At 72.9% G+C, this 55,978-nt stretch carries 57 protein-coding genes and 1 pseudogene (1 of these 58 cut by a window edge); 4 read left to right on the forward strand and 54 right to left on the reverse strand.

Annotated elements, in window-relative coordinates; translation table 11 throughout:
* Positions 1-86: 86 nt before the first annotated feature.
* From rlmN to rpsB, 11 genes are all read right to left on the reverse strand, one after another.
* The gene (gene rlmN / locus ABD671_RS20825; RefSeq protein WP_344735424.1) at positions 87-1,211 is read right to left on the reverse strand and encodes a dual-specificity RNA methyltransferase RlmN; all 1,125 of its coding nucleotides are present in this window, start codon (positions 1,209-1,211) and stop codon (positions 87-89) included.
* A gap of 65 nt (positions 1,212-1,276) precedes the next feature.
* Entirely contained in the window at positions 1,277-1,690 is a 414-nt protein-coding gene (locus ABD671_RS20830; protein WP_344735425.1) for a hypothetical protein, read from the reverse strand.
* 40 nt (positions 1,691-1,730) lie between these two features.
* Positions 1,731-2,267, reverse strand: coding sequence for a histidine phosphatase family protein (locus ABD671_RS20835; protein WP_344735426.1), 537 nt, complete (start codon positions 2,265-2,267; stop codon positions 1,731-1,733).
* Between the two features lie 6 nt (positions 2,268-2,273).
* The gene (locus tag ABD671_RS20840) at positions 2,274-3,158 is read right to left on the reverse strand and encodes a phosphatidate cytidylyltransferase (RefSeq protein ID WP_344735427.1); all 885 of its coding nucleotides are present in this window, start codon (positions 3,156-3,158) and stop codon (positions 2,274-2,276) included.
* Between the two features lie 22 nt (positions 3,159-3,180).
* Positions 3,181-3,735, reverse strand: a complete 555-nt coding sequence (gene frr, locus ABD671_RS20845) for a ribosome recycling factor (RefSeq protein ID WP_344735483.1) — start codon at positions 3,733-3,735, stop codon at positions 3,181-3,183.
* 52 nt (positions 3,736-3,787) lie between these two features.
* Positions 3,788-4,498, reverse strand: coding sequence for a UMP kinase (gene pyrH / locus ABD671_RS20850; protein ID WP_344735428.1), 711 nt, complete (start codon positions 4,496-4,498; stop codon positions 3,788-3,790).
* Between the two features lie 96 nt (positions 4,499-4,594).
* Entirely contained in the window at positions 4,595-4,894 is a 300-nt protein-coding gene (locus ABD671_RS20855) for a hypothetical protein (RefSeq protein ID WP_344735429.1), read from the reverse strand.
* A complete protein-coding gene (locus ABD671_RS20860; protein WP_344735430.1) occupies positions 4,891-6,144 on the reverse strand; it encodes a TFIIB-type zinc ribbon-containing protein in 1,254 nt (417 codons plus the stop codon). The genes ABD671_RS20855 and ABD671_RS20860 overlap by 4 nt, the downstream gene beginning before the upstream one ends.
* A 13-nt stretch (positions 6,145-6,157) precedes the next feature.
* Positions 6,158-7,414: an SPFH domain-containing protein gene (locus ABD671_RS20865; protein ID WP_344735431.1), complete on the reverse strand. Its 1,257-nt coding sequence runs from the start codon at positions 7,412-7,414 to the stop codon at positions 6,158-6,160.
* 231 nt (positions 7,415-7,645) lie between these two features.
* On the reverse strand, positions 7,646-8,455 hold the full coding sequence (gene tsf, locus ABD671_RS20870; protein ID WP_344735432.1) for a translation elongation factor Ts: 810 nt from the start codon (positions 8,453-8,455) through the stop codon (positions 7,646-7,648).
* A gap of 45 nt (positions 8,456-8,500) precedes the next feature.
* Entirely contained in the window at positions 8,501-9,382 is an 882-nt protein-coding gene (gene rpsB, locus ABD671_RS20875; RefSeq protein ID WP_344735433.1) for a 30S ribosomal protein S2, read from the reverse strand.
* A gap of 395 nt (positions 9,383-9,777) precedes the next feature.
* Between rpsB and ABD671_RS20880 the strand changes: the two genes are divergently transcribed.
* A complete protein-coding gene (locus tag ABD671_RS20880) occupies positions 9,778-10,425 on the forward strand; it encodes a M23 family metallopeptidase (RefSeq protein WP_344735434.1) in 648 nt (215 codons plus the stop codon).
* A gap of 16 nt (positions 10,426-10,441) precedes the next feature.
* Here ABD671_RS20880 and ABD671_RS20885 read toward each other — a convergent pair whose 3' ends face one another.
* The 14 genes and pseudogenes from ABD671_RS20885 to rpsP all read right to left on the reverse strand — a co-directional run bounded on the left by ABD671_RS20885 (position 10,442) and on the right by rpsP (position 22,342).
* Positions 10,442-11,389 carry a tyrosine recombinase XerC gene (locus tag ABD671_RS20885; protein ID WP_344735435.1) on the reverse strand — a complete coding sequence of 316 codons (948 nt, stop codon included), beginning with the start codon at positions 11,387-11,389 and terminating at the stop codon, positions 10,442-10,444.
* 51 nt (positions 11,390-11,440) lie between these two features.
* Positions 11,441-12,589, reverse strand: a complete 1,149-nt coding sequence (gene dprA / locus ABD671_RS20890) for a DNA-processing protein DprA (protein ID WP_344735436.1) — start codon at positions 12,587-12,589, stop codon at positions 11,441-11,443.
* Positions 12,586-14,220, reverse strand: coding sequence for a YifB family Mg chelatase-like AAA ATPase (locus tag ABD671_RS20895; RefSeq protein ID WP_344735437.1), 1,635 nt, complete (start codon positions 14,218-14,220; stop codon positions 12,586-12,588). The genes dprA and ABD671_RS20895 overlap by 4 nt, the downstream gene beginning before the upstream one ends.
* The gene (locus tag ABD671_RS20900) at positions 14,220-14,636 is read right to left on the reverse strand and encodes a YraN family protein (protein ID WP_344735438.1); all 417 of its coding nucleotides are present in this window, start codon (positions 14,634-14,636) and stop codon (positions 14,220-14,222) included. The genes ABD671_RS20895 and ABD671_RS20900 overlap by 1 nt, the downstream gene beginning before the upstream one ends.
* A 156-nt stretch (positions 14,637-14,792) precedes the next feature.
* Positions 14,793-16,538 carry a pilus assembly protein TadG-related protein gene (locus tag ABD671_RS20905; RefSeq protein WP_344735439.1) on the reverse strand — a complete coding sequence of 582 codons (1,746 nt, stop codon included), beginning with the start codon at positions 16,536-16,538 and terminating at the stop codon, positions 14,793-14,795.
* Positions 16,538-17,053, reverse strand: a complete 516-nt coding sequence (locus ABD671_RS20910; protein WP_344735440.1) for a TadE/TadG family type IV pilus assembly protein — start codon at positions 17,051-17,053, stop codon at positions 16,538-16,540. The genes ABD671_RS20905 and ABD671_RS20910 overlap by 1 nt, the downstream gene beginning before the upstream one ends.
* A gap of 100 nt (positions 17,054-17,153) precedes the next feature.
* On the reverse strand, positions 17,154-17,462 hold the full coding sequence (locus tag ABD671_RS20915; RefSeq protein ID WP_344735441.1) for a DUF2469 domain-containing protein: 309 nt from the start codon (positions 17,460-17,462) through the stop codon (positions 17,154-17,156).
* A complete protein-coding gene (locus tag ABD671_RS20920) occupies positions 17,459-18,163 on the reverse strand; it encodes a ribonuclease HII (protein WP_344735443.1) in 705 nt (234 codons plus the stop codon). The genes ABD671_RS20915 and ABD671_RS20920 overlap by 4 nt, the downstream gene beginning before the upstream one ends.
* Positions 18,160-19,068, reverse strand: a complete 909-nt coding sequence (gene lepB / locus ABD671_RS20925; protein ID WP_344735444.1) for a signal peptidase I — start codon at positions 19,066-19,068, stop codon at positions 18,160-18,162. Before lepB ends, ABD671_RS20920 begins: the two co-directional genes overlap by 4 nt.
* A gap of 44 nt (positions 19,069-19,112) precedes the next feature.
* Positions 19,113-19,463 (reverse strand): 50S ribosomal protein L19, encoded by a 351-nt coding sequence (gene rplS / locus ABD671_RS20930; RefSeq protein ID WP_344735445.1) that lies wholly within the window; start codon positions 19,461-19,463, stop codon positions 19,113-19,115.
* Positions 19,464-19,717: 254 nt separating this feature from the next.
* A complete protein-coding gene (trmD, locus tag ABD671_RS20935) occupies positions 19,718-20,890 on the reverse strand; it encodes a tRNA (guanosine(37)-N1)-methyltransferase TrmD (protein WP_344735446.1) in 1,173 nt (390 codons plus the stop codon).
* Positions 20,891-20,898: 8 nt separating this feature from the next.
* Positions 20,899-21,447, reverse strand: coding sequence for a ribosome maturation factor RimM (gene rimM, locus ABD671_RS20940; RefSeq protein WP_344735447.1), 549 nt, complete (start codon positions 21,445-21,447; stop codon positions 20,899-20,901).
* A gap of 96 nt (positions 21,448-21,543) precedes the next feature.
* Positions 21,544-21,821, reverse strand: a pseudogene (locus tag ABD671_RS20945) (RNA-binding protein); the annotation flags it as partial.
* Positions 21,822-21,826: 5 nt separating this feature from the next.
* Entirely contained in the window at positions 21,827-22,342 is a 516-nt protein-coding gene (gene rpsP / locus ABD671_RS20950) for a 30S ribosomal protein S16 (RefSeq protein WP_344735449.1), read from the reverse strand.
* Between the two features lie 235 nt (positions 22,343-22,577).
* Here rpsP and ABD671_RS20955 point away from each other — a divergent pair, with 235 nt between their 5' ends.
* Positions 22,578-23,432, forward strand: a complete 855-nt coding sequence (locus ABD671_RS20955) for an acyl-CoA thioesterase (protein ID WP_344735450.1) — start codon at positions 22,578-22,580, stop codon at positions 23,430-23,432.
* Between the two features lie 171 nt (positions 23,433-23,603).
* Here ABD671_RS20955 and ABD671_RS20960 read toward each other — a convergent pair whose 3' ends face one another.
* From ABD671_RS20960 to ABD671_RS20970, 3 genes are all read right to left on the reverse strand, one after another.
* Positions 23,604-24,614: an acyl-CoA dehydrogenase family protein gene (locus tag ABD671_RS20960; protein WP_344735451.1), complete on the reverse strand. Its 1,011-nt coding sequence runs from the start codon at positions 24,612-24,614 to the stop codon at positions 23,604-23,606.
* 32 nt (positions 24,615-24,646) lie between these two features.
* Complete coding sequence (locus ABD671_RS20965; RefSeq protein WP_344735452.1) at positions 24,647-25,861, reverse strand: acyl-CoA dehydrogenase family protein; 1,215 nt, start codon at positions 25,859-25,861, stop codon at positions 24,647-24,649.
* 89 nt (positions 25,862-25,950) lie between these two features.
* A complete protein-coding gene (locus ABD671_RS20970; protein WP_344735453.1) occupies positions 25,951-26,628 on the reverse strand; it encodes a TetR/AcrR family transcriptional regulator in 678 nt (225 codons plus the stop codon).
* Positions 26,629-26,838: 210 nt separating this feature from the next.
* On the opposite strand from ABD671_RS20970, the gene ABD671_RS20975 reads away from it, so the two are divergent.
* Positions 26,839-28,344 (forward strand): ABC transporter substrate-binding protein, encoded by a 1,506-nt coding sequence (locus ABD671_RS20975; protein WP_344735454.1) that lies wholly within the window; start codon positions 26,839-26,841, stop codon positions 28,342-28,344.
* A 58-nt stretch (positions 28,345-28,402) separates the two neighbouring features.
* Here the strand turns inward: ABD671_RS20975 and ABD671_RS20980 are convergent, their stop codons facing one another.
* The 25 genes from ABD671_RS20980 to ABD671_RS21100 form a co-directional block, all read right to left on the reverse strand.
* Complete coding sequence (locus tag ABD671_RS20980; protein ID WP_344735455.1) at positions 28,403-29,482, reverse strand: amidohydrolase family protein; 1,080 nt, start codon at positions 29,480-29,482, stop codon at positions 28,403-28,405.
* Positions 29,483-29,631: 149 nt separating this feature from the next.
* Positions 29,632-29,868 carry a PIN domain-containing protein gene (locus ABD671_RS20985; RefSeq protein WP_344735456.1) on the reverse strand — a complete coding sequence of 79 codons (237 nt, stop codon included), beginning with the start codon at positions 29,866-29,868 and terminating at the stop codon, positions 29,632-29,634.
* 9 nt (positions 29,869-29,877) lie between these two features.
* On the reverse strand, positions 29,878-30,015 hold the full coding sequence (locus tag ABD671_RS20990) for a hypothetical protein (protein ID WP_344735458.1): 138 nt from the start codon (positions 30,013-30,015) through the stop codon (positions 29,878-29,880).
* Between the two features lie 12 nt (positions 30,016-30,027).
* The gene (ffh, locus tag ABD671_RS20995; protein WP_344735459.1) at positions 30,028-31,593 is read right to left on the reverse strand and encodes a signal recognition particle protein; all 1,566 of its coding nucleotides are present in this window, start codon (positions 31,591-31,593) and stop codon (positions 30,028-30,030) included.
* 123 nt (positions 31,594-31,716) lie between these two features.
* Positions 31,717-33,942, reverse strand: a complete 2,226-nt coding sequence (locus ABD671_RS21000) for a [protein-PII] uridylyltransferase (RefSeq protein WP_344735460.1) — start codon at positions 33,940-33,942, stop codon at positions 31,717-31,719.
* A gap of 7 nt (positions 33,943-33,949) precedes the next feature.
* Complete coding sequence (locus ABD671_RS21005) at positions 33,950-34,288, reverse strand: P-II family nitrogen regulator (protein ID WP_344735461.1); 339 nt, start codon at positions 34,286-34,288, stop codon at positions 33,950-33,952.
* On the reverse strand, positions 34,285-35,616 hold the full coding sequence (locus ABD671_RS21010; RefSeq protein ID WP_344735462.1) for an ammonium transporter: 1,332 nt from the start codon (positions 35,614-35,616) through the stop codon (positions 34,285-34,287). Before ABD671_RS21010 ends, ABD671_RS21005 begins: the two co-directional genes overlap by 4 nt.
* A 99-nt stretch (positions 35,617-35,715) precedes the next feature.
* Complete coding sequence (locus ABD671_RS21015) at positions 35,716-36,054, reverse strand: P-II family nitrogen regulator (RefSeq protein ID WP_344735463.1); 339 nt, start codon at positions 36,052-36,054, stop codon at positions 35,716-35,718.
* Between the two features lie 162 nt (positions 36,055-36,216).
* Positions 36,217-36,555, reverse strand: coding sequence for a P-II family nitrogen regulator (locus ABD671_RS21020; RefSeq protein ID WP_344735464.1), 339 nt, complete (start codon positions 36,553-36,555; stop codon positions 36,217-36,219).
* Positions 36,552-37,847 carry an ammonium transporter gene (locus ABD671_RS21025; RefSeq protein WP_344735465.1) on the reverse strand — a complete coding sequence of 432 codons (1,296 nt, stop codon included), beginning with the start codon at positions 37,845-37,847 and terminating at the stop codon, positions 36,552-36,554. Before ABD671_RS21025 ends, ABD671_RS21020 begins: the two co-directional genes overlap by 4 nt.
* Positions 37,848-38,126: 279 nt before the next feature.
* Entirely contained in the window at positions 38,127-39,284 is a 1,158-nt protein-coding gene (ftsY, locus tag ABD671_RS21030) for a signal recognition particle-docking protein FtsY (protein WP_344735466.1), read from the reverse strand.
* 112 nt (positions 39,285-39,396) lie between these two features.
* Complete coding sequence (locus ABD671_RS21035; protein WP_344735467.1) at positions 39,397-39,621, reverse strand: hypothetical protein; 225 nt, start codon at positions 39,619-39,621, stop codon at positions 39,397-39,399.
* 67 nt (positions 39,622-39,688) lie between these two features.
* Positions 39,689-40,138 (reverse strand): acyl-CoA thioesterase, encoded by a 450-nt coding sequence (locus ABD671_RS21040; RefSeq protein WP_344735468.1) that lies wholly within the window; start codon positions 40,136-40,138, stop codon positions 39,689-39,691.
* A gap of 55 nt (positions 40,139-40,193) precedes the next feature.
* Complete coding sequence (gene smc / locus ABD671_RS21045; protein ID WP_344735469.1) at positions 40,194-43,757, reverse strand: chromosome segregation protein SMC; 3,564 nt, start codon at positions 43,755-43,757, stop codon at positions 40,194-40,196.
* Positions 43,758-43,854: 97 nt separating this feature from the next.
* Positions 43,855-45,078, reverse strand: coding sequence for an MFS transporter (locus tag ABD671_RS21050; RefSeq protein ID WP_344735470.1), 1,224 nt, complete (start codon positions 45,076-45,078; stop codon positions 43,855-43,857).
* A gap of 105 nt (positions 45,079-45,183) precedes the next feature.
* Entirely contained in the window at positions 45,184-46,677 is a 1,494-nt protein-coding gene (locus tag ABD671_RS21055; protein WP_344735471.1) for an LVIVD repeat-containing protein, read from the reverse strand.
* A gap of 47 nt (positions 46,678-46,724) precedes the next feature.
* A complete protein-coding gene (locus ABD671_RS21060) occupies positions 46,725-46,925 on the reverse strand; it encodes a hypothetical protein (protein WP_344735472.1) in 201 nt (66 codons plus the stop codon).
* Between the two features lie 154 nt (positions 46,926-47,079).
* Positions 47,080-47,970 carry a bifunctional DNA-formamidopyrimidine glycosylase/DNA-(apurinic or apyrimidinic site) lyase gene (gene mutM / locus ABD671_RS21065; protein WP_344735473.1) on the reverse strand — a complete coding sequence of 297 codons (891 nt, stop codon included), beginning with the start codon at positions 47,968-47,970 and terminating at the stop codon, positions 47,080-47,082.
* 9 nt (positions 47,971-47,979) lie between these two features.
* Positions 47,980-48,678, reverse strand: coding sequence for a ribonuclease III (gene rnc, locus ABD671_RS21070; protein ID WP_425574945.1), 699 nt, complete (start codon positions 48,676-48,678; stop codon positions 47,980-47,982).
* 16 nt (positions 48,679-48,694) lie between these two features.
* The gene (rpmF, locus tag ABD671_RS21075) at positions 48,695-48,880 is read right to left on the reverse strand and encodes a 50S ribosomal protein L32 (RefSeq protein WP_344735474.1); all 186 of its coding nucleotides are present in this window, start codon (positions 48,878-48,880) and stop codon (positions 48,695-48,697) included.
* A gap of 92 nt (positions 48,881-48,972) precedes the next feature.
* Positions 48,973-49,527, reverse strand: coding sequence for a YceD family protein (locus tag ABD671_RS21080; RefSeq protein WP_344735485.1), 555 nt, complete (start codon positions 49,525-49,527; stop codon positions 48,973-48,975).
* Positions 49,528-49,603: 76 nt separating this feature from the next.
* Positions 49,604-50,092: a pantetheine-phosphate adenylyltransferase gene (gene coaD / locus ABD671_RS21085; protein ID WP_344735475.1), complete on the reverse strand. Its 489-nt coding sequence runs from the start codon at positions 50,090-50,092 to the stop codon at positions 49,604-49,606.
* Positions 50,093-50,102: 10 nt separating this feature from the next.
* A complete protein-coding gene (gene rsmD / locus ABD671_RS21090; RefSeq protein WP_344735476.1) occupies positions 50,103-50,726 on the reverse strand; it encodes a 16S rRNA (guanine(966)-N(2))-methyltransferase RsmD in 624 nt (207 codons plus the stop codon).
* Positions 50,723-52,981, reverse strand: coding sequence for an ATP-dependent DNA helicase RecG (locus ABD671_RS21095; RefSeq protein ID WP_344735477.1), 2,259 nt, complete (start codon positions 52,979-52,981; stop codon positions 50,723-50,725). Before ABD671_RS21095 ends, rsmD begins: the two co-directional genes overlap by 4 nt.
* Positions 52,982-53,003: 22 nt before the next feature.
* Complete coding sequence (locus ABD671_RS21100; protein WP_344735478.1) at positions 53,004-54,680, reverse strand: DAK2 domain-containing protein; 1,677 nt, start codon at positions 54,678-54,680, stop codon at positions 53,004-53,006.
* Between the two features lie 262 nt (positions 54,681-54,942).
* Between ABD671_RS21100 and rpmB the strand changes: the two genes are divergently transcribed.
* Positions 54,943-55,128, forward strand: coding sequence for a 50S ribosomal protein L28 (gene rpmB, locus ABD671_RS21105; RefSeq protein ID WP_056885645.1), 186 nt, complete (start codon positions 54,943-54,945; stop codon positions 55,126-55,128).
* A 104-nt stretch (positions 55,129-55,232) separates the two neighbouring features.
* On the opposite strand, the gene ABD671_RS21110 is transcribed toward rpmB, so the two are convergent.
* On the reverse strand, positions 55,233-55,978 hold the 3' portion of the coding sequence (locus ABD671_RS21110; protein WP_344735479.1) for a thiamine-phosphate kinase. The gene runs 232 nt beyond the window's last position; the window shows 746 of its 978 coding nt (coding positions 233-978); its start codon lies off the right edge, out of view; its stop codon occupies positions 55,233-55,235.

A 55,978-nucleotide genomic window follows, 5' to 3' on the forward strand; every position in this document is an offset into this window, starting at 1 on the left:
GAACACCAGACCCGACATGCAACACACCCCTCACTCGGCCGGTGTTGCACTCACCCCCAGGAACCGCGCGGGGAAACCTGCAAGCCCTACTCGGCCGCCGCCAGCTGCCCGCACGCCCCATCGATCTCCCGACCACGCGTGTCGCGGACGGTCGTGGGGATGCCCTTGGCCTCGAGCCGGCGCACGAACTCGCGCTCGTCGGCGGGGTCGGAGGCGGTCCACTTCGAGCCGGGGGTCGGGTTGAGCGGGATGAGGTTCACGTGCACCCAGCCCCAGTCGCCGTAGGACTGCAGGACGTCGCCGAGGAGATCGGCACGCCAGCCCTGGTCGTTGATGCCGCGCATCATGGCGTACTCGATGGAGACGCGGCGCTTGGTGAGGCGGGCGTAGTCCCAGGCGGCCTCGACGGTCTCGGCGACCGAGAAGCGGGTGTTGATCGGCACCAGTTCGTTGCGCAGCTCGTCGTCCGGGGCGTGCAGGCTCAGCGCGAGGGTGACCGGGATGCCCTCCTCGGCCAGCTGGCGGATGCGCGGCACCAGGCCGACCGTGGAGACGGTGATGCCGCGCGCCGACATGCCCAGCCCGTCGGGGCTGGCGTCGGTGAGGCGGCGGACGGCGCCGATGACGGCCTTGTAGTTGGCCAGCGGCTCGCCCATGCCCATGAAGACGACGTTCGAGACCCGGCCCGGGCCGCCGGGCACCTCGCCGCGGGCCAGGGCGCGGGCACCGGCGACGACCTGCTCGACGATCTCGGCGGTGCTCATGTTGCGCTGCAGACCGCCCTGGCCGGTGGCGCAGAAGGGGCAGGCCATGCCGCAGCCGGCCTGGCTGGAGACGCACATGGTGGCGCGGTCGGGATAGCGCATCAGCACCGACTCGACCAGGGCGCCGTCGAAGAGCCGCCACAGCGTCTTGCGGGTGGTGCCCTTGTCGGCCTCCATCGTGCGCAGCGGCGTCATGAGGTTCGGCAGCAGGGTGGCGACCAGATCGGCCCGCTGACCGGCCGGCAGATCGGTCATCTGCTCGGGGTCGTCGACGAGCCGCGCGAAGTAGTGGGTGGAGAGCTGCTTGGCCCGGAAGCCCGGCAGGCCGTTCTCCTCGAGCAGCGCCTTGCGCCCGGCCGGATCGAGATCGGCCAGGTGGGCGGGCGGCTTCGCGCGCCCCTTCGGCGGCTCGAACACCAGGGGCAGCGACTTCGGGGCGTCGGACATCTCCCCCATCCTCCCACCTCGACGTAAGGCGACCCGAATCCGTGCCGGACGCCGCGCCTGGCCGATCAGGCCTGGGAGTGGATGAGGTACCAGAGGACGGCGGCCGCGACCGAGCCGACCACCACGAGGGTCGAGACGATGCCGAGCATCATGTAGCGCCCGAAGCGACGCGAGGGCCGGTAGACGACCAGGCCGATCGGCACCGCCAGCGCGATGAGCACGAACGGGTAGAGCGACTCCGCGGTGTCGTAGTCGAGCAGCCAGTTGAGCACCGCCCCGTAGAGGCCCGGCACCAGGATGATGAAGAACATCCCGGCGAAGAAGCCCGAGAGCGGCGCGAACACCGGGTGCTCGCGGTGCCACCAGTTCGGTCCGGACGGCGCCGCGTCGGCCATCGGGTCGGCCGAGGCGGGTGCGTCGCCGTCGACCACGGCGATCTCGCCGCCCGGGTCGGTCGCGACGTCGTCCTCACTGCTCACCCGCCCGAGGGTACTGGGCCAGCCTGTGGGCGTCCTGAGATCAGGCGTGCGGGTCGGCGGGCAGGCTCACGGTGCGCAGGTCCGGCATCGTCGACGAGCGCCACGCCTCGACGCTCGGCGGGCGACCGGCGAGGTCGGCCTCGAGCACGGTCCAGGCGATGCCGTGCCCGATGAGGACGACGTCCTCGCCGGCCATCGTGCGACGCAGCGGGAGCAGCGCCGTCCGCAGCCGGCCCCGGAGCTCCTCCAGGCTCTCCCACCCCGGAGCGGCCGCGGCGGCCGGGACGGCGAAGGCGCGGGCCGCGGTGAGGTCGTAGGCGTCGTCCCAGGCGTCGGGACGCCGCAGCTCGGCGAGGCCCTCCAGGATGCCGACCTGGCCGTCGGTGAGCAGCTGCGCGGTCTCGACCGCCTTCGGCTCCGGCGAGCAGAACCAGGTGGCCCCGTGCGGCAGCCGATCGCGCAGCGCCCAGACATCGTCGAACCCCGCGGGATCGAGCTCCCAGGTCGCGGCCGGGCGGTCGCGCACGACCAGCGGACGGCCGTGCCGCACGAGGTGGGCGCGGATCGGGAGGGGCACGGCCGCTCAGAAGACGGCGTAGTGCAGCAGCAGCCAGATCGGGGCGATCGTGGCGAGCAGGGAGTCGAGCCGGTCCATCAGACCGCCGTGGCCGGGGATGACCTGGCTCATGTCCTTGATGCCCAGATCGCGCTTGATGACCGACTCGCACAGGTCGCCGAGGGTGGCCATGACGACCGCGATGAGGCCGAGGGCCACGCCGACCCACCAGTCGCCGTCGAGGAGCCACACGACCAGCCCGATGCCGCCCGCGACGGTGAAGACCACCGATCCGGCGAAGCCCTCCCACGACTTCTTCGGGGAGATGACCGGGGCCATCGGGTGCTTGCCGAAGAGGACCCCGGCGGCGTACCCGCCGATGTCGGAGGCGATCGTGACGAGGATGAAGACCAGGATGCCGGCGACCCCGTCGTTGTCGAGGCCGCCGCCGGTGTGCCCGCCCTCGGAGAGCATGAGCGCCACGAAGGAGCCCAGGAACGGCACGTAGACGAGGGTGAACACCGAGGCGGTGGCGTTCATGACGTAGCCGTCGATGCCGCGCTGGAGCAGCCACAGCATGATCGCCAGGGCGGTGACGGCGGTAGCGGTGACGAGCGCCGGCGCCCCCCAGAAGTAGGCGACGACGACCATCACCACGCCGCCCACCATCAGCGGCTGCTCGGGCAGGTCGATGCCCTTGGCCAGGAAGCCCTTGTGCAGCTCCCACACCGCCACGACCACGGCCGCGGCGACGATGAGCATGAACAGCGACTTCTCCAGCGCCAGGGAGGCGGCGATGGCGCCGAGCAGGACGACGGCCGAACCGACGGCGGCCTTGAGGTCGCGGCCGGCCCGGCCGTGATCCTTCGCGGCCGGGCCCGACGGCGTGGGCGCGTTCGCAGGTGCGGTCATCGGGGTGGAACTGGCGAGGTCCTCAGACCTCGAGCAGCTCCGCCTCCTTGTTCTTCAGCATGTCGTCGATCGCGTCGGTGTGCTTCTTGGTGAGACCGTCGAGGCGCTTCTCGGCGCCGGTGACGTCGTCCTTGCCGACCTCGCCGTCCTTCTCGAGCTTCTCCAGGGCCTGCTTGGCGGTGCGGCGCAGGTTGCGGACGGCGACGCGGCCGTCCTCGGCCTTCGCTCGGGCGACCTTGATGAACTCCTTGCGGCGCTCCTCGGTGAGCTCGGGGAAGACGCAGCGCAGCACCTTGCCGTCGTTGGCGGGGTTCACGCCGAGGTCGGAGTCGCGGATGGCGCGCTCGATGCCGCCGATGGCGCCCTGGTCGTAGGGCGCGATGAGGATGACGCGCGCCTCGGGGGCGGTGAAGGAGGCCAACTGCTGCAGCGGGGTCGGCGAGCCGTAGTAGTCCACGACGATCTTGCTGAACATGCTCGGGTGCGCCCGGCCGGCCCGGATGGCCGCGAACTCCTCACGGGTGGAGTCGACCGACTTGTCCATCTTGGTGTCGGTCTCGTTGAGGATGTCGTTGATCACGGGTGCTCCTGGTGTCGAAACGTGGTGTGGTGCCGGCGGACGTGACGGGTCACGAGTGGACCAGCGTCCCGATCCTCTCACCCTGGACGGCACGCAGGATGCTGCCCTCGACGTCCATGCCGAACACGATCATCGGCAGGTTGTTCTCGCTGCACAGGGTGAAGGCGGTCTGGTCCATGATCGCCAGGCCCTCGGCGATCGCGCGGTCGTAGGTGAGGTCGTCGTACTTGACGGCGTCCGGGTCGCGCTTGGGGTCGGCGGAGTAGACGCCGTCGACCCCGCTCTTGGCCACGAGCACGACCTCGCAGCGGCTCTCCAGGGCCCGCTGGACGGCGACGGTGTCGGTGGAGAAGAAGGGCATGCCCATGCCGGCGCCGAAGATGACGACGCGACCCTTCTCCATGTGCCGGATCGCGCGGCGCGGGATGTAGGGCTCGGCGACCTGGCCCATGGTGATGGCGGTCTGGACGCGGGTCTCGACGCCCAGCTTCTCCAGGAAGTCCTGGAGCGCCAGGCAGTTCATGACGATGCCGAGCATGCCCATGTAGTCGGCGCGCACGCGGTCCATGCCGCGCTGCTGGAGCTCGGCGCCGCGGAAGAAGTTGCCGCCGCCGGTGACGACGGCGATCTGCGTGCCCGAACGGGCCACGGCCGCGATCTCCTCGGCGATCTTGTGGACGACGTCGGGGTCGACCCCGACCTTGCCGCCGCCGAACACCTCGCCGGAGAGCTTGAGCAGCACACGCTTGTAACCGGGCACCGGGAACCTTTCGATCGCGAGCGGGAGCGGGGCGAGGTTATCAGTGACCGGGCCGGGCAGCCGGAACGGCGATGCCGCCGCCGGGGCCCGGGTGACTCAGCGCACGCGATCGACCCGCGAGCGATGCTGCCGGTGGTTGTCGCCGTCGATGTCGGAGTCCCGGGTACGGGAGATGTGGTCGACCTTCTCCTCGCCTCCCTCGACGGGCTGGGCCGCGATCAGGGTGTCGCGTTCGAACTCGTGCGTCTTGTCGTTGTTGCGGTAGTAGCGGTAGATCAGCCAATACGTCGTCACGGCCCCGGCCGGCCCGGCGGCCAGCAGCCAGACGCCGCCGTCGGACGCCAGCGGGCTGACCTGGACGACGTGGGCGACCCCGAGGGCCCATGCCGCGCTCATGACGTCGCCACCAGGATCGCGCCGGCGACACCCTCGAGCACGGTGCCCACCGTCAAGGCGGCGAGCAGCAGCCGAGGCTTGGAGACGGGGATGCTGCCCATCGTCTCGCCGGTGCGGGCGTTCACGGCGATGTAGTGGAGGAGTCCATTGCTCTCCTGCCGATACGAGTAGAGCCACACCGGCAAGTACATCGAGACCCACCGCGAGCCGCCGACATCGATCCTCTCCTGCTCCCAGCGCACACCGCGGTCGAAACGCCCCAGCGAGGGCTCCACCTGCGAGCGACCGATCGAGAGCAGCTGGTCCTCCAGCACGGGCCCGAGATTCTCGACGTCGAGGTCGCGCTTCTCGCTGGTGAACCCGACCAGGTAGCTGGCGTTCCAGCGCACCGCGTTCTTGGTGTCGAAGGGCAGCACCGAGTTGACGATGTTGTTGGTGGTGCCGCTGCTCAGATCGGCACGCTCGGCCGCACCCTCGATGGTGAGGTCGTCGACGGTGAAGGCCACCTTGCGCGAGATCCGGTAGACGTCGGCCGCGTAGTAGGTGACGCTCTTGTCGCCCTGCTTCTCGGTCCAGCGTCGCGTCTCGACCTCGGCCTTGCCCCAGTACTCCGACTCCGCCCGGGCATCGATGACGAGATAGGGCAGGTAGACGCCCAGGACGTTCTCGGGCACGAACTCGGCCTTGAACCGCTTGTGGGCGAAGAGGCGTCGCTTCGAGGCGAACCCGCGGATCTTCTCGACCGCCTCGTCCTTCGTCAGCTTGAACGGCAGGACGGCGTCCGGGACCGCTCCGTTGGCGATCTGCTGGTTCACGTTGAGCGTGTGCCGGCACCAGTGGCAGCGGGCGTTGAGCGCGTGCGCGGTGTCGACCACGACCTCGGCGCCGCATGCCTCGCACTTGAACGTGAGGACGTCGGCGACGTCGGCCTGGATGCGCCGGGCACCGCTGGCGATGACCGTGCCGTCGAGCTGGTCTATGCCCTCGCCGAGGCCGAACTCCTCCTCGACTCGGGCCTCCTGCCACTCATGGCGGCAGAACAGGCACACCAGGTTGCCGGTCGACCCGCGTAGTTGGACGTCGGTGCCCCCGCACTTCGGGCAGCGGTTCAGGCCGTCCTTGAGCGATTCGTTGACCGTCTCGATGCTGGGCCCCGGCTCGGGTTCGGCCCGCGCGGCGGCGAGCTCCTCCTCCAGCGACAGTGGAGGCCCGTCGAAGGGCGGCTGCTGCGGCGCTGACTCCTGTGTCATCGACGGATCTACCTCAGAGCCCCAGGGCCTTGGCCTTGACGGCGTCGTAGTCGGCCTGGGTGATCAGACCGGCGTCGAGCATCTCCTTGGCACGGGTCAGCGCAGCCATGGGATCGGCTGCGGAGGTAGCTGCCGGGGCGGCTGCGGGGTCCGCTGCGGCGGGCGCAGCTCCCGAGGGAGCCGCGGGGGCCGGCGGGGTGGCGGGGGCTGCCGGGGCTGCGGGCGGCGCCGGCGGCGTCGTCGGCGGCACGGGCTGCTGCAGACCGCCCAGACCGAGACCGCCCACACCCACGCCCATGCCGATCAAGCCGGCCGGGCCGGCGTTCTCGCCTGCGGATTCGATGCCGGCTGCCACCGAGGCCTGCAGGTTCGAGTTGCCGCGGGCGCCGGAGAGGGCGTCCGCACGCTGCACCTTGGCGAGCAACTCGCGGGTGGCGGCGTCGTACTCGATGGCGATGATCGCGGTCTTGACGATCTCGAGCCCGCGGTCGGTGCGCCACTGGTAGTTCTGCTCGACCGCAGCCGAGAGCGACTGGGCGAAGCCGATGGAGTCCTGCTGCAGCTTCGCGATGCGGTTGCCCTTGGCGGGGTCGTTCGTGTACATCGAGAAGGCGGGTGCCAGCGAGCCCACGACCTCGTTGAACAGCTGCTCACCGGCCGGGTTGTCCATGTCGGTGAAGTCGAAGGTCGAGCGGCCGTTGATGACGTCGGCCGGCACGAAGTTGCGGATGAAGGTCAGCGGATCGGTGATCTTGAGCGTGTACGTGCCGCGCGTGATGGCGCCGACCTGGGTGTTGAGGAACGCGTCGTCCCAGTAGATCTCGGACTGGGTGCCGAACTTGTTGTTCGGCAGTTCCTTGAGCGAGACGAACACCGCCGTCTGCTGCGACGAGGGCCGCCCGCCGAACTTGAAGCGCTCCCAGCTCTGCTTGATGATCGAGTCGACCAGGCCGCCGCCGGTGAAGATCGACTGCGAGGCCGCCTCGTCGGAGTCCCAGATGTAGGCGCCGGGCTCGGCGGCGAAGCCCGTGAAGGCGCCGTCCTGGAGCAGCACCAGGCCGTAACCCGGGGGGATGATGATCTTGGAGCCCTTGGTGATGACGCCGTCGGACCCGCGGGTGTTGCTGCCGCGACCGGCGTTCTGGCCCTGCTGCACCGCAGGGAAGAGGGCCGCGGTGGCACCGATGCCGGCGGGCACGCCGTAGAAGTCGACCCACTGGTCGGCGAGGGTGCCGCCGATCGCGCCGGCCACGGCCTGGATGAGTCCCACCTGTCGTACACCTCCACCTGGAACGGCGCGCCCCGCTCCTGCAGGACGCCGGTCGCCGAGGGCTGGACGACCGCGATCAACCTACCGCTGCCGCAGGCCCGACGGGAGGGAACATGGACACCGGAGTCGGCGGGCAGGTGAAGGTCGAGAGACGGGACGGTGCCCGAGGAGAGCCGAACGGCCGGCCACCCCGTGCGGGGTGGCCGCCCGTCGGTCAGGACTGGGCGACGCTCAGGCGCCGACCTCGAAGCGGGCGAAGCGGGTGACCGTGGTGCCGGCGGCGTCCAGGACCTGCTTGACCGACTTCTTGGCCTCGAAGACCGACTCCTGGTCGAGCAGGACGATCTCCTTGAAGAAGGCGCCGATGCGGCCCTCGACGATCTTGGCGACGGCAGCCTCCGGCTTGCCCTCCTCGAGCGTCTTCTTGGTGAGCACGTCGCGCTCGGACTCGACGACGTCGGCCGGGACCTGGTCGCTGGTGAGGTACTGCGCCTTGAGCGCCGCGGCCTGCTGGGCGGCCTGCTTGGCGGCGGCCTCGTCACCGGTGTACTCGACGAGGACGCCGAGGGTCGGGGGCAGGTCGGAGGCCTTCTTGTGCAGGTACACCGTGGTGGTGCCCTCGAAGTAGGCGACCTGGCCGAGCTCGATCTTCTCGCCGATGGTGATCGCGAGGTCCTGGACGACCTCGCCGACCGTCTTCTCGCCCAGGGCGATCGCCTTGAGCGCCTCGGCGTCGCCGACCTTGTGGGTGTCGGCGGCCTCGGCGATCTGCTGGGCGGCGGCGACGAACGCCTCGTTCTTCGCCACGAAGTCGGTCTCCGCGAGCAGGCTGATCAGGGCGTTGCCCGACGCGGCGACGAGGCCGGCCGAGGTCTCGCGCTCGGCGCCGCGGGCGGCCGCCTTGGCGGCACCCTTGACGCGGAGCAGCTCGACCGCCTTGTCGAAGTCGCCGTCGGTTTCGTCGAGCGCCTTCTTGCAGTCCATCATGCCGGCCTGGGTCAGCTCACGGAGCTTCTTCACATCGGCAGCGGTGTAGGCCATCTGGGGTCCTTCTCGAGTCGTGGAAGTGGTGGGACGCGGTGGGGCTCAGGCCTCGGCCGGGGCCTCGGTGGCCTCGGCGGCGGGGGCCTCGACAGCCTCGGCGGCCTCAGCGACCGGAGCGGCCTCGGCGACCGGAGCGTCGGCGGCGGGGGCCTCGGCGTCACCGGTCAGCAGCTCGCGCTCCCACTCGGCCAGGGGCTCCTCGGCGCCGTTCTCGGCACCGTCGGTCTTCGCGCCGGAGCGGGCGATGAGGCCCTCGGCGACGGCGTCGGCGACCACGCGGGTCAGCAGCCCGACGGCGCGGATGGCGTCGTCGTTGCCCGGGATCGGGAAGTCGACCTCGTCGGGGTCGCAGTTGGTGTCCAGGATGCCGATGATCGGGATCCGGAGCTTGCGCGCCTCCTCGACGGCCAGGTGCTCCTTCTTGGTGTCGACGATCCACACCGCGGAGGGCGTACGGCTCATCTCGCGGATGCCGCCCAGGGTCTTGTCGAGCTTGTCGCGCTCCCGCTTCATCTGCAGGAGCTCCTTCTTGGTGCGACCCGAGCCCGCGACGTTGTCGAAGTCGATCTCGTCGAGCTCCTTGAGGCGGTTGATGCGCTGGTGCACGGTCGAGAAGTTGGTGAGCATGCCGCCGAGCCACCGCTGGTTGACGTAGGGCATGCCGACGCGGGTCGCCTGCTCGGCGATGGCCTCCTGGGCCTGCTTCTTGGTGCCGACGAACATGATCGTGCCGCCCTTGGCGACCGTCTCCTTGATGAAGGCGTAGGAGCGGTCGATGTAGGCGAGCGACTGCTGCAGGTCGATGATGTAGATGCCGTTGCGCTCGGTCATGATGAAGCGCTTCATCTTCGGGTTCCAGCGACGGGTCTGGTGTCCGAAGTGGACGCCGCTCTCGAGGAGCTGGCGCATGGTCACGACTGCCATGAGGGATCTTCTCCTGTGTGGGCCCGCCCCGATCGCGCGTCCTTGGCACCGCGCAGGCGGCAGGACGCTCCGGGTCGGGACCCGTAGTGGTTTTCAGTTGCTGCCGCCGGCGGGTGCCGGAGGCCCTGACGTCCGCGCGCGGTCCGACCCGCCGGAGCGGGACCGAGGACCGACGCCCACGGGCGGTCGGGCCCGGAGGGGGCCCGTCGTGGTCTGCGGTCGTGCGAAGTCGACCCGTGAGGATCGCATCGGGCAGCTTACGCGAGGCCTCGCCGCAGGAGCCAATCCGCAGCGGACGGCCCGGAGGTGTCCACAGGCCCTCTCGCGGACGCCGTCCTCCCCCGGTCGCCGCCGCCCCTGTCGCCGGCATCGCCGCTCGGCGCAGGCTCGGACGCATGCGCCATCCACTCCCGACCGTCGTCCTCCTGCTCGCCCTGGCGCCGGTGGCGGTGCCCCCGGCCACCGCCGAGGGGCCGGCGGCACGCTGGCCGTTGTCGCCCACCCCGACCGTGGTGCAGGGCTTCGATCCGCCCACCAGCCCGTGGGGGGCCGGTCACCGCGGGGTCGATCTGCTCGGTTCGCCGGGGCAGGCGGTGCTGGCGGCCGCGGCCGGCACGGTGCGGTTCGCCGGGATGCTGGCCGGCCGCCCGGTCGTCGTGGTCGACCACGGCGGTGAGCGCACCACCTACGAACCGGTGCGTCCGGCAGCCGGCATCGTGGTCGGCAGACGGGTCGGAGCAGGCGCCGTGCTGGGCGACCTGGAGGTCGTCGGCTCCCACTGCCCACCCCGGGCCTGCCTGCATTGGGGGCTGATCCGCGACGTCGACGACGTCTACCTCGATCCGTTGCAGATGCTCGGTGCCGGCCCGGTGCGCCTGCTCCCCTGGGACGCCACCGCGACGCCCGCGACCGCTCCTCCCCCGGCAGCCGCCTGGGTGCCGGCGGTGACGGCGGTGGTGACGACGCTGGTGACGGCACTCGGTCTGCCGCCGGCGGTCACGATGGCGGCTCCGGCGGCGGCTCCGGCGGCGAGGGAGCCGTGAGCCCGGGTGGTCGAGGTCAGGCGCGGGGGTGCGCCTGGGCGTAGGCGCGACGCAGCCGGTCGGTGCTCACGTGGGTGTAGAGCTGGGTGGTGGCCAGCGAGGCGTGGCCGAGCAGTTCCTGCACCGATCGAAGGTCGGCCCCGCCCTCGAGCAGGTGGGTGGCTGCGGTGTGGCGCAGCCCGTGCGGACCGATGTCGGGTGCCCCGGGCACCTCGGCGATCCGCCGATGCACGAGGGTGCGGACGGCGCGCTGGTCGATCCGACCGCCCCGCGCACCGAGGAAGAGCGCCGGGCCGGAGTCGGGTCGCGCGAGCTCGCGGCGTCCCTGTTCCAGCCAGAAGCCGAGGGCGCGGGCCGCCGGCCGCCCGAAGGGCACGGTGCGCTCCTTGCGGCCCTTGCCGAAGACGCGCACCACGCAGCGCTCGCGGTCGACGTCGTCGACGTCGATGCCGACCAGCTCGCCGACGCGGATGCCGGTGGCGTAGAGCAGCTCGAGCATGGCGACGTCGCGCAGCCCGACGGCACTCCCGTCGTCGGCCGCGGCCACGGCCGCCGCGATCAGCCGGGACGCCTCGTCGGCACGCAGCACCGGCGGCAGCTCGCGGTGCGCCTTGGGGCGGGCGAGGCTCGCGCCGGCGTCGGCGGGAGCCCGGCCGGTGCGGGCGGCCCAGGCGGTGAAGACCCGAGCGGCGGTGGAGCGCCGGGCGATCGTGGTGCGCGCCTTGCCGGTGGTCTGCTGCCGGGCCAGCCAGCTGCGCAGGGTGCGCAGATCGATGTCCTCGAGGCGCGTCAGTCCGAGACGGTGCGCATGGTCGAGCAGCGAGGTCACGTCGGCGACGTAGGCCCGCACGGTGTGGGCGGTGAGGTCGCGCTCGGAGACCAGGTGCCGCTCGTACTCGCCCAGCGCCACGGCGAACGCCTCCGGCAGCCCCGCCTCGGGGGTCGCGGTCGGCTCGGCGTCCATGTGGGGAGTCTAGGAAGCCCGAGGCTCCGGACGACGGCTCCACGCCGGGCGTCAGTCGACGGCGGTCGGCGTCAGCACCCATCCCTCTTCGCGCCGCTCGACGAACCCCTGGTCGGCGAGCCGATCGAGATGACCGGCCACCGCCCGCTCCCCCAGACCGGCAGCCCGGGCGATCGAGCCGGTCGGCGCCGCCCGCACCAACGGGACGGCGTCGAGCACCTGCCGCTGCGCCATCGACAGCGCATCGCGCGGACGATCACGCCCCCGCGGCGCCTCGCTCCACCGCTGCCCGACCGGCGCCAGCACCTCCAGCACGTCGTCGGCGCAGGTCACCAGCGTCGCCGCACCCGAGCGCACCAGCTGATGCGCTCCCTGGCTGGCCGCACTCGTGACCGGCCCCGGCACCGCCAGCAACGGACGCCCCAGCCGCGCGGCCCAGTTGGCGGTGTTCAACGCACCGCTGCGCACGGCCGCCTCGACCACCACGGTGCCCGCGGTCAACGCCGCGATGATGCGGTTGCGAGCCAGGAACCGCACCCGCATCGGGGCCGCGCCCGGTGGGGACTCCGAGACGACCAGCTGCTCGCGGGCGAGGTGGGTGAGCAGGTCGCGGTGCGCCTCGGGGTAGACCCGGTCGACCCCGCACGCGAGGACGGCGGCGGTGGGCGTGCCGCTGCCGAGCGCGGCCCGGTGGGCGGCCTGATCGATGCCGAAGGCCGCCCCGGAGACCACGCCCACGCCCTGGCGGCCGAGCCCGGCGACGAGGTCGCCGGCGACCGCCGTCCCGTAGGTGGTAGCCGATCGGGACCCGACGACGGCGACCGCCCCGGCCCAGGCGTCGAGGCGCAGCGGCCCCCGCACCCACAACCCGAGGGGGACGCCGCCGCGCTGCTGGAGCGGCTCGGCGGCCGCGAGGTCGTCGAGGGCGGTGGGCCACTCCTCGTCGCCGGGGACGACGAAGCGGATGCCGAGGCGATCGGCCTGCTCGAGCTCGCGTCGCGGGTCGATGGCCCGGAGCCGTTCGCCGAGCTCGTCGTGGAGGTGGGGCAGCGCGGTCTCGCGGGACAGTTCGCGATGCAGCTCCTCGGCACCCAACTCGGCGAGCATGCGGGCCACGCCCAGGTGCCCGGGTTCGACCAAGCGCGAGAGGGCCGCCCGCGCCAGACGCTCACCGTCGGTCGCGACCCCGTGCGCGCTCATCCGGCGACCTGCGGGAGGGAAGCCAGGGCCAGCGGTGCTCCGGTGCGGAGCCGGAAGGCGACATCGACCTCGGCCAACCCCGGCGCCGCGTGCTCGGCTGCCCCGGCGGTGTCGGGATCGCCCGCCGCGTGCGCGCCGGCCGCCAGATCGGCGATGGTCCAGGCGAGGCGGTGCACCCGCACGCCACCGCGCGCGGTGAGCACGCCGGAGTAGACGCGGTCGTCGAGGAAGCGTTGGGCGTCGGGATGCAGCGGCCAGCGTTCGCGCAGCTCGGGTCCGGGCACGTGGGCGTTGAGCCGCCAGGCCTCCCCGGCGAAGCGGGCGGCCTGGCGGCGTCGGGCCGCCTCGACCCGGGCCCGCACCTCGGCGGTGCTCTCGGGCCGAGCCAACGGATCGTGGCGTTCGTGCGGACGCAGCGCCTCGACCTGGCGCGTGATATCGACCCGGTCGATCAGCGGACCCGACATCCGGGCCCGATAGGCCCGCCGGGAGGTCTCCCGGCACGAGCAGCGGTTGTCGCCGGCGGTCACGCGGTACTCGCCGCACGGGCACGGGTTGGCGGCGAGCACCAGGAGTCCCCGGGCCGGCAGGGTGATCATCTCGTCGCGCCGGGCGATCGTGATCTCGCCGCTCTCCAGCGGCTGGCGCAGCGCCTCGAGCACGTCGAGACGGAAGAGCGGGAACTCGTCCAGGAACAGCACGCCCAGATGGGTGCGGCTGAGCTCGCCCGGCGTGACCTGGCCGCTGCCACCACCGACGATCGCGGCCTTCGAGGCGTCGTGGTGGGGGGCGGCGTACGGCGGCCGCACGAGGAACCCCTCGGCCGGGTCGAGGGTGCCGGCCAGGGAGTGCAGCGTGGTGATCTCGAGCGACTCCTCACGGGTCAGATCGGGCAGCAGCCCCGGCACCCGCTCGGCGATCGAGGTCTTGCCCGAGCCCTTCGGCCCGGTGAGCAGCACGTGGTGCCCGCCCGCCGCGGCGACCTCGACGGCGTAGCGGGCGTCGTGCATGCCGGCCAGATCGGCGAGGTCGACCGCCTCCTGTCGGTGGGCGCCGCGCCAGGTCAGCACCTGGCCGCCCGAACGGGCGGCGACCGGTGGAGCGTCGGGCACCTCGTCGCCGCACAGCAGCGCCACGGCCTGGGCCAGCGATCGGATGCCGTACACCTCGACGTCCGGCACCATCCCGGCCTCGCGGGCCTGCGGCTCGGGCAGGACGACGTGGCGGATGCCGCGCCCGGCGGCGGCCAGCACCATCGGCAGGACGCCGGAGACCGGGCGCAGCCCGCCGTCGAGGGAGAGCTCCCCCAGCAGCAGGACGCCGTCGAGCGCCCCGGGCGTCAACCGGCCGTCGGCTCCGAGCACCGCCAAGGCGATGGCCAAGTCGAGGTGCGTGCCGGCCTTCGGCAGGTCACCCGGCGCCAGCGACACGGTGATGCGCTTCGTGGCGGGCCAGCCGAGGTCGGAGTTCGCGATCGCCATCCGGCAGCGGTCCTTGGCCTCCTGGAGCGCGGCGTCGGCCCGGCCGACCAGCGCGATGCCGACCTGCCCCGGGGAGACGTCGCACTGCACGTCGACGAGGTGGCCGACCGCGCCGTTGAGCACGACCGTGCGGGCGGTGGCGACCGGCATCAGGCCAACCCCCGCACGTGCTCGACGAGCGCCGGACCCCGCGGCGGGCGCAGCACCGCCACGAGGTCGATGCGCACATCGGCGACCCGCACCTCGTGCGCGGTCTGCCACGCCTCCGCGAGGCGGGCCAGGCGCTCGAGCTTGGTGGGGGTGATCGCCTCGTGCGGGGTGCCGTGGGAGGCGTCGACCCGGGTCTTGACCTCGCAGATCACGAGCGTGGCGCCCTCGCGCAGCACGAGGTCGATCTCGCCGAGCGGGCAGCGCCAGTTGCGGTCGAGCACGGTCAGGCCGGCCTCGGTGAGGTGCCGGGCGGCGACCTGCTCGCCGTAGGCGCCGAGGGCACGGCGCCGCAGGCTCGGCCGGGGCGAGGACGCGGCCGTCTCGGACGAGGGTGGGACGGGGGCGGGTAGCGACATCGGGGCTCCTTCGTTCCCCAGGAGCCTGCGCCGGGAGCCGCGGTCGCCGGCAGGGGTGCGCGACGATCTGGGGACGACGGCGTCCCCGGCCCCGCCTGTGGAGGATCCGCGGCTACCGGAAGCCGGCGTCCGGCGACGACCGGCGACGACCGGCGATTACTTGCGCAGCGCCGGGACCGAGCACGACAGCGCGGGGTTGCTGTCGAGGATCATGTCCGCGCCCCCGACTCGGATGCCCAGGAGGTTGAGGAGCGGGGAGATCAGCGCGCTGTTGAGCCCGGAGATGATCGGCTGCACGACCGAGCTGACCACCGGGTCGAGGATCGAGTCGATCGCGGCGGTCGAGAGCGTGATCGGGATGCCCAGGATCTTGGCGGTGACCACCGTGCCGGTCTTGGCGACGGTGTTGCCGAGCGTGAGCGACGTCGTCCCGGTGGAGTAGACGGTGTCGAAGGACTGCGGCGGCACGGTGATCGTGTAGGTCGTCGCGGTGGGGCTGATCGTGGTGGTCACGACGATGTTGGTGGTGATCGCGACGTTGACCAGGCCGATGCCGAGCAGCGACACGGTGCCGCTGACCGAGAGCGGCACGGTGAGCGTCTCGGTGAGCAGCCCGTTGGTCATGTCGAAGGTGGCGCTCTGCACGCTGTTGGTCGGCGTCTGGCAGCCCACCGAGGTGAGGCTGGCGTAGGTGGGCGCGCCCTGCACGAGCAGGGAGACCGGCTGGTTGGCCGGCGAGCCGACGCTGACGGTGCCGACGAGCGGGATCGTCACCGTCGTCCCGGAGACCGTCGCGCCCAGGCTGACCTCGACCTGCGAGGTGCCGGCCGGGGTGGCCGTGGTCTCCTGCGTGCCCACGCGGCCGCAGTACTTCGAGATGTTCTGGATCAGCTTCACCTTGGTGCTCACCGATGCGAGCCCCGGGATGCTGGCCGAGAGCGGCAGGTTGATGAGGTTCTGACCGTTGGCCAGGAAGGCCGACGCCGAGATCAGGTCGAGCAGGTTCGCGGTCGCCTTGATGGCCGCGTTCGAGCCGACCCCGAGCGCGATGATGTTGCTGATCGCGACCTGGGCGGTGGCCGATGCCGACGCCGAGAGCGTGTTGAGCAGGCTCACGTTGGCGGTCTGGCCGTTCTGGGTGAGCACCTGGGCCAGCGCGGCGTAGAAGTTCCTGTACGTCACCGACGCCGTCGCCAACTGGTCGACCGACCCGACGCCGAGAGCGACGGCGAGGTCGCTCAGCTTGATGGCGGTGTTGGCCAGGCCCTGGTAGCCGGCGGCGGTGAGGTTGAGGTTGCTGTTGAGCGTGCCCAGCAGCGGGCCGAGCAGGGCGGAGTTGTTGCTGTTGACCGCCGCGGCGTAGGAGCCGACCTCGTAGCAGGCCGAGGAGTCGGTGACGGCGATGGCGCTGCGGTTGGCGGCGCCGGAGCCCGGCACGAAGGCGAACCCGACGGTGGTGCCGGAGGTCACCTTCGCCGCGCTCGGGACGTCCTCGGCGCTCGTGATGACCACGTTGCCGACGGCCTGGCCGCCGGCGGTGTAGGTGAGGCTGCCGGAGGTGGTGAAGTTCGTGCCGTCGTAGGTGCCGACCTCGACCTTGACCTTCGGGGTGGCACCGAAGGTCTTCGCGTTGCGGTTCACACTCGCCATGACCGAGCTCTTGAAGGCGCTGTCGGTGAGCACCGAGGCCGTGGTCTGTCCCCCGAGGAGCCGGGAGGTGTCGAGGGCGACCAGGTCGGAGAGCGACTGCATGTCGGTGCGGGCCACGCGCTGCTGGCCGAGGTCGACGGTGAACGCGGTGACGGTGACGAGCAGTCCGATGAGGATCGCGACGATCGGGACGACGGCGCCGCGCTCGTCGGCGCGACGGCGGCGCAGAGCCCGCGGAGGACGGCGGTCCATCAGCTCACCTGGGCGACCGCGGTGTAGGCCAGGTTGGCCGGGAGCACGAGGCCGAGTCCGGGGAACGAGGGCACCAGCGGGTTGGAGGAGTAGTAGTGGTTGACGTAGACCCGGATGCAGTCCGGGGTCGCGGAGGTCTGCGTCGGACTGGCGTTCGAGACCGAGCTGCAGTCGTAGACGCCCACCGAGCACGTGCCGACCGTGGTGCTGTTCTTCACCAGGTTGCCGGTGGTGGCGCCCCCGGTGATCGAGCACGAGACGCCGTAGGTGTTGAGCGACTGGTTGAGCGCGGAGACGGCGGCGGTGGTCTTCTCGGTGGTGGTCGCCGAGGCGGTCAGGACGGCGGCCGAGCGGGCCGCCTCCGCGGCGCCCTGGCTGAGCGCCTGGCGGTAGCTGAGCATGTAGCCGTAGCTGATGATGCCGAAGAGGAGCAGGAAGAGCAGCGGCGCGACGAGCGCGAACTCGACCGCCGCAGCACCGCGTGACCCGCGGCGTCGCGCCCTCCCACCGAACATCTCCCACCCCTGGTCCGGCGGCCCTCCCGCCTCAAGCCTTCAGGGTAGGGCCGCAGTCCGGTCGGACGGTCCCAACCGCGCCACAAGTAGTCCGTTCGGGCTACGACTTGGGCAGATCGATGTCCGAAGGATTGAGCTCCTCGACGTTGACGTCCTTGAAGGTCAGCACCTTCACCGACTTCGCGAAGCGGGCCGGACGGTACATGTCCCAGACCCAGGCGTCGGTCATCGAGATCTCGAAGAACACGTCGCCGACCTCGGTGCGCGCCTTCACGTCGACCTGGTTGCACAGGTAGAAGCGGCGGTCGGTCTCGACGACGTACTTGAAGATGCCGACGACGTCGCGGTACTCCCGATAGAGCGTCAGCTCCATCTCGGTCTCGTACTTCTCGAGGTCCTCGGCGCTCACGTGGCCGACTCTAGCGGTGCCTCGTCGCCGAGCGGGTCCACCTCGGGTTCGAGGCCGGCCGCCCGGCGGACGTTGACGAAGCGCATGCGGTGCACGGGCGAGGGGCCGTGCTCGCGCAGGGCCGCGGTGTGGGTGCCGGTGATGTAGCCCTTGTGGGTCTTGAAGTCGTAGGCCGGCCACGCGACGTCGAGGTCGGCCATGATCCGGTCGCGGGTGACCTTGGCGAGCACGGACGCCGCGGCGATGCAGGCCGCGACCCGGTCGCCCTTCCACACCGCGAGTCCGGGCACCCCGAGCCCGTCGACGGGGAACCCGTCGGTGAGCACGTAGGCCGGTGGCAGGTCGAGCAGGGCGACGGCGCGACGCAGCGCCTCGAGATTGGCCACGTGCATGCCCAGCCGGTCGCACTCCTCGTTGTCGAGGACGACGACCGACCACGCCAGCGCACGGCGCACGATCTGGTCGTAGCAGCGCTCACGTGCCCGGGGGGTGAGGAGCTTGGAGTCGGCCAGCCCCGGCACGATGCCGGCCCGTCCGGCGGGCAGGATCGCGGCGCCGGCCACGAGCGGGCCGGCGCAGGCGCCCCGGCCGGCCTCGTCGACGCCCGCGATCGGGTCGATGCCGTGGCGGCGCAGGGCGCGTTCGTAGCCGTAGAGGCCGGCGTCGCGACGCACGGTGGCGCCGCGCGGCAGGTCGCTCATGAGGGGTCGGGCACGTCCGCGAAGTCGGCGGGACGGTGCAGGATCTCGAAGCGGCTGAAAGGCCACAGCAGCGTGAAGACGCGGCCCACGACCAGGTCGGTGGAGACGAACTCGTGGCCGGGCACGCAGTCGGTGACGTCGTCGGAGCACAGGTGCACGGTGGAGTCGGCGGAGTGGTTGCGGTTGTCGCCCATCACGAACACGTGGCCGGGCGGCACCGGGCCCGCCGTCCAGTCGCACTTGCTGGCACCCGAGGGCATGGGGCCGTAGCAGTCGCCGCCCTCGACCCGGGCGTAGCTGCGCTCGTCGAGCGCGTGCCCGTTGACCTCGAGGCGGCCCTGGTCGTCGCAGCAGTGGATGGTGTCGCCGGCGACGCCGATGACGCGCTTCACCAGGTGCCCGCCGGTCGGGTAGAGCCCGATCTTGGCCAGCACCTTCGCCAGCACGCCGGAGGGGTCGCCCTCCTCGGAGGCCGGCAGCCAGCCGCCGGGGTCCTTGAACACGATCACGTCGCCGCGCTGCGGGCTGCCGCCGCCCCAGTAGGAGACCTTCTGCACCAGGATGCGGTCGTTCTTGACCAGCCCGGGCTCCATGGACTCCGAGGGGATGTAGAAGGCCTGCACGAAGAACGCCTTGATGACCACGGCCAGCACGACCGCGAAGACCATCAGCAGGATGCTCTCCTGCCACACCGGCAGGCCCTTGCGGGCAGGACGGCGTGCGGCCGGCGCCGCCTCGGCGGCCGGCTCCTCCCCGCCGTAGGGCACCGCGGCGTCGGAAGCGTCGGACGCGGCGGACGCCTCCGTTGCGTCCGGCGCGTCAGCCGTGTCGGCCGCGGCATCGGGGGAAAGCGAAGACCGCGACTCCTCGACGTCGGTCTCGGGGTCGCGGTCCTCGGAAGTCACGCGCAGAGTGTAGGCGCCGCGGGAGCGGCGACCACATCGGAGGCTCAGGCCTCGCGGCGCTCCTTGATCTTGGCGGCCTTGCCGCGCAGGTTGCGCAGGTAGTACAGCTTCGCGCGGCGGACGTCACCGCGGGTGACGACCTCGATGGTCTCGAAGATGGGCGAGTGCAGCGGGAAGGTGCGCTCGACGCCGACGCCGAAGGAGACCTTGCGGACGGTGAAGGTGCGGCCGACGCCCGAGCCCTGGACCCGGATGACGACGCCCTGGAAGATCTGGACACGCGAACGGGTGCCCTCGATGACCTTCACGTGGACCTTGACGGTGTCACCGGCGCGGAACTCCGGGACGTCGTCGCGCTTGATGGCGTTGCCGAGTTCGACGATGGCGTTGCTCATGATGTCTCCTGAACGGATGCCACAGGTCAGCCGCAGTGGATGGGTGATGCGGAACGGGGCGGCCCCGACGTCGTGACCGGCGGCGTGGAGTCCCCCTGTGGCAGGAGCCCGACGCAGGTCCCTCGCGCGCGGCGGCGCGGGGCGACCCTTCGGCCGACGAGGCCAAGGGAGGAGTCTGCCACAGCGGGAGCGGGCGCCGATAATCCCGCAGGACCGCTCGCACCGCACCCGGCGAGCCGGGCGGGTGCCGCGGGTCAGGTGCGGGGAGCCCGTCGCTGCGGCTTCTCCAGCACGACCGGGCCCGAGGGGCCGTCGTGGGTGGCCACGACGCGGTAGCCCGCCCGCTTGTACCGGCGCAGGTTCGCCTCGCTGTGCAGGCCGGTGAAGAGCCGGAACCGCTGCACGGTCGGCGGTGCGGCCCGCTCGATGTGCTCCAGCAGCACCCGCCCGAGTCCGCGGCCGCGCAGGTCGGGGGCCGCCATCAGCCGGCCGATCTCCCACACGGTCGGCTCGTCGTCGACGACGCGACCGCGCACCGAGCCGACGAGACGACCGGCGACCCGCACGACGTAGACGTCCCAGTCGCGCACCGAGGCCTCGACGTCCGCGAGGCCCTCGTGCAGCGGCGGGATGGAGAGGTCGTCGTTGACGAGCGCCTCGGTGACCCAGCAGGCCAGCTGGAGGGTGAGCAGTTCGGGGGCATCGGCGGGCACGGCGGAGGCGATGACCCACTCCCCCGCCGCCTGCGCGCCGTGCAGGAGGTCGGGACGGCGTGCGGCCGTGCGGTCGAGCGACTGCTGGCGGCGCCAGCGGGCGATGGCGCCGTGGTCGCCCGAGAGCAGCACGGGCGGCACCTCGCGGTCGCGCCACACGGCGGGCTTGGTGTAGCTGGGGTACTCCAGCAGCCCGGCCTCGTGGGACTCCTCGGTGAGCGACTCGGCGTTGCCCATGAACCCGGGCAGCAGCCGGACGACGGCCTCGGTGACGGCGAGCGCGGCCACCTCGCCGCCGTTGAGCACGTAGTCGCCGAGGGAGACCTCGATCAACTCGCCGCGCTCGGCGGCGTGGTCGAGCACCCGCTGGTCGATGCCCTCGTAGCGGCCGCAGCAGAAGACGAGGCGCTCGCGGGTGGCCAGCTCGCGTGCCAGCGCCTGGGTCAGCGGGCGTCCGGACGGCGTCGGGACGACGATGGTGGCGCCGTCGATCGCGAGCTCGTCGAAGGCCTCGCCGAACGGCTCGGGCTTCATCACCATGCCGGCACCGCCGCCGTAGGGGGTGTCGTCGACCGTGCGGTGCCGGTCGTGGGTCCAGCGCCGCAGATCGTGGACGTGCACCTCGATGAGGCCGCCGGAGACCGCCTTGCCTGGCAGGGACAGCGTCAGCGGGGCGAGGTAGTCGGGGAAGATCGTGAGGTAGTCGAGACGCACGGGGCCGCTCAGTCCTCGTCGGGCAGGGGCGCCACCAGCCCCGGCCGATCGGCGATGACGACCCGGCCGCCGGCGAGGTCGACCTCCGGCACGAGGGCCGCGACGAACGGCACGAGCGTCTCGCGCCGGTCGAGGGCGCGGATGACGAGGAGGTCCTGGGCGCCGCCGTGCAGCAGCCCCTCGACGGTGCCGAGGTGGGTGCCGTCGAGGTCGTGGGCGGCCAGGCCGATCAGCTGGTGGTCGTAGTACTCGTCGGGGTCGTCGGGGGTGTCCTCGAGCCCGATCGTGGCGTGCAGGACGACGCCGCGCGCGGTCTCCGCGGCGGTGCGGTCGGCGAGCTCGGCGAAGGTGAGGAGCAGCGTCTGCTGGTGCCAGCGGGCCCGCTCGACGGTGAGCCGCCGGTGCGGGAACGCCGATCCCTTCGGCGCCTCGGCCCGCAGCTGCGCGCCGCGCACGAAACGCCGCTCAGGCTCGTCGGTGCGCACGTCGACGGTGACCTCGCCGCGCAGCCCGTGGGGCTTGCCGATGCGGGCGACGACGACCTCGATGGTCTCCATGGTCCTCACTCCTCGGGGCTGGGCTGACAGGGCTGGGCTGACGGGGCCCGGAACGGCGACGACCCGCCCGAGGGCTCCCCGGGCGGGTCGTGCTGGGTGCTGATGCTGCTGGTGACGCGCGGTGCGGTCGGTCAGCGGCGACGGTCGACGTCCACGAAGTCGATCCGGGCACCGGCCTTGCCCGCGAGGGCGCCGATGACGGTGCGGAACGCCTGCGCGGTGCGGCCGCCGCGGCCGATCACCTTGCCGAGGTCGTCGGGGTGCACCCGGACCTCGAGGATCGCGCCACGACGCAGCTGCTTGTCGCGCACGACGACGTCGTCGGGGTGGTCGACGATGCCGCGCACCAGGTGCTCGAGCGCCTCGGCCAGCATGCGGCTCAGGCCTCCTCGGCGGCCGGGGCGTCCTCGGCGGGAGCCTCGGCGGCGGGCGCCTCCTCAGCCGGGGCCTCGGCGGCGGGGGCCTCGGCGGCCTCCTCGGCCTTCGGCTCCTCGACCTTGGGCTCGGCCTTCTTGGCGACCTTCTTCGTGACGGCCTCGCCGGTGGGCTCGCTGTGAGCCTCCTTGAGCGCCTCGTTGAAGATGTCGAGCTTGTCGCGCTTCGGGGCGGCGGTCTTCAGGGTGCCCTCGGTGCCCGGCAGGCCCTTGTGCTTCTGCCAGTCGCCGGTGATCTTGAGGATGGCCTCGACGGCCTCGGTGGGCTGCGCGCCCACGCCGAGCCAGTACTGCGCCCGCTCGGAGACGACGTCGATGTACGACGGGTCCTCCTTGGGGTGGTACTTGCCGATCTCCTCGATGACGCGGCCGTCGCGCTTCTTGCGCGAGTCGACGACGACGATGCGGTACTGCGGCACCCGGATCTTGCCCAGGCGCTTGAGACGGATCTTGACGGCCACGGTTGTGGTGTCTCCTTGACGAATCGACGATGGTGAGCGCCGCACCACCAGGTGGGGAACACCGGGGTGTGGTTCTCGATGGGCCTCGTCGCGCTCGGTGAGAGGGTCCGGGCGCGCAGGACTCAGCGGCGGATTCTGCCAGACGCGGCAGCCCGCGACCCAATCCGAGTGCGGGGCGGCCGGACGGCGTCGTCCCGCACTTGTCGGCACCAACGCCGACATGTTGGATGGCGGGGTGGAGACGCCCCTCGACGAACTGGTCCGCCTGCTCGACCTGACGCCCGACGGGGACGACGTGTGGCTCGGCGACCAGACCGCGCAGGCGGTGGCGACCCGGCACGTCTTCGGCGGGATGGTGCTCGCCCAGGCGTTGCGGGCGGCGGCCTCGACGGTGGCGCCCGAGCGCGCCGTCCACTCCCTGCACGCCAGCTTCCTGCGCGCCGGCGACGCGGGTGCGCCGCTGCGCCTCGAGGTGGCCCGCCTGCGCGACGGACGCCGCTTCAGCCACCGTCGCGTCTCGGTGCGTCAGGAGCGGGGCGTGCTGTGCGAGGCGCTGATCGCCTTCGCCGCCCCCTGGGAGCGACCGGCCCTGGAGCACGGACCGCGGATGCCGCGCGTGCCGGCGGCCGACACCCTGCCCACCGACGAGGCGATGCTCGCCGACCACCCCGAGGTCCCGCTGCTGCTGCGCACGACCGGCCCCATCGACCAGCGCTACGTCGACCACCCGCAGCTCGCCCGGGACGCCGGCCGCGGCCTGGCGGACGTCGAGGTCTGGATGCGCGCCGACGGCACGCTTCCCGACGACCCCGTGCTGCACGCGTGCGTCGCGGTCTACGCCAGCGACCTCGGCCCGCTCGAGCCCGTCGGCGCACGGCACGCCCTCTCGATGCGGGCCCGCGACCTCACCCCGACGTCCCTCGACCACGCCGTGTGGTTCCACTCCCCCGTGCGCGCCGACGCCTGGATGCTCGCCATCCTGGACTCCCCCTGGGCAGGCCACGGCCGCGGCATGGGACGCGTGGCCGTCTTCCAGGACGGCGTCCTCGCGCTCGAGGTGGCCCAGGAGGGGCTGCTCGAGCTGCCGTAGGTGGCTCGCCGGGTCTCGCGGCTCGGCGCCGGGGCGCCTCGCACCTCGACCACCGGACTTCGCGGACCGAGCCGTCCCGGATCGAGCGGTCGAGGTGCGAGCGCCAGCGAGCCGCGAGACCCCCGCACCCGACCGTCGACGCCGACCGCGGTGCGAGCGGGCGTACCGACCTCAGCCCTGCGGCACGGCCTCCCGGGCGGGCGCGGACGCCGCGTCGAGGGCGAGCCGGGCGACCTCGTCGTAGGCGGCGACGTCGTCGCCGAGGAGGAACCGGTCGACCTTCGCGCGGCGCCAGTACAGGTGGGCGTCGTGCTCCCAGGTGAAGCCGATGCCGCCGTGCACCTGGATGAGGGTCTCGGCGGCGCGCTCGAGCGCGGTCGCGGCCTGCGCCTTCGCCGCGGCCGAGGCCAACGGCAGCTCCTCGGGGGCCTCGTCGGCCGCCCAGGCGGCCCACCAGACCAGCGAGCGCAGCTGCTCGACCTCGACGTAGGCGTCGACGAGCGCGTGCTTGACGGCCTGGTAGGAGCCGATGGCCCGACCGAAGGCGTGCCGCTGCTGGGCGTAGGCGACCCCGATCTCGACGGCACGGCCGGCGGTGCCGAGGTCCTCGGCGGCCAGGACGACGCGGGCCACCCGCTCGGCGTGCCGCCAGCGCAGGGCGACGTCCTCGGCGATGACGCGCTGCTCCCCGAGCGCCACCATGCCGAGGCCGCGGGTGGCGTCGATCGGGTCGCCGGGCGTGACGACGCCCTCGGCGCGCACGAGCCGGTCACCGGCCAGGGCGAGGAAGGTGTCGGCGCCGACGGCGTCGAGGGTGGCGGCGCCGTCGTCGACGACCGCGAACCGGCGCTCCCCCGAGGCGAGCTCGGCCAGGCCGGCGTCGTCCCCGGCCAGCAGGACGGCGACCCGGGCCGCCGTCACGAGGGAGGGTCCGGCGAGCACGCGCCCGGCCTGCTCGGCGACGACGGCGAGGTCGAGCACCGAGCCGCCCCCGCCGCCGGCCGACTCCGGCACGGTGATGGCGGCGAAGCCCGAGCCGGCGAGCGCCGCATGGCCCGGCTCGGGGGCGAGCGTGCGGTCGTCGAGCATCGCCCGCGACCGGGCGGGCGAGGCGGAGGAGGAGAAGAAGTCGGCCGCGGCCGCGGCGAGGTCGCGCTGCTCGGCGCTGAGATCGAAGTCCATGGGGTGCTCCTGGAAGTGGGGTCGAAGAGAGGTCAGGAGCCGGACTGGGCCAGGCTCTCGCGGAAGGTCACGCCCTTGTCGGCGCGCGGCTCGGCGGGCAGGCCGAGCACGCGTTCGCCGATGACGTTGCGCAGCACCTCGTTGGTGCCGCCGGCGATGGCCATGCCGGGCAGACCGGCCTGCGACTGCTGCCAGAGGTTCTCGCCGTCGGCGGTGGAGGCGAAGACCGCCTCCGGCCCGAGCGCACGCACCGCGAGGTCGGAGAGCTGGCGGGCGGCGACGGTGCCGGCGAGCTTGCCGGCCGAGGCCTCCGGCCCCGGCAGGGCGCCCTTGGAGAGGGCCGAGAGCAGTCGGTAGCCGGTGTAGCGGGTGCCGAGGGAGGAGACGTAGGCGCGACCGAACGACTGGCGCACCAGCGCCTGCCGGTCGGCGGACTGCGCGCCGAGCCGGGCCGCGAGATGGGCGGCCGCCGCGTCGACGCCGGCCCCGATCTCGGTGCCGCCGCCGCCGAGGCTGAGCCGCTCGCTCATCAGCGTGGTGAGCGCGACCTGCCAGCCCTGGCCGACCTCGCCGAGCCGCTCGGAGTCGGGGATGACGACGTCGTCGAAGAAGACCTCGTTGAACTCCGCTCCCCCGCTCATCTGACGCAGCGGCCGTGCCGTCACGCCGGGCGCCTTCATATCGACGACGAACATCGTCAGGCCGCGGTGCTTGGCGACGTCGGGGTCGGTGCGCGTGAGCAGGATGCCGTAGTCGGCGAGGTGGGCGAGCGTCGTCCAGACCTTCTGGCCGCTGATGCGCCAGCTGCCGTCCTCCTGCTGCACCGCCTTGGTGCGCAGCGCGGCGAGGTCGGAGCCGGACGCCGGCTCGCTGAACAGCTGGCACCAGATGTCCTCGGCGCGCAGGAGCCGGCGCAGGTAGCGCTCCTTCTGCTCCTCGCTGCCGTGCACGATGACGGTGGGGCCGCACATGCCGATGCCGATGAGGTTGATCAGGCCGGGGAAGCCGATGCGGGCGAGTTCCTGGTCGACGATCGCCTGCTGCATCGGGGTGCCGCCGCGGCCGCCGGCCGCCTCGGGCCAGGTGACGCCGACGTAGCCGTGGTCGTAGAGCAGCGCCTGCCGCGCGCGGGCGGCGGCGACGTCGTGGCGGGTGGCGGGGTCGACCAGCGTGCTGCGGTGCTCCTCGAGGAAGCGGCGCACCTGCTGGCGCCAGGCCGCCTCGTCGGGGGTGTCGTCGAAGTCCATGGGCGCTCCTGCGCAGGGCCGGCGGGGCCGGCGGTGACCTCACACGGACGTGTGATGCGCGCCACCCTGCCACAGCAACTTACCTGCACTCAAGCATGTAAGTTGCGGCGATCCTCGATCGGCCGGACGCCGTCCAGGAGCTGGTCGCGGGCGGCCGGCCACAGGCGGCGCACCTGCCGCCAGTCGTGCACCACGGTCTGCATGACCAGGCCGCGGATCAGCGCCATCGCCGAGACCGTCACCACCTTGAAGTCCGGTCGCTCGACGAGGTCGCCGGCGACCCGCCGGGCGGCGACCTCGAGGGTGCTGACCACCTCGCCCTCGAACCGCTGGAGGTGGGCGCGCAGCTCGGCGTCGGTGCGCGAGGCGACGAGCAGCTCGAGCTGCGCGGCCGAGACCGGACCGCTGAAGATCTCCCAGAGCCGGTCGAGCAGCAGGGCGTACTGCTCGCGGACGTCGGCGGCGGCCGGGAGCGGGCGGGCGACCAGTTCGGCGACGAGCTTCTCGGTGAGGTGCCGCAGAGCATCGACGACGAGGTCGGCCTTGGTGGCGAAGTAGTGCGCCTGGGCGCCGCGGGTGACGCCGGCGCGGGCACAGACCGCGGTGCCGGTGAGCCCGGCGTAGCCGTCCTCGACCAGCACGTCGATCGCGGCGTCGAGCAGGGCACCGCGCGTCGCAGCCCGCCGCTCGGCCTGGGTGCGCCGGCGCACCGGTGTCGGCGGCGCGTCGGCCGGCGGCACCGCGGAGGGCTCGGCCGCGTGCTCCATGCAGGCAACCTACTCCGCCCGACATGACCGGCGCCATTTACCTGCGGATCTGCCGATATCTAGTGACAGGGGTCACATCGCGGGTTAGCGTGCGGACCATCGGACCGCCGAGCACTCACGGAAGGCGTGGCTCCCATGGCCGAGTCCCTCCCCGTCGGACAGCGCACCTCACCTCACGTCCCGCCGCGCCCCCGCCGCATGTCACGGGGCATGTCACCGGGCACATCACCGGGCACATCACCGGCCGCATCGCCGCGGCGTACAGCGCTCGCGGTCCTGCTGGCGACGGCGACGATCGGACTCGCGGCCTGCGGGAGCCAGATCGCGCCCGAGACCGTGGCGGCCGCCAACGGCACCGCGGCTTCCGGTGGCGAGGTCGCCCAGGTCGATCTCGCCGGCGCCGCCACCACCGGCGGCGACACCGAGGGCACCGCGGGCGCTGACACGGGCGTGGACGCCTCCAGTGCCGGGAGCGGGCCGACCACCGCAGACGCGAGCAGCCCCGACACCGCCAGCGGCAGCACCGGCGGCGACCGCACGGCGTCCGGCCCCGGCAGCGACGGCGGCGATGCCCCGGGGGCTGCGGACTGCCCCGGGTTGGCGAACCAGACCGGCATCACCGCCGACACCATCACCATCGCCAACATCTCCGACATCAGCGGCCCCGTGCCCGGCGTGTTCCAGTCGGCGCAGGACGCCACCAACGCCTTCGCCGCGTTCGTCAACGCCTCGGGCGGGGTGTGCGGCCGCAAGCTCGACGTGCTCCAGCTCGACAGCCGCGCCGACTCCGGTGCCAACCAGGTGGCCTATGCCCGCGCCTGCGACGAGGCCTTCGCGGCCGTCGGATCGATGTCGGTCTTCGACCAGGGCGCCCGCACCGCGGGCGAGTGCGGCCTGCCCGACATCCACGCGCTCACCGTCTCACCGGAGGCCTTCGAGTGCGATACGTGCTTCGGCGCCGCGGCGATCAACCCGCACCTGCAGATCGGCGCGATGGCGAAGTACGTCCTCCAGCGCTACGGCGACGCCGCCCAGAAGGCCGCCGTCCTCTACGTCAACGTCAACGGCGTCGCCGACGCCGCCAAGGCGCTCGGCGAGGCCTGGAAGAAGGCGGGCGTCGGCATCCAGTACGTGCAGGCCATCGACGTCGCGGAGTTCAACTACGCGCCCTACGTGCAGAAGCTCAAGGACGAGGGCATCAAGATCGTCCACTACATCGGGCCCTACCAGTTCACGGTGCGCCTGCAGCAGGCGATGCAACAGCAGCAGTACACGCCCACCGCGTTCATCCAGGACCAGACCATCTACGACCAGAAGTACGTCGACGAGGCCGGCGACGTCGGCAACGGCACCGTCGTCTACGGCTCGACCGACCTGTTCACCAACAAGGCGAACGCCGAGATGCAGCGCTACTTGGCCTGGCTCCAACAAGTACGGCCCGGTGCCGAGCCGACGCCGTACGGGGTGTACTCGTGGTCGGCCGGACGGCTGTTCGTCGACCTCGTGAGCAAGCTCGGCGGACGCCTCACCCGGGCCTCGTTGGTGGCCGCGCTGCGGCAGGTCTCGCAGTGGACGGGCCACGGTCTCACCGCCGCACAGGACGTCGGAGGCAAGCGCACCGGCGAATGCATCAAGGTGATCCAGTTGAACGACGGCGTCTGGAAGCAGATCTCCCCCGGCGACTTCTACTGCGCCCCCTCGATCCCGATCGGCTGAACCGCGCGTCCGGGACCGAGCCGCGCGTGGGGAGGCTCGGCACCGGACGGCGGTCGCGTCAACGACCGGCCACGACGCGCCCGCGCAGGACGACGACCGACGGCGTCCCGAGCACCGTGAGGTCGTCGACGGGGTCGGTGTCGAAGACCGCGAAGTCGGCCGGCGCGCCCTCGTCCAGCGTCGCGTTCCAGCCCAGCCAGGCGCGGCCGCGCCAGGACGCCGCCCCGAGCACGTACTCGGCGGGCAGACCCATCTCGACCATCGCCAGCACCTCCTCGACCAGGACGCCGTGGCGCTGCGTGCCGCCGCCGTCGGTGCCGACGTACAGCGCGACGCCGGCCTCGTAGGCCGACATCAGCGTGGTGCGGCGCCGGGCGTACAGCTCCTCCATCGTCGCCGCGTAGGCGGGGAACTTCGCCCGGCCGGCGTCGGCGAAGCCGGGGAACTTGCGCGTCTGGAGCACGGTGGGCACCAGCGCGGTGCCCTGCGCGGCCATCTGCTCGACCTGCGCGACGTCGAGGCCGGTGCCGTGCTCGAGGCAGTCGATGCCGGCGTCCAGCAGACCCTGGAGCACCTCGCGACCGAAGCAGTGGGCGGTCACCTTCGCGCCCAGCCCGTGGGCGCGCTCGATCGCGGCGGCGAACGAACCGGCCGGGAAGGACGGCGCGAGATCGCCGGCCTCGCGGCTGATCCAGTCGCCGACCAGTTTCACCCAGCCGTCTCCCGAGGTCGCCTCGATCGCCACCTGCTCGACCAGTTGCTCGGGCTCGACCTCGACGCCGTAGTCCTTGAGGTAGCGGCGGGTGCGGGCGACGTGGCGCCCGGCGCGGATGAGGCGCGGCAGGTCGTCGCGCTCCTGCACCCATCGGGTGTCGGCCGGCGAGCCGCAGTCGCGCAGCAGCAGCACGCCGGTGTCGCGGTCGGCCAGCGCCTGCGCCTCGGTCTCGGCGACCCCGACCGCGCCGCCGTCCTCGAGGCCGAGGTGGTTGTGGGCGTCGACCATGCCGGGCAGCAGGAACCCGTGCGCGACCGTCTCCGCCCCCGCCTGCTTCTCGTAGGTGATGTGCCCGTCGACGACGTAGAGGTCGCGGGTCTCCCGCTCGGGCAGGACGACGCCGGTGAAGCGCAACGCGGTCATGGCGCCAACCTAGTGCCGTGACGTCGTCCGGGATCGAGGGGCTCCCAGGCGGGCGCGCCGTGCTGTAACGCGGAGTTACGGGGACTTCCCACCCCTCCTGAGGGGCTCACAGTCCCCCTAACTCCGCGTTACAGCATCGCGGCGCCCACTCACTCCAGTTGATCGAGCAACCACTGCGGGCCCAGAGCGAGGGCTCCGGTGGCGGCGACCCGGGCCTGGAGGGCGCGATCGGCGCTGACGACCGCGACCCGGCGTCCGGCCTCGGCGGCCTCGCGGGCCTGGGCGACGATGGTGGCGTCGCCGTCCTTGGGGGCGTGCACGCAGCGCACGTGAGCGTCGCGACCAGCACGGACGCCGGCCTTCGCGGCGCCCTCGAGCACCAGCACGATCTCGTCCTAGGGCGGATCGGCCACCAGCAGCGCCTCGTGGAGACGACGCGCCGCACCGGCGCGGTCCTTCCACCAGCCGTCGGCACGGGCGCCGACGACGTTGGCGCCGTCGACGACGAGCACCGAGGTGATGCGGCGGGCCACGGGGTCAGCGCCTCACTTGAGGAACTTGGAGAAGTCCTTCGGCAGGTCGAGCGCGGCGGCGGCCTTCTCGTAGTCGATGTCCTCCCCGCCGGGGGTGCCGAAGGGGTTGGCGGCGGCGCGCTTCTCGGCCTCGGCCGCCGCGGCCTGGGCGGCCTTCGCGGGGTTGCCGGGACGGCGCGCGCCCTTGCCCTTCTTGGCCTGCGCCTTCTGCTTGCCGGGCCGCCCGCCGCCCATGCCGGGCATCCCAGGCATGCCCGGCATGCCGGGGATGCCGCCGCCGCGGGCGAGCTGGCCCATCATCTTGCGCGCCTCGAAGAAGCGGTCGACGAGCTGGTTGACCTCGGTGACGGTGCGCCCCGAGCCCTTCGCGATGCGCATGCGGCGCGAGCCGTCGATGATCTTGGGGTTGTCGCGCTCGGCCGGGGTCATCGAGCGGATGATCGCCTCGATGCGGTCGATCTCGCGGTCGTCGAAGTTCTCCAGCTGCTGCCGGAACTGCCCCATGCCGGGCAGCATCCCCATGATCTTCGACATCGAGCCGAGCTTCTTCAGCTGCTGCATCTGGGCGAGGAAGTCCTCGAGGGTGAACTCGCCGTTGCCGGCCAGCTTCTCGGCCGCCTTGAGCGCCTCGGCCTGGTCGAAGGCCTTCTCGGCCTGCTCGATGAGCGTCATGACGTCGCCCATGTCGAGGATGCGCGAGGCCATGCGGTCGGGGTGGAAGAGGTCGAAGTCGGTCATCTTCTCGCCGTTGGAGGCGAACATGACCGGGCGGCCGGTGACCGAGGCGATCGAGAGCGCGGCACCACCGCGCGCGTCGCCGTCGAGCTTGGTCAGGACGACGCCGTCGAAGCCGACGCCGTCGAGGAAGGCCTGGGCGGTGGTGACGGCGTCCTGACCGATCATCGCGTCGACGACGAAGAGCACCTCGTCGGGCGCGATGGCGTCGCGGATGTCGGCGGCCTGCTGCATCAGCTCGGCGTCGACGCCGAGACGACCCGCGGTGTCGACGATGACGACGTCGTGGAGCTTGCGCTTGGCCTCCTCGACCGAGGCCCGCGCGACCGAGACGGGGTCGCCGACGCCGTTGCCCGGCTCGGGCGCGAAGACCGGGACGCCGACCCGCTCGCCGTTGACCTGGAGCTGGTTGACGGCGTTGGGCCGCTGGAGGTCGCAGGCCACGAGCATCGGGGTCTTGCCCTGCTCCTTGAGCCACAGGGCGAGCTTGGCGGCCAGCGTGGTCTTGCCGGCGCCCTGGAGGCCGGCGAGCATGATGACGGTCGGCCCCGTCTTGGCGTAGCGCAGACGGCGGGTCTCGCCGCCGAGGATCGCGACGAGCTCCTCGTTGACGATCTTGATGACCTGCTGGGCGGGGTTCAGCGCACCGCTGACCTCCTCGCCGCGGGCGCGCTCCTTGATCGCCGCCACGAACTCGCGCACCACCGGCAGGGCGACGTCGGCCTCGAGCAGCGCGATGCGGATCTCGCGCGCGGTGGCGTCGATGTCGGCCTCGGAGAGCCGACCCTTGCCCCGGAGGTTCTTGAAGGTGTCGGCCAGCCGGTCGGAGAGAGTCGCGAACACGTGGGTCCTTGCGTCGTGGTTCGGGCGTTCAGGTGCGTCGAGCCGGGCTCGGGCGGGATTCCAGCCTAACCGGCGCGGCCCTCGCCCGCCGATCCGAGGGCGGCGCCGCGGCGCCGCCGCGGCTCAGGACGGCGTGGCCGCGGAGCTCAGCGCCGAGCGGACGGCGTGGGCCGCCTCGGCGGCCCGGGTCTCCGAGAGCGCACCGGCCCCGGACTCCTGGAGGTAGAACACGTCGACGGCCTGCGGGCCGAGGGTGTCGACGTGCGCGGAGCGGACGGCGATGTCGAGGCGCGCGAGGGCCGAGCACACGAGGTAGACGATGCCGGGCCGGTCGGCGGCCCGCACCTCGAGCACGGTGGAGAGCCGGGAGGCGTCGGGGCGCACCTCGACGGTCGGGGCGAGCTCGCCGGGGCCGGCGGGACGCAGCCGGCGGGTGGGGTCGAGCCGGCCGGCCACGATGGCGTCGTACTTGTCGTGCAGGAAGCCGGCGTCGAGCCCGGGGGTCGCGACCTCCCACACCGCGACGCCGTAGGACTCCTGGGCCCAGATGCGCGCGGCACGCACGGGGATGCGCTCCATCGCGAACATGGCGGCGAAGTCGGCGAGCAGCCCGACGCGGTCGGGGGCGATGACGGTGACCCGGGACCCGTCGCCGACGGTCTCGACGTCGAGGGAGATGCCGCCCTTGCGCACCGACTTGGGGATCGGGACGACGTCGGGCTCGACGGGCGGAAGCGCCACCCCGGAGTCGAGCGCGGCGCGCACCCGGCGCGAGAGGTCGAGGATGAGGCCGGCCCGCCAGCTCGACCAAGCCTGCGGCGAGGCGGCCTTGGCATCGGCCTCGGTCAGCGCGGTCAGCAGCGAGAGCGCCTCGACGGAGTCGATGCGGGAGGCGACCCGCTCGACGGTGGCGGGGTCGTCGGGGTCGCGCGTCGTGGCGGTCTCCGAGAGCAGCAGGTGCCAGCGCACCAGCCGCGCGATGAGGTCGACGGCGTCGGGTTCGAACCCCATCCGCTCGGCGATCGTGCGGGCGATCGGCTCACCGGCGACGCTGTGCTCGGTCAGCCCGCCCTTGCCGATGTCGTGCAGCAGCGCCGAGACCATGAGGACGTCGGGGCGCGCGACGCTGCGGATGAGCGCGGAGGCCTCGACGCAGGTCTCGACCACGTGGCGGTCGACGGTGAAGCGGTGGATCGCGGAGGCGTGCGGGAGCAGGGCGATGCGCTCCCACTCGGGCAGGATGCGCGCCAGCGCGCCGGTCTCCTCCAGCGTCTCCCAGATCGGCAGCAGGCTGCGGCCCGAGGCGAGCATCCGCACCAGCGCCTGGCGGGCCTCGGCCGGCCACGGCTCGGGCAGTGCAGCGCCCTCGGCGGCCAGGCGCGCGGCGGTCGGGGGCGCGAGCACGAGGTCCTTCTCCGCGGCCTCGGCGCACGCGCGCAGCAGCAGCACGGGGTCGTCGGCGGGCCGGGCCGTGCGGTCGAGCACGACCTCGCCGTTGGCCACCGCCACGCCGGGCGCGACGGGCGTGAGCACCGGGCGCCGGACGCCGACCTGGTTCGGCCCGGCCAGGACGTCGTCGACGCGACGCCAGGTCAGTCGGGAGAGGTGGGTGATGCGGCGTCCGAGCTCGCGGACGTGCCGCTGGGCGTCGCGGGCGTCGTCGAGCCCGAGCCGCTCGGCGAGCTCGGACCACATCTCCGGGGTGACCCGGTCGGTGGCCCGCCCCGCGATGAGGTGCACGTGGTCGCGGACGTCGAGCAGGCTCTGGCGGCTCTGCTCGAGCGCGACGTGCGGGACGTCGACCAACCAGGTGGCGACCAGCGCCTTGAGGACGGTGGCGTCGCGCAGGCCGCCCGCGGCCTCCTTCAGGTCGGGCACCGAGAGGTGCGCCAGCTCGCCGGCGCGCTCGTGGCGCGATCGCACGAGTTCCTGGAGGGCAGGCAGGCGCGACTTCGCCGAGCGGCGCCACTGCGCCAGCATCGTGGTGCGCAGCCGCAGGGTGAGGTTCGGGTCGCCGGCGAGATGACGGATGTCGAGCAGGCCGAGCGCCACCCGGAGGTCGCCCTCGGAGGCCGTCACCATCTCGCTGAAGTGGCGCACCGAGTGGTCGATGGTGGTGCCGGAGTCCCACAGCGGGTACCAGACGGTGCCGGCCACCTCGCCGGGGTCGAAGCCGTCGTCGCTGACGAGGACGACGTCGAGGTCGGAGTGGGGGGCGAGCTCACCGCGTCCGTACCCGCCGACGGCGACGAGCGCGGTGCCGACCTCCGGGCCGCCGCACTCCTCGTAGGCGCGCACGCACAGCGCATCCGCGTCGGCGGTGCGCTGGACCCGCTGCTCTGCGGTCACCCGGGCGTCAGAGCGCGGCGTCGTCGCGGTCGCCGGTGCGGACCCGCACCACCGACTCCACGGGCGACACCCACACCTTGCCGTCGCCGATACGCCCCGACGCGGCACTGCGCACGATGGTGTCGACGACCGTCTGCGCGTCGTCGTCGACGACCACGATCTCGAGGCGGATCTTCGGCACCAGGGCGATCTCGTACTCGGCGCCGCGGTAGACCTCGGTGTGACCCTTCTGCCGGCCGTAGCCCGAGACCTCGCTGACGGTCATGCCGGTGATGCCCACGGCCTCGAGCGCGACCCGGACCTCTTCCCACTTGTGCGGCTTGATCACCGCGGTCACGAGCTTCATGCATCACCTCTGGTCAGGATGGAACCGGTGGAGCGGGCGCCGGGAGACGCCAGCAGGTCGTAGGCCGCCTCGGCGTGGACCACGAGGTCGATGCCGCTGACCTCGTGCTCCTCGTCGATGCGGAAGCCCATGAGCTTGTCGACGACGAGTCCGATGATGCCCGACATCACGAACGCGTAGACCAGCACCACGCCCACACCGACGGACTGGCGTCCCAACTGGTCGAGTCCGCCGCCGTAGAACAGGCCGTCGACGCCGGTCGGCGCGGCCGCCGTCCCCAGCAGTCCGATGCCCAACGTGCCGACGATGCCGCCGACCATGTGCACGCCGACGACGTCGAGGGAGTCGTCGTAGCCGAAGCGGTACTTCAGGCCGACGGCGTAGGCGCACACCACGCCGGCGACCGCCCCCATGATCAGGGCGCCGATGGGGCTGAGGGAGCCGCAGGACGGCGTGATCGCCACCAGGCCGGCGACCAGACCGGACGCCGCACCGAGGGAGGTGGCGTGTCCGTCACGGAAGCGCTCGACGACCAGCCAGCCCAGCGTGCCCGAGGCACCGGCGAGCAGCGTGGCCACCAGGACGACGGCCGCGCGGTGGTCGGCGGCCAGGGCCGACCCGGCGTTGAACCCGAACCAGCCGAACCACAGCAGGCCCGCGCCGAGCATCACCAGGGTGAGGTTGTGGGGGCGCATCGGGTCGCGGCCGAAGCCGACGCGGCGCCCGAGCACGAGGGCGAGGGCGAGAGCGGAGGCGCCGGAGCAGATCTCGACCGCGGTGCCGCCGGCGAAGTCGACGAGCTTCACGTCGTTGGCGAGCCAGCCGCCGACGTGGTCTCCGGCCGAGAAGTCGAAGACCCAGTGCGCGACCGGGGCATAGACGACAAGGCTCCACACCGTCACGAAGACCATCCACGCGCCGAAGCGGGCGCGGTCGGCGATCGCACCGGAGATCAGGGCGCCGGTGATGACGCAGAAGAGCCCCTGGAAGACGGCGAAGAGGATGACCGGGTAGGCGAGGTCGCCGTTGGCGGCCGGATCGAGCAGCTGCCCGAGCCCGGCGAACTGGGTCGGGTCTCCGAGGAGCCCGCCGCCGAGATCGTCGCCGAAGGCGAGCGAATAGCCCACGAGGGTCCAGGCCACCAGGATCGCGGCGGTGGCCCCGAAGGTCATCATCATCATGTTGAGCACGCTCGAGGAACGCACCATGCCGCCGTAGAACAGGGCGAGCGCGGGTGCCATGAGCAGCACGAGGGCGGTGGCGACGAGCAGCCAGGCGGTGGTGCCGGGGTCGATCGCGAGGGGGGCGACGGTGGTCTCCAGGGTCACGGGCGACCACTCTGGAGAGCAGATGTTACAGACGTGTTAACGGCCCGGGGGGTGGGCGGTGAGCCGCCGCATCCCGCCCGGGCCGTCACGTGGATCAGGTCAGAGGGCGGCCTCGTCGGTGTCGCCGGTGCGCACCCGCACCACCGACTCCACCGGGCTCAGCCAGACCTTGCCGTCACCGATGCGGCCCGAGGCCGCGCTGGTGACGATGGTGTCCATGACGGTGGCGGCGTCGTCGTCGGGGACCACGATCTCGATGCGGATCTTCGGCACCAGGGCGACGTCGTACTCCGCGCCCCGATAGACCTCGGTGTGGCCCTTCTGCCGGCCGTAGCCGGAGACCTCGCTGACGGTCATGCCGCTCACGCCGACACCCTCGAGGGCGACGCGGACCTCTTCCCACTTGTGCGGCTTGATCACCGCGGTGACGAGCTTCATCTCTCTCCTCCCCCGGCGCAGGGGCGCCGGGTGTCGTTGGTCGCCGATGGCGGAGCTGCTGGCGGTACCGATGGCGGTGCCGGTGCGGGACGGGCCCGGCGCCTCGTCGCGGTCCTCGGGGGATCCGCGACGAGCCGACCGGGCCCGTCCGTCACGTGCAGGTCAGAGCGCTGCCGCGTCGCGGTCGCCGGTGCGCACCCGCACCACCGACTCGACGGGGCTGATCCACACCTTGCCGTCACCGATGCGACCGGTCTGCGCGGTGCGGACGATGATCGCGGTGACCTCCTCCGCGTCGCCGTCCTCGACGACGATCTCGATGCGGATCTTGGGCACGAGCGCGATGTCGTACTCCGCGCCGCGGTAGACCTCGGTGTGGCCCTTCTGGCGGCCGTAGCCCGAGACCTCGCTGACGGTCATGCCGGTGACACCGAAGGACTCCAGCGCCTCGCGCACGTCCTCCCACTTGTGCGGCTTGATCACCGCGGTCACGAGCTTCACGCCTTGACCCCCTCGCTGGAGAGCAGGCCCGAGCCGGAGCCGACGCCGCTGTGCAGGTCGTAGGCCGACTCGCCGTGGGCCGCGAGGTCGATGCCGCCGACCTCGTCGTCCTCGTCGAGGCGCAGGCCGATCGTGAACTTGATGGCGAGGCCGATGATGAGGGTCAGGACGCCGGAGTAGCCGATCGCGACGAGCGCACCGAGGGTCTGGTCGCCCAGCGAGCCCCAGCCGCCGCCGTAGAAGAGGCCGTCGATGCCGCCGGCGCCGTCGGAGGTCGAGAAGAGGCCGATCAGCACGGTGCCGATGACGCCGCCGACGAGGTGGACGCCGACGACGTCGAGGGAGTCGTCGTAGCCGAGCTTGAACTTCAGGCCCACGGCCCAGGCGCAGACCGCACCGGCGATGAAGCCGATGGCCACCGCGCCCGACAGGTCGACCGCGCCGCAGGCGGGGGTGATGGCGACGAGGCCGGCGACGATGCCCGAGGCGGCGCCGAGCGAGGTGGCCTTGCCGTGCAGCACGCGCTCGACGATCAGCCAGCCGATGATCGCGGCCATCGTGGCCAGCGTGGTGTTGGTGAAGGTGCGACCGGTCTCGGAGACGAAGCGCTCGAGCTCGAAGGAGTTCGGGTCGGTGGGGTCGTAGCCGATGACGATCGAGCCGACGTTGAAGCCGTACCAGCCGAACCAGAGGAGACCGGCGCCGAGCATGGTGAGGGTCAGGTTGTGCGGACGCATGGGGTCCTTGCCGAAGCCCAGGCGCTTGCCGAGCAGCAGCACGAGCACGAGGCCCGCGACACCGGCGTTGATGTGCACCGCGGTACCACCCGCGTAGTCCTGCGCACCAATCTTGGAGCAGATGAGCGCGGAGTCGCTGCAGCTGAAGACCATGTGGGCCATCGGGAAGTAGACCAGGACGGCCCAGACCGGCACGAACAGCACCCACGCCGAGAACTTCATACGGTCGGCGACCGCACCGCTGATGAGGGCGACCGTGATGACGGCGAAGGTCAACTGGAACATCACGCCGATGAAGAAGGTGGGTTCGACACCGTCGAGCCACGCCAGGGCGAACGGGTCGGCGAAGAAGACGCCGTCACCGCTCCAACCCATCGACCATCCGATGGCGACGTAGAGGATGCCCACGATCGCCGCGGCGATGTAGGACATCATCATCATGTTCAGCACGGACTTCGACCGTGACATGCCGCCGTAGAACAGGGCCAGTGCCGGCACGGTCATCATCAGGACCAGCGCCGTCGCCACCAGCATGAAGGCGTAATAGCCGTCCAACAGAACCTCCAGGGATCTTTCGCTCCGGGGAGGCCGTACCTGGCGACCGACCGCACTGTCGCGCCGGGCCTCGCCCCATTGCGAGAACCCTGCTGTCAGGAGGTTTCAGTCGAGGTGGGTGCTGTGTTGCGGGCGTGAAACGAAAGCCCGCCGGGTGTTTCGCCGAGGTAAACCGACGCGCGTCCGTCCGCGAGGTGGAACGCCGAGGCGGCGCCAGTGGGGCCGTCGTCCCGCCTGGTGAACAGCGGGACGAAGGTCCTGCCACTCACCGGTGGCAGGTCAGCCGAGCAGGGCGTCGACGAAGGCGCCGGGGTCGAAGGGGGCCAGATCATCGGGCCCCTCCCCCAGTCCGACGAGCTTCACCGGGACGCCGAGCTCGCGCTGGACGGCCACCACGATGCCGCCCTTGGCCGAGCCGTCGAGCTTGGTGAGCACGATGCCGGTGACGTCGACGACCTCGGAGAAGACCCGGGCCTGGATCAGGCCGTTCTGGCCGGTCGTGGCGTCGAGCACCAGCAGCACCTCGGTCACCGGTGCCTGCTTCTCCACGACCCGCTTGACCTTGCCGAGCTCGTCCATGAGGCCCTGCTTGTTCTGGAGTCGGCCGGCGGTGTCGACGATGATGGTGTCGAGTCCGCGCTCGACGCCGGACTTCACGGCCTCGAAGGCCACCGAGGCGGGGTCGCCGCCCTCGGGTCCGCGCACGACCTCGACCCCGACGCGCTCGCCCCAGGTGGCGAGCTGGTCGACCGCCGCGGCGCGGAACGTGTCGGCGGCGCCGAGCGCGACGGTGCGGTCCTGGGCGACCATGATGCGCGCGATCTTGCCGACCGTGGTGGTCTTGCCGGCGCCGTTGACGCCCACGACCAGGACGACGCCGGGCAGGCCGTCGGCGCCCGTGACCTGGAGGCGACGGTCCATCTCCGGCTCGAGCAAGGTGGTCAGCTCCTCCCGCAGCACCGCGCGGACGTCGGACGCCGCCGCACCCTCGACCCGCAGTCGCGTGCGCAGCCGCTCCACGAGCTCCTGGGTCGGGGCGACCCCGATGTCGGCGGTGAGCAGGACGTCCTCCAGGGACTCCCAGGTGTCCTCGTCGAGCCGGTCGCGCGAGAGCAGCGCCAGCAGACCGCGGCCCAGCGCGTTCTGGCTGCCGGCGAGCCGCTGCCGCAGCCGCACCATCCGGGAGGCGGTCGGCTCCGGGGTGTCGAGCACCCGGGCCGGCGGCTCCTCGACCGCGACGGGCGCGGGCGCGGCCGGCGCGACGTCGTCGAGGACGGCGTCCTCGGTGCTCGGGGCCGCCGGGGCCGGCGGGGCTGACGGGGCCGGCGGCAGCTGCGCACCGCCACGACCACGGCCGGCGACGAGCCCGACGACCAGGCCGACGACCGCGAGGACGCCGACGACCGCGACGAGGATGATCAGGAGCGTGATGTCCATGGCGTCATCCCATCATGGTCGGGCGCAGCAGCCGACATCAGGCGGCGCCTGCGGACGCCGTCGGGAGGCGCCGTCAGGAGGCGCCGTCAGGAGGCACCGTCAGGAGGCGCCGTCAGGAGGCGCCGTGGCGCTCCCCGGCCGACGAGGCGCCGACACCGGCCTCGAGACGCTCGTCGGGGTCGATGGTGGGCACGACCTCGACGGCCTTGCCGAGGACGTCGCCGAGCCACTCCGCCGGCGCGGGCGGCTTCTCACCGCGATGCGGGAAGGCGACGTAGAAGAGCACGAGCCCGGCGAGGGCGAGGCTGAGCAGGGTGACGATCGCGATGACGAGCACTGGGGAACCCTCCGAGACGGGAGCGGGGACTGCTCCGTTCCCCACGATGCCACGGGCCCGGTGAGCCCTACTCCCCCGCCGGTCGCAGCAGCGGCTCGACCGCGGCGCGGATCACATCGGGCATCGGCGCGACCGGCCGCGCCGGGTCGGTGTTGTCGACGTAGACGTGCACGAAGCGGCCCTCGGCGGCCGCCTCGTCGCCCTCGCCCTGGAAGAGTCCGATGCGGTAGACGATCGAGGAGGTGCCGATCTTGTCGACCACCAGACCCATCTCGACCGGCCGCGGGAAGCCGATCTCGGCGTAGTACTGGCACGACGTCTCGGCCACGACCCCGATCTGCGGCAGCAGTCGCACGTTGAGCCCGGTGGCCTCGAAGAGGTGCGCGTTGACGGCGGTGTCGAAGTACTCGTAGTACGTCGCGTTGTTGAGGTGGCCGTAGGCGTCGTCGTCGCGCCACCGCGTGGTGACGGTGCGCCAGGCGACGTACTGGTCGCGGGTCGGACGGACGCGGGGCATGGCTCTCCTCGAGGCTGTCGCCGGCTGTCGCCTGCGATCGATGGCTGCCGCGACCCTAGACGGAAACCGTCTCCCGCAGGCGCTGGCTGATGACGGCCGAGACGCCGTCACCGCGCATGGTGACGCCGTAGAGGGCGTCGCCGACCTCCATCGTGCGCTTCTGGTGGGTGATCACCAGCAGCTGGGAGTTCTCGCGCAGCTCCTCGTAGATCTCCAGCAGGCGTCCGAGGTTGGTGTCGTCGAGCGCCGCCTCGACCTCGTCGAGGATGTAGAACGGCGAGGGCCGGGCCTTGAACAGCGCGACGAGGAACGCCACCGCCACCAGCGACCGCTCGCCGCCGGAGAGCAGCGAGAGCCGCTTGACCTTCTTGCCCGGCGGGCGCGCCTCGACCTCGATGCCGGTGGTGAGCATGTTGGTCGGGTCGGTCAGCACCAGCCGCCCCTCGCCGCCGGGGAAGAGCCGTGCGAAGGTGGCGTCGAAGGCGCGCTCGACGTCGGCGTAGGCCTCGGTGAAGACCTGCTCGACGCGGGCGTCGACCTCGCGGACGATGTCGAGGAGGTCCTTGCGGGTCTTGCGGAGGTCCTCGAGCTGCTCGGTGAGGAACTTGTGCCGCTCCTCCATCGCGGTGAACTCCTCCAGCGCGAGCGGGTTGACCCGGCCCAGCATCTGCAGGGCCCGCTCGGCGGTGCGCAGCCGCTTCTGCTGCTCCTCGCGCACGTAGGGCACCGGCTCGGGGACGACGCCGTCCTCGCCGACCGGGGCGGTCGAGGGCACCGGCTGGTCGGGGCCGTAGTCGGCGACCAGGCCCGCGGCCTCGAGTCCGAGCTCGTCGAGGGCGCGCTGCTCGAGCTGCTCGATCTTCATGCGCTGCTGGGCGCGCGCCATCTCGTCGCGATGCACCGAGTTGACCAGCTCGTCGAGCTCGCGCTGGAGATCGCGCAGACGGGCGCGCACGGTGAGCAGGCGCTGTTCGCGGTCGGCGCGGGAGGCCTCGACCTCGGCGCGGGCCCGGGCGGCCCGGTCGATGGAGACCTCGAGGCGACCGAGCACCCACGCGACGGCGACCCCCACGGCCTCGGCGGCGCGGGCCTCACGGCGCATCCGCTCGCGCCGGGCGGCGGCGCGGGCCCGGTTCTCGCGTTCCTGGGCGGCGGCGCGCAGCAGCGCGTCGGCGCGTCCGTGGAGCGCGCGGGCCCGCTCCTCGGAGGTGCGCAGCGCCAGCCGCGCGTCCATCTCGGCCTGTCGGGCGGCGCGCGCCGCCTCGGTGCGCTGCTCGCGCTCGTCGGTGTCGGGTTCGTCGGCGGCCGACGGGTCGGCCTCGGCCGCGGCCAACCGCGCCTCGAGGTCGGCGAGGCCGGCGAGGTCCTGCTCGCGGGCGGCCTCGGCCTTCTCGATGGCCTGGGTGAGGCGCTCGGCCTCCCCGCGGGCCGCGCGGGCCTGCGAGCCGAACTGGCCGAGCTCCTCGGCGACGGCGGCCAGCGTGGCGTCGGACTCGTGCAGCTTGGCGAGCGCGACGTCGACGCGCTTCTGGGCCTCCAACCGCTCGGCCTCCAGGCGGGAGATCTCGAAACCGAGGCGTTCGCCGGCCGCGATCGTCTCGGCGAGCTGGGCGGCAGCCTCGTCGACGGCGGCCTGGATCTCGATGAGGCTCGGCGCGCTCGAGGAGCCGCCCGCGACGTAGTGCGCGCCCAGGACGTCGCCCTCGCGGGTGACGGCCGTGACGTCGGGATGCGCGCCCACCAGCGACCGCGCCGCGTCGAGGTCGTCGACGACGGCGACCCGTCGCAGCAGCGCGGCCAGGGCGGCGCGCAGCTCGGCCGGGCACTCGACGACGTCGACGGCGTAGACCGCGCCGGCCGGCAGGGCGGGCCAGGCGGAGACCGGGTCGAGCTCGGGGGCACCGGCGACCAGCAGCCCGGCCCGGCCGAGGTCGTCGGTCTTGAGCTGGTCGAGCGCGGCGAGCGCGGCCTCGGCGTCGGCGACCGCGACCGCGTCGGCCGCGGCGCCGAGGGCGCCGGCGACGGCGGCCTCGTAGCCGGAGCGGACCGCCAGCAGCGCGGCCACCGAACCCAGGAGGCCCGAGATCGTGACGTCGGCGGCCAGCAGGGCACCGGCGCCGTCCTTGCGGTTGAGGCCGAGTTCGAGGGCGTCCTTGCGGGCGGCCAGGGTGGAGCGGTCGGTGTCGGCCTGGGCGACCTCGGCCCGGGCCTTGGCGAGCCGCTCCTCGACCGAGCCCAGCGCCTCGCTGGCGGCCTCGTGCTCGGCGTCGAGACCCTCCTCACCGGCGTCGAGGCCGGCGATGCGGGTCTCCAGCGCGGTGAAGTCGCGCTGCGCGCGCTCGGCGCGGGCGAGGGCCTCCTCGCGGGCCAGCCCGAGCCGGCCGATCTCGTCGTCGGCCGCGGCGGCGCGGGACTTCAGCGCGTTGACCTGGCCGTGCAGGCGGGCCAGACCCTCGCGCCGGTCGGCGGCGGCACGCTGGAGGGCGGCCACGCGGCGGTCCTCCTCGGCGGCGGCGTCCTCGGCCGCCTTGCGGGCGGTGACGGCGTCCTCGAGGGCCTGGCGGTGCTCGGCCACCTCGGCGTCGATGCGCTGCTCCTGCTCACGGGCCGACGCGGCCTGCGCCTCGAGCTCCTCGGGGTCGCGGCCGCCGGCGGTCTCGACCTCGCCCACGGACGCCGCGTTGCGCACGCGCTCGGCGGCCAGGGACTGGGTGCCCCGCAGCCGCTCGCGCAGACCCGACAGCGCGAACCACGTCTCCTGGGCGGCTGCCAGCGCCGGGAGGTCCTCGCGCAGCGCCGCCTCGAGCGCGGCCTCGGCCTCGCGGGCCTCGGCGAGCGCCGCCTCGACCTCCTCGCGGCGGGCCACGAGCAGCGACTCGTCGGCGAGCTCCTGCTCGAGCGCCTGCCGGGCCGTCACGAGGTCGTCGGCCAGCAGGCGGGCCTTCGCGTCGCGGACGTCGGCCTGCACGGTGGCCGCCTGACGGGCCACCTCGGCCTGGCGGCCCAGCGGCTTGAGCTGGCGACGGATCTCGGTGAGCAGGTCGCTCAACCGCGTGAGGTTGCCCTCGGTGGCGTCGAGCTTGCGGAGCGCCTTCTCCTTGCGCTTGCGGTGCTTGAGGACGCCCGCGGCCTCCTCGATGAAGCCGCGGCGGTCCTCCGGGGTGGCGTGCAGGATCGTGTCGAGCTGGCCCTGCCCCACGATCACGTGCATCTCGCGGCCGATGCCGGAGTCGGAGAGCAGCTCCTGGACGTCGAGCAGGCGGCACGGCGTGCCGTTGATGGCGTACTCCGAGCCGCCGCTGCGGAACATCGTGCGGCTGATCGTGACCTCGGTGTACTCGATCGGCAGCGCGCCGTCGGAGTTGTCGATGGTCAGCACGACCTCGGCCCGGCCCAGCGGCGGGCGGCCGGAGGTGCCGGCGAAGATGACGTCGTCCATCTTCCCGCCGCGCAGCGACTTCGCGCTCGCCTCGCCCATCACCCACGCGAGCGCGTCGACGACGTTGGACTTGCCCGACCCGTTGGGTCCGACGATGCAGGTGATGCCCGGCTCCAACTGAAGGGTCGTGGAGGAGGCGAAGGACTTGAACCCCTTGAGGGTCAGGCTCTTCAGGTACAACGGGCTGCCTTCCGCGAGCTGGGCACTGGGAGAGTGCTAAGGAGCGTAGGCGGGACGAAGCCCGGGCCGACGCGGGGGAAGCTCAGCGGGCGTGAGCCTACCTGCTCCGGGCCGCCGATGGGGCGGCCGTGTCGTCATGGGCGAGATGGCGCAGCTGCCCCCACCACAGGACGAGGAAGAGCGCGGAGCCGGCGAAGGCGAACCAGAACGGCGCGGTCACCCCGAGATGCTGTGCGAGGACGGCGCCACCGGCGGAGCCGATCACGAGGCCGGCATAGGAGCCGACGCGGTTCACCGAGCCCACCCGCCCCTGCAACCCGGTGGGGACGGCGCGCTGGCGCACCGTGATGGAGGTGGTGCCCCAGATGAAGGCGTGGGCGCCGAAGACGAAGAACACCGGCATCGCCACCCAGGCGCTGGTCGTCACGGCCAGCACGAGGTGGGTGAGCGTCTCGATGATCAGACCGACGCGCATGATCGTGCCGAGGCTGTAGCGAGCGGTGAGCCGGCCGTAGGACAGCGTGCCGAGGAGCCCGCCCGCCGCCTGGACCGTCGTGATCAGCCCGAACCCCACCGCACCCAGGCCGAGTCGGTCGCGGGAGTAGAGGACGAGCACCGACCACGCCGCGCCGAAGGTGAGGTTGAAGATGAGGATGGTCAGCACCAGCGTGCGCACGGCCGCGTGATGGCGGACCCAGCGCAGGCCCTCGACGATCTCGCGGCGCACGCCTCGGGGCGGCTCGGGTGCGTGGGCGCCGGCGCGCACCCGGGTCAACAGCACCACCGACGCCGCGACCAGCAGCGCCTGGGCGATCACCGGGACCGCCACGCCGAGACCGAAGAGGGCCGCCCCGAGGGGCGGGCCGGCCAGCTGGTTGAGGGTCAGGAACCCCACCTGCATGCGGGCGTTGGCGACCCCGAGATCCTCGCGCTCGACCGTCATCGGCACGAGCGCCGAGGAGGAGGTGTCGGCGACGACCTCGGCCGAGGCGAGCAGGAAGAGGGCGAGCAGCACCATCCACACGTGCACGACGCCGCCGAGGATGGTGAGCGCCAGCAGCACCAGCACGATGCATCGACCGACGTCGAGCGCCATCGTGACGCGCCGCCGATCGAGCCGGTCAGCGAGCACCCCCGCGTGGAGGGCGAACAGCAGCGGCGCGAGCCACTGCACCGTGGCGGCCAGGGCGACCAGTCCGGCGTCCGAGGTCTGCCGGGCGACCAGGAGCGGGCCGGCGGCCAGCCCGATGCCGTCGCCGATCTGCGCGACCCAGCTGCTGGCGAGGAGGCGACGGAAGTCGCCGCCCAGTCGGGCCGGCATCGCACGCTCGACCCAGCCGCCCCCGATCACAAGCTCGGGACCCTAGACCGGCCGCGGAGGGCGGCGCACCCGACTTTCCGGTGGCCGCCCCGGGTCGGCCCCCGGTCAGACGGCGACGCGGCGGCGCCGGCGTCCGAGCGCCAGCGCGCCGAGCGCCGCGGTCGAGACCAGCCCGAGCGGGACGGCGGCCGACTCCAGCGGACGTTCGGCACGGGCCGATTCCGGCAGGGCACCGCGGCCGTCACCGGGCACGTCGACGGCGTAGACGTCGAGGCCGCGCACGAGGTCGATCGCGTAGACGATGGTGGTGCGCGCCTCGGTACGGCGGCCGCGGGCGTCGTAGACCGGCACCCACATGGCGTCCCAGACCTCCGAGGCACCCCACACGGCGTGGCCGTAGGGCGTGATGCGGCGCGGGTTGCGGACGTCGATGATCTGGGTGCCGCCGCCGTAGAAGCCGGCCGCGACCAGCCCGTCGGGGCGCACGTCGAACCAGTGCGAGGAGCAGAACGCGCCCTGCGGCAGCGGGTAGGCGCCCAGATCGGCGAGCTCGACCTTGTCGAGCGGCACGATGCCGCCGGGGCGACCGTCGAGTCGCTTGACCCACCAGGTCTGGAAGGAGCCCGCGAGGCTGCAGTCGGTCTGCTCGTAGTCCTCCTCGGTGACGAGCAGGACGTTGCCGCGCGCGATCGAGGGCCGCGTGTTCGGCCGGAACCGCTCGGCGTTCGGACGCTGGGAGTTGTGGAGGATGAAGTCGTTCCAGCCGGGGTAGGCCGGGTCGGTGCCCTGCCCGGCACGGCCGGTGGTGGCGAGCAGGCGCGGACGCCGCGGGCTGCTGACGTCCCACATCGAGGCGCCCTCGTAGCCGGTGTGGGTCGCGATGCCGGCGCCGTCGAGACTCCACTTGTGGCCGCCGGTCGGCGAGGCGAACGGCTGGACGCCGGCGGTCTTCGTGTCGGAGTCGACCTCGACCGGGGCGTCGAGGTCGCGCAGGTCGATGATGCTGAAGTCGGAGCGGCCGCCTGCCGAGTAGGCGTAACGGCAGTTCGTCGGGTCGGTGCACGCCACCGTGTGGGTGCTGGTCGTCGCCGGCGCGCGCGAGGCGACGAACGGGGCGGCCGGGTCGGTGACGTCGACGACGATCAGCTCGTTGCCGCCGACGTTGACGTGCTGGATGTCGTCGACCGAGGCCTGGTAGGTGTCGACGCCGATGAGCGCGAAGCGGCGCACGCCGTCGGCGGTGCGGCGCTCGCCGCAGGTCATCGCCTCGTTCTCGAACTGCGTGCTCGCCAGCACGCCGACCAGGGCGGGCTTCGCCGGGTCGGCGACGTCCCAGACCCGCACGGAGTCCAGCCCGCTGGTGACGAAGAGGGGCGCGGTCGGCAGGAAGCACCCCGAGATCCCGGCCTGGCCGGGATCGGAGGCGAGGTGGGCGACGTTGTCGCTGGCGATCAGCGGGTCGACCGCGCCGGGTTCGAGCACCGCCAGGCGCCGATTGCGGTCGGGATCGCTGTGGGCCGAGGCCGGACCGGCGACCAGCAGGCCGGCGGCGAGGGTGAGCAGAGCCGCGGTGGCGGCCGTCGTCCGAGGAGCGCGCATGCTCCTAGAACGACGAGTCCCCGTGTCGGTCACGGGGACGGACAAGCTCAGGCGGGCTGCATCTCCTGCAGCGGGGCGACCTCGAGGAGCTCGGCAGCGCGAGCGGCGACGAGGCGGTCGTTTTCCTCCGACAGACGGAGGACCAGGTTCTCCAGCTCGCGGACCCGGGTCCGGAGCCGAGCGTTCTCGATCGCGAGACGAGGGTCCCGCAGGTCGCTGTTCAGGTGGCCGATCAGCGCCTTGGCCATGAGTGAGCCTTCCGGTCTGGGTGGGTGGCGGCCCACGGCGGCGGGCCGTCTTCAAGAGTCCCACCAGACAGGCGTCCGGTCAATCTGACGAGGCCCCCGGGCGGCACCGGTCCGGACATCGCCGACACCGGCGGGCCTGCGGCGTCCGTGCAGGTCAGCCGCGGGATGCGGGCCGGGGGGCGGCGGTGCGTCGTCGGGCGCGCGGCGGCGGCTGGCAGGCCGGGCAGAAGTAGGACGACCGGTTCATGAAGGCGACCCGCCGGATCGGCGTGGAGCACCGGTCGCAGGGCCGGTCGGCCTGCCCGTAGGCGTGCAGGCTGCGGTCGAAGTAGCCGGACTCGCCGTTGACGTTGACGTAGAGCGCGTCGAAGGAGGTGCCGCCCTGCGCCAGGGCGTCGGTCATGACATCACGGGCATGGCCGAGCAGCTCCAGCACCTGCCCGCGGGTGAGGCGATCGCCCGGCCGCTCCCCGTGCAGTCGAGCACGCCACAGGGCCTCGTCGGCGTAGATGTTGCCGACCCCCGAGATCAGGGTCTGGTCGAGCAGTTGGCGCTTGATGCCCGAGGTGCGCCGCCGCACCCGGGCCGCGAACGCGTCGTCGTCGAACAGCGGGTCGAGGGGGTCGCGGGCGATGTGCGCGATCTCGCCGGGCAGCTCCGCTCCCCCGGGCGAGATCGCGAGGCCGCCGAACATGCGCTGATCGACGAAGCGCAGCTCGCGGCCCTCGGCGGCGCCGTCGAGGACGAAACGCACCCGCAGGTGGCGCTCGGCGGGCGCCTGCGGGGGTTGGACGAGGAGCTGGCCGCTCATGCCGAGATGGGCCAGCACCGCATCGCCGTCGTCGAGGGGCAGCCACAGGTACTTGCCGCGGCGACGGGCGGCCACCAGGGTGCGGCCGGTCAGGGCGGCGGCGAAGCCGGCGGCACCGCGCGGGTCGCGGCGCACCGGCCGCTCGTGCAGCACCTCGACGGCGCGGATGCGGGCGCCCACGACGTGGCGCTCGAGGCCGGCGCGGACGACCTCGACCTCGGGGAGCTCGGGCATCGGTGGCGGTCAGGCCTCGGCTGTGACGGCGGCGGCGATGTCGCCGTAGGCGGTCTCGGCGGCGGCCTGCTCGGCCTCCTTCTTCGACCGCCCGACCCCGTTGCCGTAGAGCTGGCCGGCCACCCGCACCTGCGCGGTGAAGACCTTCGCGTGGTCGGGTCCGGTGTCGGCGATGACGTACTCGGGGACGCCGAGGGCGTGCTCGGCGGCGAGCTCCTGCAGGGAGGTCTTCCAGTCCAGGCCGGCGCCCATGGCCGAGGCGGCCTCGATGAGCGGGTCGAAGAGACGGTGCACGACCTCGGCGGAGACCTCGAAGCCCCCGCTCAGGTGGATCGCGCCGATCACGGCCTCGACGGTGTCGGAGAGGATCGAGGCCTTCTCCCGGCCCCCGGTGGTCTCCTCACCGCGGCCGAGCAGGATGTGCTCGCCGAGCCCGATCTCGCGAGCGACCTCGGCGAGCGCGCGGGCGTTGACCACGGCTGCGCGCAGCTTCGCGAGCCGACCCTCGGAGAGGTCGGGGTGGACGCGGTAGAGCGTCTCGGTGACGACGACGCCGAGCACGGAGTCGCCGAGGAACTCCAGCCGCTCGTTGGTCGGCAGTCCGCCGTTCTCGTAGGCGTAGGAGCGGTGCGTGAGCGCACGCAGCAGCAGCTCGGGGTCCAGGATCGGATCCCCGAGCGCTGCACGCAGCTCGGCGTAGTCGGTCAGGGCGACGGACGGGCGGTCAGAGGACCTGACGACGGTCGGCGCGGGCGCCGTACTGACCGCACTCGCCGCACGCGCGGTGCGGCAGGTGCTTGGCGCCGCACGCGGGGTTCGCGCAGGTCACGAGGGACGGCACGGCGGCCTTCCACGCCGAACGGCGGTGACGGGTGTTGCTGCGCGACATCTTCCGCTTCGGGACTGCCACTGTTCTCTCCTCTGCCTGGGCCGGCGGCTGCCGGCGCTGTACTGCACTGCTCTGGGGCTGCTTCGGGATCTGCTCTCCGGCCGCAGCCGGTCCTACTCCCCCGGCGCGGAGCCGAGGTCCAGGCCGGCCAGGCCGGCCCAGCGCGGGTCGATCGCAGCGTCGTGGGTGTGGTCGGGGTCGTCGGCCAGACGCGCCCCGCAGTCGGGGCACAGGCCGGGACAGTCGTCCTCACACACGGGCTGGAACGGCAGTGCGAGCACCACCGCGTCCCGCAGCAGGGGCTCGAGGTCGAGCAGGTCGTCCTCGAGCGTGCTGACGTCGTCGTCCTCCTCGTCGGAGATCCGGTGGTCGGGATAGAGGAACAGTTCCTGGAAGGTGACCTCGACGTCGTCGGAGATCGGTTCCAGGCACCGCACGCACTCGCCCTCGAGACCGGCTCGCGCCGACCCCGTGACCAGGACCCCCTCCATGACCGCCTCGAGACGCAGGTCGAGTTCGACCGGCGCACCCTCGGGGACATGGAGGACTTCGATGCCCAGATCCGCCGGGGCCGGCACCGTCCGCGACACTTCCCGCTGGGACCCCGGGCGGCGGCCGAGCTCGCGAGTATCGAGCACGAGCGGCGCTCTCGGGTCCAGGCTGGTCAGAGGATCACTTCCGGTCCGGGCACAACAGATCGTCGGGAATCGTAGCCCGCGGCGTGACGGGCGGGCAAAACGCAGGTCACGGGGTCGCGCGCTCGGCCAGGCGGGTCATCAGCTGCTCGTGCACGAAGGCCGGCAGCAGGGCCGAGACGTCGCCGCCGAAGGCCGCGACCTCCTTGACCAGGCTGGAGGCGACGAAGGACCACTGCGGGCTCGTCGGCACGAAGACCGTCTCGACGCCGGTGAGGTGGGCGTTCATCTGCGCCATCTGGAGCTCGTACTCGTAGTCGGTGCCGCTGCGCAGCCCCTTCACGATCGCCGCGACGTCGTGCTCGGCGCAGAAGGTCGTGAGCAGGCCGGTGAAGCCCTCGATGCGCACGTTCGGCAGGTCGGCGCAGGCGCGGCGCAGCATCTCCAGGCGCTCGTCGGGGCTGAAGAGGCGGCTCTTGGAGACGTTGACCCCGACGGCGACGACGACCTCGTCGAAGATCCGGGCGGCCCGGGAGATGACGTCGAGGTGTCCCAGGGTGACGGGATCGAAGGACCCCGGGCAGACGGCGCGGCGCACGCGGTGCTCCTCAGCGGATGGGCGGTTCGGGCGGGCTGGCTGATGCGTCGGCGGGCCCACCGGGCTGCTCGCCGGGATGGTGGGCGAACCACACGGTGGTCTCACCGTACTTGCGGCCGCGGACGTCGGCGAGCCCGGCGGGCCAGGACGGTTCGGGGCTGCGCCGCGACCGCTCGAGGACGACGAGGGAGTCGGCGGCCAGCCAGCCGTGGTCGAGGAAGGCGGCGAGGTCGGCGGCGACGGCGTCCTCGCCCAGCGGGTAGGGCGGGTCGCTCAGCACGAGGTCGTAGGGCGGGCCTCCGGGTCCCCGGGCCAGGTGGACGGCGACCGGGGCGGCCACCACGTGGGCGACGCGGCACCCCAGGTCGCGGGCGTTCGCCGAGACGACCGCGGCGGTGCGGCGGTCGGACTCCACGAGGGTGACCGCCTCGGCCCCGCGCGACCAGGCCTCGAGCCCCAGCGCCCCCGAACCCGCGTAGAGGTCGAGCACCCGCAGCCCGCTCAGCGAGCCGCACCACGACTCGATGGCCGAGAACACCGCCTCGCGCACCCGGTCGCTGGTGGGGCGGGTGTCGCGTCCGGTGGGGGTGGCCAGGCGGCGTCCGCCGGCGACGCCGCCGATGATGCGGGTCACGCCTTCTCCATGAACTCGGCGGCCACCGACGCCTCGAGGTCGGCGACGGCCGCGGCGAGCAGCGGCGCGGAGCCGAGCCCGGGGTCGGCGTCGAGGAGCCGATCGGCCTCCTCGCGGGCCGCGACGATGGTCTTCTCGTCTCGCAGCACCCGCAGGTTCTGGAGGCTGGAGCGGAAGCCCGACTGCGAGCGCCCGAGCACGTCGCCCTCGCGCCGCAGTTCGAGGTCGACGCGGCTGAGCTCGAACCCGTCGCCCGTGGCGGCCACGGCCTCCAACCGCTCCCGGGCGGGGGTGCCGTGCTCGGCGCGGCTGACGAGCAGGCACAGGCCGGGCAGACCGCCGCGGCCGACGCGGCCGCGCAGCTGGTGCAGCTGGCTGACGCCGAAGCGGTCGGCGTCGAGCAGCACCATCGTGGTGGCGTTGGCGACGTCGACGCCGACCTCGATGACGGTGGTGGCCACGAGGACGTCGATCCCGCCCGCCGCGAAGGCCCGCATGGTGGCGTCCTTCTCCTCCGGCTGCTGGCGGCCGTGCAGCGTGGCCACGCGCAGGCCCGCCAAGGGACCTGCGGACAGGTCGGCCGCGACCTCCTCGACGGCGTGCAGCGCGGTGCCGGCGCCGGGCGCCGGGGCGTCCTCGCCGGCGAGGGCCAGGAGGTCTTCGGGGGCGTCGTCGACCTCGGTGACGTCGCCGGTGATGCGCGGGCACACGACGTAGACCTGGTGCCCCTTCTCGACCTCCTCGCGCACGCGCTGCCAGACCCGCTCGATCCAGTGCGGCGCGTCGGCCAACGGCACGACGGTCGTCTGGATCGGCGCCCGGCCGGCGGGGAGCTCGCGCAGCGTGGAGACCTCCAGGTCGCCGAAGACGGTCATGGCGACCGTGCGCGGGATCGGCGTCGCGGTCATGACGAGCACGTGCGGCGGGGTGCCGGCCTTGTCGGTGAGCGCCGCGCGCTGCTCGACGCCGAAGCGGTGCTGCTCGTCGACGACGACGAGGCCGAGGTCGGCGAACTGCACCTGGTCCTCGAGCAGCGCGTGGGTGCCGATGACGATGCCGGCCTCGCCGCTGGCCAACCGCAGCAGCGGCGCCTGCCGCTGGCTCTTGGTGAGCGAGCCGGTGAGCAGCTCGACGGTGGTGGCCTCGGGCGGGCTGCCGAGCTGCCCGCCTTGGGCGAGGTCGCCGAGCATCGCGGTGATCGAGCGGTGGTGCTGCTGGGCGAGCACCTCGGTGGGCGCCAGCAGCGCCGCCTGGCCGCCGGAGTCGACGACGCGCAGCATCGCGCGCAGCGCCACCAGCGTCTTGCCCGAGCCGACCTCGCCCTGGAGCAGCCGGTTCATCGGGTGCGGGCGGGCCAGATCGGCCGCGATCTCCTCGCCCACCTCGCGCTGGCCATCGGTGAGCTCGAAGGGCAGCCGGGCGTCGAAGGCCGCCAGCAGCGCGCCGTCGCCGCCGTCGCGGGACTGCGCGCCCCGGGCCGCGAGCTCGCGGCGCCGGCGGGCCAGCACCAGCTGGGTGACCAGGGCCTCCTCGAAGCGGAAGCGCTGCTGCCCACGGGTGACCTGTCCGTGGTCGCGGGGCGCGTGCACGTAGGAGAGGGCGGTGCGCACGTCGAGCAGCCCCCGCGTCTCGCGGACGGCGTCGGGCAGCAGGTCGGGCACGTCGTCGACCACCGAGAGCGCGAACGCGATCGCGCGGGAGAGGTCCCAGCTCTCCCAGCCCTTGGTGAGCGGATAGATCGGGAAGAGGTCGCCGATGACGTCGAGCGACAGGCTGGCGGCGTCCTCGTCGGCCGACCCGGTGCCGAACAGCACGAGTTGCGGGTTGGTCAGCTGCCACTCGTCGCGGAACCTCGAGGCCTTCCCGACGAAGATGCCGCGCCGACCGACCCGCAACCGGCCGTTCTGGCTGGTCGCCACGAAGGGCCGCTTGGAGAAGAAGGTCATGCGCAGCCGGGGGCCGCCGGTGGCGATGACGACCTCCTGACGGTAGGCGATGCCGCCGGTGCGGCGGTCGGGGAAGCTCTTGGACTCCGAGCTGACGATCTGCCCGACGACGGTCAGCATGTCGCCCTCGCGCAGCGCCTCGACGTCGCTCAGCTCGCCGGTCTTCACGTACCGCCGCGGGAAGTGGTGCAGCAGGTCGCCGACGGTGCGGATGCCCAACCGCTCCTCCAGCGCCTGACGGCGCTCGGTCGCGGCCTTGCCGCGCTGCTCGCCCAGCACGGTGACGACCGGGGAGTCCAGGGTGATCATCGGCGGCTGCTCCTCCTCCGTCTCACTCCACCGACACCAGCAGCGGGTACCGCTCCTGCCCGCCGTCGTAGACGGTGACGTCGACGACGGGGTACTCGGCCTCGACCCAGGCGGCACAGCGCTCGGCGAGCTCGCGGTCGGCCTCCCCGCCGCCGGCCACGATGGTGACCAGTTCGCCGCCGGGGCCGAGCAGGCGGCTCAGGACGACGGTGGCGGTGGCGTAGAGGTCGTTCCCGACGACGGCGAAGTCGCCGGCGACGACGCCGAGCGCATCGCCCTCCTCGCAGGGGCCGGCCATCGTCATCGCGGTGCGGGCGGCGATGGTGACGGCCCCGTGCCGCACGTGGCGGGAGGTGGCCGTCATCTCCAGGACGTCCTCGGCGAACGCGCGCCCGGGCTCGTGGACGGCGAGGGCCGCCAGGCCCTGCACCTGCGCCTGGGTGGGGATGACGGCGACGTGCAGCCCGTGGTCCTGCATCGCGGTGCCGGCGGCCAGCTGCGCCACCCGCACCGAGTCGGCGTCGTTGGGCAGCACGACGACCTCCTCGGCGCCGCAGTCGACGATGGCCGCGAGGAGCTGCCCCGTGGAGGGCCGGACGCCGGGGCCGCCGCGCACCACCACGGCCCCGGCCTCCTCGAAGATGGCCTGGAGCCCGGGCCCCGCGGCGACGGCGACGACCCGGCGTCCGGTACGGGACGGCGGAGGCGCGCTCTGCGCGGCCTCGACCTGCTCGGCGAAGTGGGTGACCCGGATCCGGTGCGGACGACCGGCCTCGATGCCGGCCTCGATGGCCGCGCCGACGTCGTCGACGTGCACGTGGACGTTCCACAGCCCCTCCTCGCCGACCACGACGAGGGAGTCGCCCAGGGCGGCGAGCGCCTCGCGCAGCGCGCCGATGCGCTCGGCGGCGGCGTCGAGGAGGTACATGACCTCGTAGGCGGGGCCGTCGGCGGTGAGGTCGCCGGTGGGCGCCGGCAGGTGCGGCATCGGGATGGAGCGGTGCCCGAGCGGCACGCTGACCGGGGCCGGACGGCGTCCGGTGAGCACGGTCTCGGCGGCGTCGAGGATCACCGAGTAGCCGCGCCCGCCGGCGTCGACGACCCCGGCCAGTCGCAGGGTCTCCAGCTGGTCGGGGGTCGCGGCCAACGCCTCACGCGCGGCGGCGGCCGCAGCGACGAAGACGTCGCGCCCGCGGGAGCCCTCGACCGCGGCGGCGCCGACGGCTGCCTCGGAGGCCGCCCGCGCGACGGTGAGCATGGTGCCCTCGACCGGGGTGCCGACGGCGGCGTAGCTGGCCTCGGTGGCCGCCCGCAACGCGTCGGCGAGCACGTGGGCGTTGCGCTCCTCCGGGGTCGCCCGGGCCAGGCGTCGGCACACCGCCCGCAGCATCTCGCTGAGGATGACGCCGGAGTTGCCGCGAGCACCCAGCAGCGCGCCGCGGCTCAGGGCGGCCAGCGCCGCCGCCAGCCGGGCCGCCTCCTCGGCGTCGTCGGGCTGGGCCCGCACCGCCTCGCGCAGGGCGTCGCGGGCCGCGGAGACGGTGAGGAACATGTTGGTGCCCGTGTCGCCGTCGGGCACCGGATAGACGTTGAGGGCGTCGATCTCCTCCCGCGCCGCCTGGAGCGCGTCGGTGGCGATGTCGACGAAGCGCATGACGACCGGCAGCTGCACCGCGCCGTCGTCCGCCGGAACCTCCACCTCGCCCCCTCTCGCCGCGTCTCGCCGTGCCGGACCCCGGCTCGGCGACCGGTCGGCCCGGGCGCGAGACTAGTGCCTCGCACCGACGATCCGGGCGCACGTCCCGACCCGGCCCCGGCGCTGCGCCCGCGACGATTCGCCCTCCCCCGCTCCTGCGGATACCCTTGTCCGGTTGCCCGCGGCGTCGTGGACCTCCACGAGCGGCCCTTCGCCGGCCCGGGCACCCGATTCGATACCCATTCACGACTGTCAGGAGTTCACGGTGGCTGCCGTTTGCGACATCTGCGCCAAGAAGCCGGGCTTCGGCAACAACCGGCCCTGGTCGCGCAAGATCACGAAGCGTCGCTTCAACCCCAACATCCAGCGCGTCCGCGCCACCGTCAACGGCACCCCGAAGCGGATGAACGTCTGCACCGGTTGCCTGAAGGCCGGCAAGGTCAGCCGCTGACGTAGGGCTTCACTCCACGGAGCATGCCGGAGAGGCCGTCACCTGAGGGGGTGACGGCCTCTCTGTTTTCGTCCGCTCCCCCTCCGTACGCCACCGGTAGCGGCTCAGAAGTGCACCCAGCCGGTGGGGCCCTCGTGCGGTGCCCCGTCGACCGTGACCCCGGCCCCCTCGCCGACCGAGCCGATCACCCGCCAGCCCTCGGGGACGGCGTCCGCACCGGCGAAGGTCGCCAGCAGCGCATGATCGTCGCCGCCGGTGAGCACGAAGCCCAGCGGGTCGGCCCCCAACGCGGCCCCGACGGCGTGCAGCGGCTCGGCGACCTCCAACGCGTCTGTGCGCACGTCGATGGCCACCCCCGACGCCGCGGCGAGATGCCCCACCTCGGAGAGCAGACCGTCGGAGACGTCGATCATCGAGGTCGCCCCCGCCTCGGCGGCCTGAGGGCCCGCGGCGTAGGGCGGCTCGGGACGCCGGTAGGCCTCCACCAGCACCCGCGGCGACCGGAACCCCCGGGTCAGGACGGCGAGCCCACCCGCCGCCCACCCCTGGCGGCCGCACAGCGCGAGGACGTCGCCGGGGCGGGCGCCGTCGCGCAGGACCGGGGCGACCGTGCACGCCCCGAGCACGGTGACGGCGATGACGATCTCCTCGGCACGGGTGATGTCGCCGCCGACGACCACGGCCCCGACCTTCGCGCACTCCTCGGCGAAGCCGTCGGCGAAGGCGAGGGCCCAGGCTGCCGGCAGGTCGGCGGGCGCGGCCAGCCCGATGGTCAACGACGTCGCCCGCCCGCCCATCGCGGCGATGTCGGAGAGGTTCTGCGCGGCCGCACGGCGTCCGATGTCGCCGG

Source organism: Nocardioides fonticola (assembly GCF_039536805.1).
Taxonomy (GTDB): Bacteria; Actinomycetota; Actinomycetes; order Propionibacteriales; family Nocardioidaceae; genus Nocardioides; species Nocardioides fonticola.

Excerpts from the sequence above, each read along its gene's own strand:
- rlmN (WP_344735424.1), bottom strand. The coding sequence starts at position 1,211 with ATGTCCGACGCCCCGAAGTCGCTGCCCCTGGTGTTCGAGCCGCCGAAG.
- ABD671_RS20840 (WP_344735427.1), bottom strand. The coding sequence starts at position 3,158 with ATGACCGCACCTGCGAACGCGCCCACGCCGTCGGGCCCGGCCGCGAAG.
- ABD671_RS20855 (WP_344735429.1), bottom strand. The coding sequence starts at position 4,894 with ATGAGCGCGGCATGGGCCCTCGGGGTCGCCCACGTCGTCCAGGTCAGC.
- ABD671_RS20860 (WP_344735430.1), bottom strand. The coding sequence starts at position 6,144 with ATGACACAGGAGTCAGCGCCGCAGCAGCCGCCCTTCGACGGGCCTCCA.
- tsf (WP_344735432.1), bottom strand. The coding sequence starts at position 8,455 with ATGGCCTACACCGCTGCCGATGTGAAGAAGCTCCGTGAGCTGACCCAG.
- rpsB (WP_344735433.1), bottom strand. The coding sequence starts at position 9,382 with ATGGCAGTCGTGACCATGCGCCAGCTCCTCGAGAGCGGCGTCCACTTC.
- ABD671_RS20880 (WP_344735434.1), top strand. The coding sequence starts at position 9,778 with ATGCGCCATCCACTCCCGACCGTCGTCCTCCTGCTCGCCCTGGCGCCG.
- ABD671_RS20885 (WP_344735435.1), bottom strand. The coding sequence starts at position 11,389 with ATGGACGCCGAGCCGACCGCGACCCCCGAGGCGGGGCTGCCGGAGGCG.
- dprA (WP_344735436.1), bottom strand. The coding sequence starts at position 12,589 with ATGAGCGCGCACGGGGTCGCGACCGACGGTGAGCGTCTGGCGCGGGCG.
- ABD671_RS20895 (WP_344735437.1), bottom strand. The coding sequence starts at position 14,220 with ATGCCGGTCGCCACCGCCCGCACGGTCGTGCTCAACGGCGCGGTCGGC.
- ABD671_RS20900 (WP_344735438.1), bottom strand. The coding sequence starts at position 14,636 with ATGTCGCTACCCGCCCCCGTCCCACCCTCGTCCGAGACGGCCGCGTCC.
- ABD671_RS20905 (WP_344735439.1), bottom strand. The coding sequence starts at position 16,538 with ATGGACCGCCGTCCTCCGCGGGCTCTGCGCCGCCGTCGCGCCGACGAG.
- ABD671_RS20910 (WP_344735440.1), bottom strand. The coding sequence starts at position 17,053 with ATGTTCGGTGGGAGGGCGCGACGCCGCGGGTCACGCGGTGCTGCGGCG.
- ABD671_RS20920 (WP_344735443.1), bottom strand. The coding sequence starts at position 18,163 with ATGAGCGACCTGCCGCGCGGCGCCACCGTGCGTCGCGACGCCGGCCTC.
- rplS (WP_344735445.1), bottom strand. The coding sequence starts at position 19,463 with ATGAGCAACGCCATCGTCGAACTCGGCAACGCCATCAAGCGCGACGAC.
- rimM (WP_344735447.1), bottom strand. The coding sequence starts at position 21,447 with ATGGAGACCATCGAGGTCGTCGTCGCCCGCATCGGCAAGCCCCACGGG.
- ABD671_RS20960 (WP_344735451.1), bottom strand. The coding sequence starts at position 24,614 with ATGGACTTCGATCTCAGCGCCGAGCAGCGCGACCTCGCCGCGGCCGCG.
- ABD671_RS20965 (WP_344735452.1), bottom strand. The coding sequence starts at position 25,861 with ATGGACTTCGACGACACCCCCGACGAGGCGGCCTGGCGCCAGCAGGTG.
- ABD671_RS20970 (WP_344735453.1), bottom strand. The coding sequence starts at position 26,628 with ATGGAGCACGCGGCCGAGCCCTCCGCGGTGCCGCCGGCCGACGCGCCG.
- ABD671_RS20975 (WP_344735454.1), top strand. The coding sequence starts at position 26,839 with ATGTCACCGGGCACATCACCGGGCACATCACCGGCCGCATCGCCGCGG.
- ABD671_RS20980 (WP_344735455.1), bottom strand. The coding sequence starts at position 29,482 with ATGACCGCGTTGCGCTTCACCGGCGTCGTCCTGCCCGAGCGGGAGACC.
- ABD671_RS21005 (WP_344735461.1), bottom strand. The coding sequence starts at position 34,288 with ATGAAGCTCGTGACCGCGGTGATCAAGCCGCACAAGTGGGAAGAGGTC.
- ABD671_RS21015 (WP_344735463.1), bottom strand. The coding sequence starts at position 36,054 with ATGAAGCTCGTCACCGCGGTGATCAAGCCGCACAAGTGGGAAGAGGTC.
- ftsY (WP_344735466.1), bottom strand. The coding sequence starts at position 39,284 with ATGGACATCACGCTCCTGATCATCCTCGTCGCGGTCGTCGGCGTCCTC.
- ABD671_RS21040 (WP_344735468.1), bottom strand. The coding sequence starts at position 40,138 with ATGCCCCGCGTCCGTCCGACCCGCGACCAGTACGTCGCCTGGCGCACC.
- ABD671_RS21050 (WP_344735470.1), bottom strand. The coding sequence starts at position 45,078 with ATGCCGGCCCGACTGGGCGGCGACTTCCGTCGCCTCCTCGCCAGCAGC.
- ABD671_RS21055 (WP_344735471.1), bottom strand. The coding sequence starts at position 46,677 with ATGCGCGCTCCTCGGACGACGGCCGCCACCGCGGCTCTGCTCACCCTC.
- ABD671_RS21060 (WP_344735472.1), bottom strand. The coding sequence starts at position 46,925 with ATGGCCAAGGCGCTGATCGGCCACCTGAACAGCGACCTGCGGGACCCT.
- mutM (WP_344735473.1), bottom strand. The coding sequence starts at position 47,970 with ATGCCCGAGCTCCCCGAGGTCGAGGTCGTCCGCGCCGGCCTCGAGCGC.
- ABD671_RS21095 (WP_344735477.1), bottom strand. The coding sequence starts at position 52,981 with ATGATCACCCTGGACTCCCCGGTCGTCACCGTGCTGGGCGAGCAGCGC.